This window comes from Actinomadura darangshiensis, from assembly GCF_004349235.1.
GTDB classification, from domain to species: Bacteria; Actinomycetota; Actinomycetes; order Streptosporangiales; family Streptosporangiaceae; genus Spirillospora; species Spirillospora darangshiensis.
The window spans coordinates 1-57,671 of the sequence record NZ_SMKY01000009.1; the positions used below are offsets into that span (position 1 = coordinate 1).

48 protein-coding genes and 1 tRNA gene (1 of these 49 running past the window's edge) are annotated in these 57,671 nt (G+C 72.6%); 29 read left to right on the top strand and 20 right to left on the bottom strand.

Features of this window, described 5'->3' with window-relative positions; genetic code table 11:
- The 5 genes from E1293_RS03640 to E1293_RS03660 form a co-directional block, all read right to left on the bottom strand.
- A partial coding sequence (locus tag E1293_RS03640; protein WP_132193772.1) for a hypothetical protein occupies positions 1-645 on the bottom strand: 645 nt, incomplete at its 3' end.
- Positions 642-1,955 (bottom strand): hypothetical protein, encoded by a 1,314-nt coding sequence (locus tag E1293_RS03645; RefSeq protein WP_132193774.1) that lies wholly within the window; start codon positions 1,953-1,955, stop codon positions 642-644. The genes E1293_RS03640 and E1293_RS03645, both read right to left, overlap by 4 nt.
- A 93-nt stretch (positions 1,956-2,048) precedes the next feature.
- Complete coding sequence (locus tag E1293_RS03650) at positions 2,049-3,236, bottom strand: PP2C family protein-serine/threonine phosphatase (RefSeq protein WP_207938651.1); 1,188 nt, start codon at positions 3,234-3,236, stop codon at positions 2,049-2,051.
- A 40-nt stretch (positions 3,237-3,276) separates the two neighbouring features.
- Positions 3,277-4,347, bottom strand: coding sequence for an acetate/propionate family kinase (locus E1293_RS03655; protein ID WP_132193869.1), 1,071 nt, complete (start codon positions 4,345-4,347; stop codon positions 3,277-3,279).
- Positions 4,347-6,707, bottom strand: coding sequence for a phosphoketolase family protein (locus E1293_RS03660; protein ID WP_132193776.1), 2,361 nt, complete (start codon positions 6,705-6,707; stop codon positions 4,347-4,349). Before E1293_RS03660 ends, E1293_RS03655 begins: the two co-directional genes overlap by 1 nt.
- Before the next feature lie 443 nt (positions 6,708-7,150).
- On the opposite strand from E1293_RS03660, the gene E1293_RS03665 reads away from it, so the two are divergent.
- A complete protein-coding gene (locus E1293_RS03665; RefSeq protein WP_132193778.1) occupies positions 7,151-8,446 on the top strand; it encodes an amidase in 1,296 nt (431 codons plus the stop codon).
- Here the strand turns inward: E1293_RS03665 and E1293_RS03670 are convergent.
- From E1293_RS03670 to E1293_RS03680, 3 genes are all read right to left on the bottom strand, one after another.
- Positions 8,437-11,154 carry an AAA family ATPase gene (locus tag E1293_RS03670; RefSeq protein ID WP_132193780.1) on the bottom strand — a complete coding sequence of 906 codons (2,718 nt, stop codon included), beginning with the start codon at positions 11,152-11,154 and terminating at the stop codon, positions 8,437-8,439. The genes E1293_RS03665 and E1293_RS03670 overlap by 10 nt on opposite strands.
- A gap of 85 nt (positions 11,155-11,239) precedes the next feature.
- Positions 11,240-12,169: a serine hydrolase gene (locus E1293_RS03675; RefSeq protein WP_132193782.1), complete on the bottom strand. Its 930-nt coding sequence runs from the start codon at positions 12,167-12,169 to the stop codon at positions 11,240-11,242.
- Positions 12,166-13,128: a LysR family transcriptional regulator gene (locus E1293_RS03680; RefSeq protein WP_132193784.1), complete on the bottom strand. Its 963-nt coding sequence runs from the start codon at positions 13,126-13,128 to the stop codon at positions 12,166-12,168. The genes E1293_RS03675 and E1293_RS03680 overlap by 4 nt, the downstream gene beginning before the upstream one ends.
- Positions 13,129-13,240: 112 nt before the next feature.
- Between E1293_RS03680 and E1293_RS03685 the strand changes: the two genes are divergently transcribed.
- Entirely contained in the window at positions 13,241-14,890 is a 1,650-nt protein-coding gene (locus E1293_RS03685; protein WP_132193786.1) for a penicillin-binding transpeptidase domain-containing protein, read from the top strand.
- A 57-nt stretch (positions 14,891-14,947) separates the two neighbouring features.
- Here the strand turns inward: E1293_RS03685 and bla are convergent, their stop codons facing one another.
- From bla to E1293_RS03700, 3 genes are all read right to left on the bottom strand, one after another.
- The gene (gene bla, locus E1293_RS03690; protein WP_132193788.1) at positions 14,948-15,898 is read right to left on the bottom strand and encodes a class A beta-lactamase; all 951 of its coding nucleotides are present in this window, start codon (positions 15,896-15,898) and stop codon (positions 14,948-14,950) included.
- Positions 15,899-16,005: 107 nt separating this feature from the next.
- Positions 16,006-17,040 carry a magnesium transporter CorA family protein gene (locus tag E1293_RS03695; RefSeq protein ID WP_132193790.1) on the bottom strand — a complete coding sequence of 345 codons (1,035 nt, stop codon included), beginning with the start codon at positions 17,038-17,040 and terminating at the stop codon, positions 16,006-16,008.
- Between the two features lie 36 nt (positions 17,041-17,076).
- Positions 17,077-18,078, bottom strand: coding sequence for a LacI family DNA-binding transcriptional regulator (locus E1293_RS03700; protein WP_132193792.1), 1,002 nt, complete (start codon positions 18,076-18,078; stop codon positions 17,077-17,079).
- Positions 18,079-18,187: 109 nt separating this feature from the next.
- Between E1293_RS03700 and E1293_RS03705 the strand changes: the two genes are divergently transcribed.
- Positions 18,188-19,402 carry an MFS transporter gene (locus E1293_RS03705; RefSeq protein WP_243715989.1) on the top strand — a complete coding sequence of 405 codons (1,215 nt, stop codon included), beginning with the start codon at positions 18,188-18,190 and terminating at the stop codon, positions 19,400-19,402.
- Between the two features lie 19 nt (positions 19,403-19,421).
- Here the strand turns inward: E1293_RS03705 and E1293_RS03710 are convergent, their stop codons facing one another.
- Complete coding sequence (locus E1293_RS03710) at positions 19,422-21,110, bottom strand: dolichyl-phosphate-mannose--protein mannosyltransferase (RefSeq protein ID WP_132193794.1); 1,689 nt, start codon at positions 21,108-21,110, stop codon at positions 19,422-19,424.
- A gap of 58 nt (positions 21,111-21,168) precedes the next feature.
- Here E1293_RS03710 and rsmI point away from each other — a divergent pair, with 58 nt between their 5' ends.
- Together rsmI and E1293_RS03720 are read left to right on the top strand one after the other, a co-directional pair.
- The gene (gene rsmI, locus E1293_RS03715; protein WP_132193796.1) at positions 21,169-22,014 is read left to right on the top strand and encodes a 16S rRNA (cytidine(1402)-2'-O)-methyltransferase; all 846 of its coding nucleotides are present in this window, start codon (positions 21,169-21,171) and stop codon (positions 22,012-22,014) included.
- Positions 22,015-22,087: 73 nt separating this feature from the next.
- A complete protein-coding gene (locus tag E1293_RS03720) occupies positions 22,088-22,453 on the top strand; it encodes a hypothetical protein (RefSeq protein WP_132193798.1) in 366 nt (121 codons plus the stop codon).
- 12 nt (positions 22,454-22,465) lie between these two features.
- On the opposite strand, the gene E1293_RS03725 is transcribed toward E1293_RS03720, so the two are convergent.
- Complete coding sequence (locus E1293_RS03725) at positions 22,466-24,175, bottom strand: glycosyltransferase family protein (protein ID WP_243715990.1); 1,710 nt, start codon at positions 24,173-24,175, stop codon at positions 22,466-22,468.
- A gap of 298 nt (positions 24,176-24,473) precedes the next feature.
- Here E1293_RS03725 and E1293_RS03730 point away from each other — a divergent pair, with 298 nt between their 5' ends.
- Positions 24,474-25,802 carry a glycosyltransferase family 2 protein gene (locus E1293_RS03730; RefSeq protein WP_243715991.1) on the top strand — a complete coding sequence of 443 codons (1,329 nt, stop codon included), beginning with the start codon at positions 24,474-24,476 and terminating at the stop codon, positions 25,800-25,802.
- 213 nt (positions 25,803-26,015) lie between these two features.
- Entirely contained in the window at positions 26,016-27,824 is a 1,809-nt protein-coding gene (locus E1293_RS03735) for a hypothetical protein (protein ID WP_132193800.1), read from the top strand.
- A 13-nt stretch (positions 27,825-27,837) separates the two neighbouring features.
- Here the strand turns inward: E1293_RS03735 and E1293_RS03740 are convergent, their stop codons facing one another.
- Positions 27,838-29,466: a glycosyltransferase family 39 protein gene (locus tag E1293_RS03740; RefSeq protein WP_132193802.1), complete on the bottom strand. Its 1,629-nt coding sequence runs from the start codon at positions 29,464-29,466 to the stop codon at positions 27,838-27,840.
- Positions 29,467-29,522: 56 nt separating this feature from the next.
- Here E1293_RS03740 and metG point away from each other — a divergent pair, with 56 nt between their 5' ends.
- From metG to E1293_RS03785, 10 genes are all read left to right on the top strand, one after another.
- Positions 29,523-31,316, top strand: coding sequence for a methionine--tRNA ligase (gene metG / locus E1293_RS03745; protein WP_132193804.1), 1,794 nt, complete (start codon positions 29,523-29,525; stop codon positions 31,314-31,316).
- Positions 31,313-32,137 carry a TatD family hydrolase gene (locus E1293_RS03750; protein ID WP_132193806.1) on the top strand — a complete coding sequence of 275 codons (825 nt, stop codon included), beginning with the start codon at positions 31,313-31,315 and terminating at the stop codon, positions 32,135-32,137. The genes metG and E1293_RS03750 overlap by 4 nt, the downstream gene beginning before the upstream one ends.
- Before the next feature lie 134 nt (positions 32,138-32,271).
- On the top strand, positions 32,272-33,108 hold the full coding sequence (locus E1293_RS03755) for a transglycosylase family protein (protein WP_243715992.1): 837 nt from the start codon (positions 32,272-32,274) through the stop codon (positions 33,106-33,108).
- Between the two features lie 108 nt (positions 33,109-33,216).
- Positions 33,217-34,098, top strand: a complete 882-nt coding sequence (rsmA, locus tag E1293_RS03760) for a 16S rRNA (adenine(1518)-N(6)/adenine(1519)-N(6))-dimethyltransferase RsmA (protein WP_132193808.1) — start codon at positions 33,217-33,219, stop codon at positions 34,096-34,098.
- A 51-nt stretch (positions 34,099-34,149) separates the two neighbouring features.
- Positions 34,150-35,250: a glycoside hydrolase family 26 protein gene (locus tag E1293_RS03765; protein WP_243715993.1), complete on the top strand. Its 1,101-nt coding sequence runs from the start codon at positions 34,150-34,152 to the stop codon at positions 35,248-35,250.
- Positions 35,251-35,300: 50 nt separating this feature from the next.
- Positions 35,301-36,248 carry a 4-(cytidine 5'-diphospho)-2-C-methyl-D-erythritol kinase gene (locus E1293_RS03770; RefSeq protein ID WP_132193810.1) on the top strand — a complete coding sequence of 316 codons (948 nt, stop codon included), beginning with the start codon at positions 35,301-35,303 and terminating at the stop codon, positions 36,246-36,248.
- A 144-nt stretch (positions 36,249-36,392) separates the two neighbouring features.
- Positions 36,393-36,533, top strand: a complete 141-nt coding sequence (locus tag E1293_RS47260; protein ID WP_165978065.1) for a hypothetical protein — start codon at positions 36,393-36,395, stop codon at positions 36,531-36,533.
- Between the two features lie 9 nt (positions 36,534-36,542).
- Entirely contained in the window at positions 36,543-36,761 is a 219-nt protein-coding gene (locus E1293_RS03775; protein WP_132193812.1) for a hypothetical protein, read from the top strand.
- A 51-nt stretch (positions 36,762-36,812) separates the two neighbouring features.
- Positions 36,813-38,576 carry an ABC-F family ATP-binding cassette domain-containing protein gene (locus tag E1293_RS03780; RefSeq protein ID WP_132193815.1) on the top strand — a complete coding sequence of 588 codons (1,764 nt, stop codon included), beginning with the start codon at positions 36,813-36,815 and terminating at the stop codon, positions 38,574-38,576.
- Between the two features lie 45 nt (positions 38,577-38,621).
- A complete protein-coding gene (locus tag E1293_RS03785; protein ID WP_132193817.1) occupies positions 38,622-39,737 on the top strand; it encodes an amidase in 1,116 nt (371 codons plus the stop codon).
- Here E1293_RS03785 and E1293_RS03790 read toward each other — a convergent pair.
- Positions 39,734-40,237 (bottom strand): MarR family winged helix-turn-helix transcriptional regulator, encoded by a 504-nt coding sequence (locus E1293_RS03790; RefSeq protein ID WP_132193819.1) that lies wholly within the window; start codon positions 40,235-40,237, stop codon positions 39,734-39,736. The genes E1293_RS03785 and E1293_RS03790 overlap by 4 nt on opposite strands.
- A 44-nt stretch (positions 40,238-40,281) precedes the next feature.
- The gene (locus E1293_RS03795) at positions 40,282-41,079 is read right to left on the bottom strand and encodes a patatin-like phospholipase family protein (protein WP_132193821.1); all 798 of its coding nucleotides are present in this window, start codon (positions 41,077-41,079) and stop codon (positions 40,282-40,284) included.
- Positions 41,080-41,184: 105 nt separating this feature from the next.
- Between E1293_RS03795 and E1293_RS03800 the strand changes: the two genes are divergently transcribed.
- Together E1293_RS03800 and E1293_RS03805 are read left to right on the top strand one after the other, a co-directional pair.
- Complete coding sequence (locus E1293_RS03800; protein WP_132193823.1) at positions 41,185-41,976, top strand: trans-aconitate 2-methyltransferase; 792 nt, start codon at positions 41,185-41,187, stop codon at positions 41,974-41,976.
- Positions 41,977-42,148: 172 nt separating this feature from the next.
- Positions 42,149-42,511, top strand: coding sequence for a VOC family protein (locus E1293_RS03805; protein WP_132193825.1), 363 nt, complete (start codon positions 42,149-42,151; stop codon positions 42,509-42,511).
- On the opposite strand, the gene E1293_RS03810 is transcribed toward E1293_RS03805, so the two are convergent.
- Complete coding sequence (locus E1293_RS03810; RefSeq protein ID WP_243715994.1) at positions 42,503-43,285, bottom strand: TetR/AcrR family transcriptional regulator; 783 nt, start codon at positions 43,283-43,285, stop codon at positions 42,503-42,505. The two genes, E1293_RS03805 and E1293_RS03810, sit on opposite strands and share 9 nt — an antisense overlap.
- 17 nt (positions 43,286-43,302) lie before the next feature.
- Positions 43,303-44,256, bottom strand: a complete 954-nt coding sequence (locus E1293_RS03815) for an acyl-CoA desaturase (protein WP_132193827.1) — start codon at positions 44,254-44,256, stop codon at positions 43,303-43,305.
- 168 nt (positions 44,257-44,424) lie between these two features.
- Between E1293_RS03815 and E1293_RS03820 the strand changes: the two genes are divergently transcribed.
- The 10 genes from E1293_RS03820 (at position 44,425) to E1293_RS03865 (ending at position 54,916) form a co-directional block, all read left to right on the top strand.
- A complete protein-coding gene (locus E1293_RS03820) occupies positions 44,425-45,345 on the top strand; it encodes an ADP-ribosylglycohydrolase family protein (protein ID WP_132193829.1) in 921 nt (306 codons plus the stop codon).
- A gap of 76 nt (positions 45,346-45,421) precedes the next feature.
- Positions 45,422-45,493, top strand: a tRNA-Gln gene (locus E1293_RS03825).
- Between the two features lie 154 nt (positions 45,494-45,647).
- Positions 45,648-47,093 (top strand): bifunctional UDP-N-acetylglucosamine diphosphorylase/glucosamine-1-phosphate N-acetyltransferase GlmU, encoded by a 1,446-nt coding sequence (gene glmU / locus E1293_RS03830; protein ID WP_279472886.1) that lies wholly within the window; start codon positions 45,648-45,650, stop codon positions 47,091-47,093.
- 165 nt (positions 47,094-47,258) lie between these two features.
- Entirely contained in the window at positions 47,259-48,239 is a 981-nt protein-coding gene (locus E1293_RS03835) for a ribose-phosphate diphosphokinase (RefSeq protein WP_132193833.1), read from the top strand.
- A gap of 239 nt (positions 48,240-48,478) precedes the next feature.
- The gene (locus tag E1293_RS03840; RefSeq protein ID WP_132193835.1) at positions 48,479-49,105 is read left to right on the top strand and encodes a 50S ribosomal protein L25/general stress protein Ctc; all 627 of its coding nucleotides are present in this window, start codon (positions 48,479-48,481) and stop codon (positions 49,103-49,105) included.
- 139 nt (positions 49,106-49,244) lie between these two features.
- Positions 49,245-49,820 carry an aminoacyl-tRNA hydrolase gene (gene pth, locus E1293_RS03845; RefSeq protein WP_132193837.1) on the top strand — a complete coding sequence of 192 codons (576 nt, stop codon included), beginning with the start codon at positions 49,245-49,247 and terminating at the stop codon, positions 49,818-49,820.
- Positions 49,821-50,071: 251 nt separating this feature from the next.
- On the top strand, positions 50,072-51,547 hold the full coding sequence (locus tag E1293_RS03850) for a sugar transferase (RefSeq protein WP_132193839.1): 1,476 nt from the start codon (positions 50,072-50,074) through the stop codon (positions 51,545-51,547).
- Positions 51,548-51,645: 98 nt separating this feature from the next.
- On the top strand, positions 51,646-52,560 hold the full coding sequence (locus E1293_RS03855; protein ID WP_132193841.1) for a 3'(2'),5'-bisphosphate nucleotidase CysQ: 915 nt from the start codon (positions 51,646-51,648) through the stop codon (positions 52,558-52,560).
- Positions 52,561-52,697: 137 nt separating this feature from the next.
- The gene (cysD, locus tag E1293_RS03860; RefSeq protein WP_132193843.1) at positions 52,698-53,615 is read left to right on the top strand and encodes a sulfate adenylyltransferase subunit CysD; all 918 of its coding nucleotides are present in this window, start codon (positions 52,698-52,700) and stop codon (positions 53,613-53,615) included.
- Between the two features lie 38 nt (positions 53,616-53,653).
- Positions 53,654-54,916: a sulfate adenylyltransferase subunit 1 gene (locus E1293_RS03865; RefSeq protein WP_132193883.1), complete on the top strand. Its 1,263-nt coding sequence runs from the start codon at positions 53,654-53,656 to the stop codon at positions 54,914-54,916.
- A 99-nt stretch (positions 54,917-55,015) separates the two neighbouring features.
- Here E1293_RS03865 and E1293_RS03870 read toward each other — a convergent pair whose 3' ends face one another.
- Both E1293_RS03870 and E1293_RS03875 read right to left on the bottom strand, forming a co-directional pair.
- Positions 55,016-56,881, bottom strand: a complete 1,866-nt coding sequence (locus E1293_RS03870) for a tyrosine-protein kinase domain-containing protein (RefSeq protein WP_132193845.1) — start codon at positions 56,879-56,881, stop codon at positions 55,016-55,018.
- Between the two features lie 168 nt (positions 56,882-57,049).
- A protein-coding gene (locus tag E1293_RS03875; protein WP_132193847.1) for a right-handed parallel beta-helix repeat-containing protein crosses the window boundary here: on the bottom strand, positions 57,050-57,671 show its 3' portion. The gene runs 476 nt beyond the window's last position; the window shows 622 of its 1,098 coding nt (coding positions 477-1,098); its start codon lies beyond the right edge, outside the window; it ends in the stop codon at positions 57,050-57,052.

Consider the following 57,671-nt stretch of genomic DNA (forward strand, 5'->3'; position numbering starts at 1 on the left):
GTGCCGGTCCAGGCCGGCGAGGACCTCCGCCGCCACGGCGAACGCGCCGTCCTGCGCGGTCTCCTTCGGGAGCGAGTCGCGGTAGTCGCTGTACCGGACTTCGGTCTTCGCGTTCCCTACGCGGGTCACGACCGTCGCGCCGGAGGTCGGCGAGAACTGCGTGACCGCCTCGTCGCCCAGACCCGTCACCGCCTGGACGGTCACGTCGGACCACTTTGGCCCGAACGACTTGACGGCTCCGCCGAGGGCCGACCGTCCGGTGGGCCGGCCGGGGTACTGCGCGGCGTGGCCGTCCCGGTAGCGGGTGAGGTCGACGGACAGGGTCCGCCTCGACCGGCTGTCGTCGTCGGCCGACGCCCACGAGCACTCTCCCCCCGCGCCGTCCTTCGACATCCGCAGCTCCCCGGGCAGCAGGCGGGCGAGGGTCGCCGCCGAGACCCCGCAGCGCGCCGGGAGCGTTTCGATCACCGGCCCCGCGGGGACGCGGTCCGGCCCGGTCGGGGGATCGGCCATCTGATCGAGGCTTCCGGGCCCCGGGATGACCTTCATCAGGGCGATGCTGATCGCGAACACGACGACGAACGCGAACACGATGGCGCCGTCGTCTCCAGGACGGGAGGTGCCGCCCGCCGGGGCCGCCGTCATGACCGCAACGACCTCTCCACCGCGACGGCGACCGTATAGGCGCTGTCGATCAACTGCCGGCCACGCAGATCCAGCTCCTTGTCGGCTCCCTCGTAGGCGACCTCGACCAGCACGTTGCGCTTCTGGAAGAGGACCAGGCCCGCGTCGCCCGAGGAGCCGGAGCCGACCTCGGTGACCGCGAACGCCCGTTCGCCCGGCCCGGTGAGCGGGGTGAGCTCGGCGAAGTCGTCGAGCGTGATGGACTTCTTCTCCCGCAGGTTCCGGTAGACGGCCTGGTACTGGCGCGTCGCCGTGAAAGCCCCGTAGCCGGGTACGTCCTCGTCCGCGACCGCCAGCGACACGGTGAGCGCGCGAGACCGCCCCTCGTTGGAGTACCGGGACGTCCGGGCCTTCCACGTGCAGGAGTCGACGGACAGGCCCGCCTGGTTCACGATCGCCATCAGGGTCGAGGCTCCCCGCCGCCGGTACGCCCCGCGGGCGACCTTGTCGACGGTGGCGCCGGGGACGGCGTCGCATGGTCTGGGGACCCGGCCCAGCGCCGGCGTGGCCGGGTGCATCCCCGTGCTCAGCACGGGCCGCGCCGCCGCCCCCATGCTCTTCGCCGTCTCGGCCGCCGCGGCGAACGCCCCGTCCACCGCGGTCTTCTCCGAGATCGTCCTCTCCCGGCCGCGCACGGCGTCCCACCCGGTGTAGCGGACCGACACGACGGCGTTGCCCACCCGGAAGGCGAGGTTCGCGCCTTCGGTCTCCTGCTCCGCCGAGTAGCGGACGACGGCCTCCTCGCCCAGGCCCTCCACGATCTTGGGCGGGCCGGACCTCCCGGTCGAGCCCGGCCCGGTCATGCCCACCATCTGCATCGCCTCGCTGATCGGCGACTGCTGGATGCCCGTGGCGAGGCTGATGTCCACGTCGAGGACGCGCTCGTTCCGGTAGTCGTCGCCGAAGCACCAGCCGCACTTGGCCTTGCCGTCGTCCAGCGAGTACCAGCTGCAGTCTCCCGCGCCGCCCTCCCGGAAGACGCCGCCCTTCTCCGGATCGGGGTCGGACCCGGGCGCGAGCCGGGCGGCGGTGCCGTCCGAGACCCCGCAGTTGTGCGGGATCTTCTTGACGATCCGGCCCGCGGGCACCTGCTCGGCGCCGGCGGGCGCCGCGATCAGGGGCCCGTCGGAGATGCCCCCGGGATCGCCGGACCCGCGCGAGGCGACGACGGCGACCGTGACGACGAGGACGACGACGGCGGCGGCACCCGCCAGCGCGAGCCGCCGGCGGCCGGTCCGGAGGGGCGGCCCGGCGGGTTCGGGATCGGACACGCGAACTCCCAGGGAGGGGGCAGTTGATCTCCTAGGACTGCGCCGTCAGGGCCGAGGTTCGGGTCCCGCGCCCGAATTCTTCCGGCGGACGCTTCAGGGGAGGGTGCGGCGCATCAGCAGGACGGCGACGTCGTCCTGGGCCGGCTCCTTGCCGATGAGATCCGCCATCACGGCGGCCGTGACGTCCTCCGGCGGTCCGGCGTACGCCGCCTCGCAGAGCCGGTCGATGCCGTCGAGGAGCGAGTTGTCCCGCCGTTCGATCAGCCCGTCGGTGTAGAAGCACAGCAGGGCGCCGGGCGGGAGCGCGACGGTCGTGGTCCGGCGGGGGATCACCTCGTCCAGGCCGATCAGGACGTCGAAGTCCAGGTCGAGGGCCCGCGCCGGGGAGTCCGGGAGGGCGAGGACCGGGGGAGGATGGCCGGCGGACGACACCCGCACCCGGTCCAGGCGGGGGTCGCACACCGCGTACAGGACGGTGGCCGTCGCGTCGGGCTCGAAGTGCATCATCTTCCGGTTGAGCCTGTGCAGCACCTCGGCCGGATCGGCGGTCTCCAGCGCGTAGGCCCGCAGGGCGCTGCGCATCCGGCCCATGATGACGGCGGCCGGGAACCCGTGCCCGGCCACGTCCCCCATGACGATGCCGATGTGACCGGACGGGAGGGTGAAGACGTCGTACCAGTCGCCGCCGACGATCGCCTGGCCGGGACGGTACCGGGCCGCCATCTCGACGCCGGGGATGTCCGGAAGCGTGGACGGGATCAGGCTGCGCTGCAGTTCCAGGGCTCCCGCCCGTTCGGCGTGGCTGAGCAGCGACTGCACCGCCAGCGCGGTCTGCGCGGCCGCGATCTGCAGGAACTCCTCCTCGTCCGCGGTGAAGCGGCGCGGGTCGAGAGTCCCGATGTGCATGACGCCCACCAGCGTGCCGCCGCCGATGAGCGGGACGCCGAGGAGGGAGCGCAGGCCCTTGCGCACCAGCAGCGGGTTGAAGAGGTCGGCGCTCGGCACGTCGGGGATGTGGATCGGCCGCCGTTCGGCGGCGACGCGTCCGGCGAACCCCCGGCCCAGCGGGACGTGGGCGGCCTGGCTGACCTCCTCCTCGATGCCCCTGGCGGCGGTGGCGACGAGGAGGCGCCCCGGCTTGTCCAGGAGCAGGACGACGGCGGTGTCCACCGCCAGGACCTCGCTGACGCGTTCGAGCATGCTGTTCAGGAACTCGTCGACGTCCATGTGCGTGAACGCCGGGTGTGTTACCGACTGGATGTTCTCCAGCTTTCGGGTCACACCGTCCAAAGGGCCTGACGGGTTCTCCACCCGCCCGAGTTTACGGGCGCCGCCCGAGGCGGTGCCGGACTCCGGCGGCGATCTCCAGGTCCTCGCGGGCGCCGACCACGAGGGTGCGGACGGGCGCGCCGGGGGCGGTCAGGTCGGTGTCGCCGGAGGCGGCGGCGTTGCGGTCCGGGTCGATGGAGACGCCCAGGTAGGCGAGGTCCTCGGCCAGGCGCATCCGGACGGACGGGTCGTGCTCGCCGACGCCGCCGGTGAAGACCAGGGCGTCGAGGCCGCCGAGGGAGGCGGTCATGGCGGCGGCGCAGGCGCGGAGGCGGTGGTGGTAGACGTCCAGGGCGGCGAGGGCGTTGACGTCGCGTTCGCCGGCCTGGTCGCGGACGCGCCGCATGTCGCCGGTCCCGGTGAGGCCGCGCAGGCCCGAGTCGCGTTCCAGGGCGTCGCCGACCTCGGCCGGCTCCACGCCGTGCTTGATCAGCCACAGCGGGATGCCCGGGTCGATGCTGCCCGCGCGGGACGCCATGACCAGGCCCTCCAGCGGCGTGAAGCCCATGGTGGTGTCGACCGAGCGGCCTTCGGCGACGGCGCACAGGGACGCGCCGGAGCCGAGATGGCAGACGACCATGCGCGCGGGAACGGCCCCGAGGAGCTCGCCCGTGCGCCGGACGGCGTAGGAGAACGACAGCCCGTGGAACCCGTAGCGGCGCAGGCCGAACCGTTCGCGCCATTCGGACGGGAGCGCGTAGGCCGCGGCGGCGTCCGGCAGGGTGGCGTGGAAGGCGGTGTCGAAGCAGGCCACGGCCGGGACGTCCGGCAGCGCACCGGTGATCTCCGCCAGGGCGTGCAGCGACGCCGGCTGGTGCAGGGGCGCGAGGTCGGCCAGTTCGCGGAGGCGTTCGGTGACCGTCGCGTCGATCCGCACGGGCGAGGTGAAGTCGGTGCCGCCGTGGACGAAGCGGACGCCGATCGCGTCCGGGCGGGGCATGCCCGCGACGAGGCCGGCCATCTCGTGGCCGCCGCCGGACTCCTGCGCGAGGATCGCGTCGCCCGCGTCGAGCAGGCTGATCTTGAGGCTGCTCGATCCCGGGTTGACCGTCAGGACCCGCATCAGTACGGCCACGTCCAGTCGCGGATCTCGGGGGCGTCCTCGCCGTGCTCGCGGGTGTGGGCGCGGAGGGCGAGGCGCCGGTCGGCCATCCGCTGCCGGATGTGGGCGACCCGGCCGCCGAGCGACGGGACGCGGTCGATGACGTCCATGACCAGGTGGTAGCGGTCCAGGTCGTTCAGCATGACCATGTCGAACGGCGTGGTGGTCGTCCCCTCCTCCTTGTAGCCGCGGACGTGGAGGTGGTGGTGCCCGGCCCGCCGGTAGGTGAGGCGGTGGATCAGGTACGGGTAGCCGTGGAAGGCGAAGATGACGGGCTTGTCGGTGGTGAACAGGGCGTCGTAGTCGCGGTCCGGCATGCCGTGCGGGTGCTCGCTGGACGGCTGGAGCCGCATCAGGTCGACGACGTTCACGACCCGGACGCGCAGGTCCGGGAACAGCTGACGGAGCAGGTCCACGGCGGCGAGCGTCTCCAGCGTCGGGATGTCGCCCGCGCAGGCCAGCACTACGTCGGGGTCGGCGCCTCCATCGGTCGATGCCCATTCCCAGATGCCGATGCCGCGGGTGGAGTGGGCGATCGCGGCGTCCATCGGCAGCCAGTTCAGCGCGGGCTGCTTCCCGGCGACGATCACGTTGACGTAGTCGCGGGAGCGCAGGCAGTGGTCGCCGACCGACAGCAGCGTGTTCGCGTCCGGCGGCAGGTACACCCGGACGATCTCCGGCTTCTTGTTCATCACGACGTCGAGGAAGCCGGGGTCCTGGTGGGTGAAGCCGTTGTGGTCCTGCCGCCACACGTGCGACGACAGCAGGTAGTTCAGCGAGGCGATCGGCCGCCGCCAGGGCAGGCCGCGGGTGACGTTCAGCCACTTGGCGTGCTGATTGAACATGGCGTCGACGATGTGGACGAACGCCTCGTAGCTGTTGAACAGGCCGTGCCGCCCGGTGAGGAGGTAGCCCTCCAGCCAGCCCTGGCACAGGTGCTCGCTCAGCACCTCCATCACCTGGCCGGACGGCCCCTGGTGCTCGTCGGTCGGGAGCCGGATCCCCTGGAAGACGCGGTCGGTCGCCTGGAACACGTCCCCGAGCCGGTTCGACGCGGTCTCGTCCGCGCCCATGATCCGGAAGTTGGACGGGTTGGCCTTCACGACGTCGCGGAGGAACGCGCCGAGCATCCGGGTGGGCTCGGACGCGGTGGTGCCCGGCTTGTCCACGGGCACGGCGTAGTCGCGGAAGCCGGGCAGCCTCAGCGGCTTCAGCAGCAGGCCGCCGTTGGCGTGCGGGTTGGCGCTCATCCGCCGCTCGCCGCCCGGCGCCAGGGCGCGGAGCGCGGCCACCGGGCGCCCCTCGCCGTCGAACAGCTCGTCCGGGCGGTACGAGCGCAGCCACTCCTCCAGCTGCGCGCGGTGCGCGGGGTCGTCGCGCACGCCGCCGAGCGGCACCTGGTGGGACCGCCACGTGTTCTCGACCGGTTGCCCGTCCACCTCCTTCGGGCCCGTCCAGCCCTTCGGGGAGCGCAGGACGATCAGGGGCCAGCGGTGCCGCTCGGTGATCCGGCCCTCGCGGGCGCCGCGCTGGATGCCGTCGATCTCGTCGAGGGCCTGGCCGAGGGCGGCGGCCATCTTGCGGTGCATGGACGCGGGCTCGTCGCCGCTCACCAGCAGCGGCCGGTAGCCGTAGCCGTCGAGCAGCTGGACGAGCTCCTCCTCGGGGATCCGCGCCAGCACCGCCGGATTCGCGATCTTGTAGCCGTTGAGGTGCAGGATCGGCAGGACGGCCCCGTCCCGCACCGGGTCCAGGAACTTGGTGGAGTGCCAGCTCGCCGCCAGCGGCCCCGTCTCCGCCTCGCCGTCCCCGACGATGCACGCGACGACCAGGCCGGGGTTGTCGAACACCGCGCCGTACGCGTGCGCCAGCGAGTAGCCCAGCTCGCCGCCCTCGTGGATGGAGCCGGGCGTCTCCGGCGCGACATGGCTGGGGATGCCGCCGGGGAAGGAGAACTGCCGGAACAGCCTGCGCATGCCGTCGGCGTCCTGCGACACGTCCGGATACACCTCGCTGTAGGTGCCCTCCAGCCACGCGTTCGCGACCGCCGCCGGGCCGCCGTGCCCCGGGCCCATGACGTAGATCATGTCGAGATCGCGCGCCTTGATCGCCCGGTTGAGGTGGGCGTAGGCGAAGTTCAGGCCCGGCGTGGTGCCCCAGTGGCCGAGCAGCCGCGGTTTGAGGTGCCGGCGTTCCAGCGGTTCGCGGAGCAGCGGGTTGTCCAGCAGGTAGATCTGGCCCACGGACAGGTAGTTGGTGGCCCGCCAGTACGCGTCGATCTCCCGCACTTCGTCATCGGTGATCGCGACGGACTCGGTCATGGCGCGTCCTCCGGTGCTCGTACCGCCCTGAGGGGATCTGGTCCCCTCGATCGCGGACCTCAACCGCCGGGGTGCCATGCCGGAAAACGACGAGCCCGCGAAAATGACGAGGCCACGGCGCGCGGCCGTGACCTCGTCCCCCCCACCCGGATGTGGACGTCACCGGTTACAGAGGCGGTGGCCGCGCCAGAAGCCGCGGTCTCCGCCCCGCCCCCCAGCGAACCGGTGGGAGCGTCTCCACTAGGTGCGTTGAAGCATGCCGCCTACCCGCGCGTAGGTTCACGGGTCCGGGCCGCCGTTCGACGAGCGGCGGACGGCGCGCGACGAATGGTCGACGCACGGCGACCGGTGGACGACAGAGAGCGACGATGACTCGATCGCAGGGTGCGCTAGCGGTCTGCGATGCTACGCAGATCCATACAGGTCAGCGGCAAGGAGGCGGAATGGGCGGGTTCTTCACCGGACGGACGCTGGCGGCCATCGGGGACGACCTGCGTGCGGGACGGGAGTCGTCGCGCGAGCTGGTCGCGGGGGCCCTGGAGTCGGTCGACCCGGACCTCAACGCCTTCGCGACCCTCGACCCGGGGGGTGCCGAGGCCGCCGCCAGGTGGGCGGACGAGGAGCTGGCGTCCGGAATCGACCGGGGCCCGCTGCACGGCGTCCCCGTCGCGGTGAAGGACATCATCGACGTCGCCGGCCTGCCGACCGGGATGGGGTCGGCGCACTTCGCCGGGCACATCGCCGAGACCGACGCGGTGTGCGTGACAAGGCTCCGCGACGCCGGAGCCGTGATCGTCGGCAAGACGGGCACGCAGGAGTTCGCATTCGGCGGCACCGGCGACGTGTCGGTGAACGGGCCGGTCCGCAACCCGCACGACCGGAATCGGATGTCCGGTGGGTCGAGCAGCGGCAGTGCCGTCGCGGTCGCCGCAGGCATGGTCCCGCTGGCGCTCGGCACGGATACGGGCGGGTCGGTGCGCATCCCGTCCGCGTTCTGCGGGATCGCCGGGTTCAAGCCCGCGCACGGCGTGATCCTCACCGAGGGCGTCTTCCCGCTGTCGCGCTCGCTCGACCACGTGGGCGTGCTGGCCGGGACCGCGGCGGACTGCCGCATCGCCTACCGCACGCTGACCGGACCGGCCGAAGCCGTCCCGTCCCCGGTGGACGAGGCCGCACCGTACGGGCGCGTCGCGTGGATCGAGCCGCCCGCCGTCGACCCCGAGGTGGAGCGCACCGTCCGGGCGCTGTTCCCGGACGCCCCGGCCGAGCGGATCGACTTCGCCGGGCTCCGGCAGGTGTTCATCGCGATCGAGTTCAGCGAGGCGCACGACGTTCACGCCGAACGGGTCGCCGAGGCGCCCGGCCTGTACCAGCCGGCCACGCTCGGGCGGCTCGCGGACGCGGGCCGGATGCCGGGCTGGCGGCTCGTCCGGGCGCTCCGCGACCGCGACCGCTACGCGCGGGAGGTCGCCGCGCTGCTGGACCGCTACGACCTGCTCGCCATGCCCACCATGCCGATCACCGCCCCGGAGATCGGCGCGACCGAGGTCGCGCTCGGCCCGCTCACGGCGCTGCTGGTCAGCCTCACGTCCCCGTGGAACGTGCTCGGCCTGCCCGCGCTGACCGTTCCCGCCGGAACCGCCGGCGGCCTGCCCGTCGGGGCGCAGCTCGTCGGCCGGCGCGGCGCGGAGAGCCTGCTGTTCGACGCCGCCGAGCGGCTCGCCGGCGGTCAGAGGTAGAGGCCGAAGAACTCCTCGGGGTGCTCCAGCAGCGGCGGCAGGTCCTCGGCCGTCAGGGTGATCAGCTCCTGCCTGCTGGGCGGCTCGGCGGCCGCGCCGTCCTTGCTCCACTCGGCGGTGACGGCCGCCGAGGCGACGCGGTCCGCCTGGTTCGCGACGGCGACGTCCAGCATGTTGCGCATCAGGCGGCCGTTGCCGAAGGACGCGCCGCGCGGCGCCCCGCGCAGCATCGTGCGCAGGACCTCCTCGGTGCCGGCCGCCAGCTCGAACCCGTCGGCGCCGGCGAGCTGCCCGAACACGGTGATCAGCTCGTCGTCGCTGTAGTCGGGGAAGTGGATCTGCTTGGGGAACCGCGAGTCCAGGCCCGGGTTGGCGACCAGGAACTCGGCCATCTCCTGCTGGTAGCCGGCGACGACCACGACGAGGTCGTCGCGGTGGTCCTCCATCAGCTTGACCAGCTCGGCGATCGCCTCGTGCCCGTAGTCGCCCTTCAGCGGCGACTGCGTCAGCGTGTACGCCTCGTCGATGAACAGGACGCCGCCGATCGCGCGCTCCACCAGCCGGCGCGTCCGGGGCGCGGTCTGCCCGATGTACTCGCCGACGAGGTGCGCGCGGGACGCCTCCACCAGATGCCCGGACGACAGCACGCCGAGCCGCTTGTAGATGCGGCCGAGCAGCCGCGCCACCATCGTCTTGCCGGTCCCGGGGTTGCCGGTGAACACCATGTGCCGGGTCGGCGGCGTGATCGTCAGGCCGGACTCGCTGCGCAGCCGCGCCGCGTGCGTCCCGGCGACCAGCAGCGCGATCTCGTGCTTGACGGTCTCCAGGCCGGTGAGGTCGCGCAGCTCGGCGAGGGGGTTCCCGGCGGACTGCGCGGTGTCCAGCGCGGCCGGGACGTCCTGCTTGCGGACGACGGCCCCGGCGCCGTCCTGCGCGCGCTCCCGCGCCGCCGCGACGGCCTGGTCGGCGAGATGCGGCGCCAGCCGGGCGTTGCGGAGCGTCTGCATCGGCGGCGTCGCGGCCAGCAGCGCGCCCGCCGCCTCGACCGCCGGCCGGGTGCCGCGGGCGCCGCGGGCCGCCAGCGCCCGGCGGAACAGCTCGGCGTGGCCGGCCGCGGTGAACGGCCGGGTCCGCGCGATCCGGAACCGCTGCGGCAGCACCGGGTTGATCTCGCGGATCCGCTCCTCGCCGCCGGCGTCGCACAGCGCCACGAGGTGCAGGTCGGGGTGGACGGCGAGGAGCCGGTGCAGCTCGGCCGCCAGGGCCTCGCCGTTGCCGGGGTCGGTGACGATGCCGTCCAGGCCCTCGATGATGAGCAGCCGGTCGCCGGCGCAGTCGCGGGCGTCGGCGTGCAGCTTGGCGACGGCGTCCGACAGGCGCTGCCCGCTGAACAGGTTGTCGGTGATCCAGTGCGGGTCGCGGCCGAGCGCGAGCGCGGTGCCGAGCTCCTGCGCGGCGTCCCGCTTGCCGGTGCCGTCCGGGCCGCTGATCAGCAGCCGGACGGGTGCGCCGCCGCTGGTCAGCTCCTCCAGCGCCGCCGTCACCTCGGGCTGGTCGACCAGCGACGTGGCGAGCTCCGCGCGGCCGCCCGCCGGCTGCCCGTCCGCCTGCCGCCCGGACGTCCCGCCGTCCGCCGCGGGCGTGCTCGGCAGCGTCTCGGTGAGCGGGTTGACGACGCGGCGGCGCGGCGCGTAGAGACGGCGCAGGTCCGTCTGGAACTGGCCGACCGGGATCCACTCCGCCTTCGGGAACCACGGATCGCCCGGCAGCCCCTGCACGACCGCGATGAACCGCATCGCCATGTCGAGCCAGCCCCGGCACGCGTCGGCGGCGCCCGCGACCAGCGCCCGGACGAGCCACGACCGGGTCCGCTCCTGCCACGCGCCCGCCTTGAACCCGCGGCGCTCGGCGGCGAACCGCAGCTGCAGCTCGCCGTAGCGGTCCTCGCCGAGCGCGACCGCCAGCTCGGCCGGGATGTGCTCCATGCTGCCCTGCAGCAGCAGATGGATCAGGTGGACCTCGACGCTCTCCTCACGCGGCGCCGCCTCCATCAGGCGTTCGAAGCAGGCGAGCAGCCCCGCGCACACCCACTCCAGGTAGCCGACCGGGCCGAGCAGCTCCGGCACCGCCGCGACGATGTCGTCGCCGGCGTGCGCGTGCCAGTGCTCCCGCAGCTCCATCTTCGGCAGGTTCATGTCGCAGGCGGGCGGGTCGTCGTACAGCCGCAGCAGCGCCTTGCGGCGCTCCTCCAGCGGCTCGACGCCCTCCAGGACCGACAGGCAGTCGCGGGCCAGCTCGATCGCGAGCTCCCGGTCGGGCGCCTCGATGAGCCAGTCCACCGGTGGCCGCCACCGGCCACCCGGCGCGTCCCACCGGGTCATCCGGGTGCTGAGCGGCCCCGGGTTGACCAGGTGCCGCTGCAGCAGCCGCTCCGGCAGCTGCGACCACGACCCCGCCTTGATCGCGCCGCCGCCCGGCAGGAACGCCAGCATCCCGAAGATCTCCGCGGTGACGAGCGACGCCGGCAGCGTCAGCAGCTTGTGCTCGTCGGTGGTCAGCTCCACGGCCCGCGGGTCGGCCGCCAGCCCGTCGATCCGGGCCGAGATCTCCTCGAACAGCCCGTCCGGCACACGCCACGGACCGTGCGAGTAGACGTCGAGCACCGGCTCGTCGGTGAGCAGTAGCTCCAGATGCTCCGGCAGCCGCAACGAACACTCCCCAAGAAGGCGCAAAAGAGGGGTACAGCTTATGTTTTCCCGGCCTGTGCTGTGGTGCCCGCGGCACACCTGGCGGTCAAGGGCGGCGCAGCGCCTCCACGGCCATGCGGGCGGCGGTGCCGATGACGGCGTCGGCCTGGGGGAGGACGGCCGTGGGGAGCAGGGACCGGGTGAAGACCGCCACGGCGTAGCGGGCGCCGTCGGGGTACTCGACGGCGCCGACCTCGTTGCGGAGGGTCGGGAGGGTGCCGGTCTTGCCGCTGACGACGACGTCGTCGTAGGGGAAGCCGGACGAGAGGCGGTGCGGCCAGACCTGGAGGCCGAACAGCCGCCGCATCGCCGCGCAGCCGTCCGGCGGCGCGGCCTCGTCCCGCCAGATCATCGACAGCAGCCGGGTCATGTCGCGGGGCGTGCTGCGGCTGGTGCGCAGCGGGTCGAGGGCGCGGAGCCGGTTCATGACGCCGGGCTCGTCCAGCCTGGCCCACACCTCGGCGACGCTGCCCGCCCCGGCGTCGGTGAGCAGGGACTCGTGCAGCCCGCGGCCGTCGACCTCGATGACGGTGTCGCGGAGGCCGAGCGCCGCGGCCGCCGCGTTGACGGCGTCCAGGCCGACCCGGTCCATGACGGCGTCGGCGGCGGCGTTGTCGCTCACGGTGATCATCAGGCAGGTGAGGTCGCGCAGCGACATGCGCACCTCGTCCAGCAGCGCCGACACCCCGGTGGATCCGGCGGTCCGCTCGTCCGGGCGGAGCGTGACCTGCTCGGACGGGTCGAGCACGCCGCCGGCGGCCTGCCGGTGGAACGTGACGAGCAGCGGCACCTTGAACACCGACGCGAGCACGACGGGCTCGCCGGCCGCGACCGCGACCTCCCGCCCGGTGTCCATGTCGACGACGTGCAGGAACCCGGTGACGCCCGCGGACCGGAACTCCGCCCTGATGCGCTCCGCCACGTCCGTCGTGCGGGCCGTCCGCGGGGGGCCGGCCCCCCGGTTCGCTTCGCTCATGCGAGGAAACCCGACGACGGCCGCGGGACGACGCGGCGGGCGGGGACGGCGTCGAGCAGGGTCATGCCGGCCGCGCCGCGCAGGACCGCGGTGGCGACGGTGGTGAAGTCGGCGATCGCGCGGGCGTGCTCGGGGTCGCCGGCCCGCCGCCAGGCGCACGACGTCCGCCAGACGAGGGGTTCGCCGGCCAGCGGGCGCCACGTCACCCCGGCGGTGTCGTCGGTGCGCGGGACGAGGGCCACCGCCGTCCCCGCGAGGACGAGCCCCAGCGCGAACCCCGGATGCCGCGCCTCGTGGACGGCCGCGGGCCCGTAGCCGTGCCGGCGGCAGCCCGCGAGCAGCTCGTCGTACGCGCCGGGCGCCTCCTCGCGGGGCGGGACGACCAGCTCCCGGGCGCCGAGGTCGGCCAGGTGCACCTCGGGGGCCGCGGCGAGGTCCCCGGCGGCGGGCAGCAGCACCCCGAGCGGCCGGCCCAGCATCGGGCCGAGCTCCAGGTCGCGGGTGTCGCACGGATGCCGCACGACGCCTGCGTCCAGCGCGCCCTCGGCGAGCGCGCGGATCTGCTCGCCGGTCCCCGTCTCGCGCAGGTCGAGCCGCAGCTCCGGGCGGCGCTCCCGGAACGCGGCGATCAGCGCGGCGACGATCGGGCCGCCGAGGTCGCTCGGCAGTCCGGCGCGCACCGTGCCGACCTCGCCCAGCCGGGCCCGCTCGGCGACGGAGTACACGCGGTCCACGCGGGCGAGGATGTCGCGGGCCTCGTCCAGCAGGATCCCGCCCGGCGCGGTGAGCCGCACCCGCCGGCTGGACCGGTCGAACAACCGCACCCCGAGCTCCCTCTCCAGCCGCTGGATACGCTGGCTCAGCGGCGGCTGGGCCATGCCGAGGCGCTCCGCCGCGCGGCCGAAGTGCAGTTCCTCGGCGACCACGACGAAGCATCGCAGATGCCCCACCAGATTCACGACCAGCGATGATACCAATCCGGATATCCCTCCGACATCGATATCAATCTTGGACTTTCCGGGCGTCGGCTGGTGTTCTTGTGCCTTCATCGAGGGGGAAGGGAGTTCGACGATGCACCGATCCCGTGTGCTCGCCGTCGCCGCGGTCGCGGTGGCGGTCGTGATCGTGGGGGCGGGGGCGGTGTGGTTCCTGCGCGGCGGAGACGACCCGGAGGACACCGCGAAGCGCTACCTCGCGGCCTGGACCGGCGGCGACTACGCCGCGATGAAGGCGCTGACCGACGGGGCGCCCGCCGACTTCGAGGCCCGGTTCACCAAGATGCGCGACGATCTCGGCGCCACCGGTCAGCGGTACGCCGTCGCCTCCGTCGGCCGTGCCAAGGACGACCGCGCGGGCGGGGCCTACAGCGCCGAGGTGGTCCTCGCCGGCAGCCGGACCTGGAAGTACGACGGGTCGCTGCCGCTCGTGAAGAAGGACGGCGACTGGCTCGTCCAGTGGTCGCCGCAGGTCCTGTACCCCGAACTCAAGGAGGGGCAGCAGCTGCGCGCGTCGCGCTCCTGGCCGCCCCGCGCCGCCGTCTTCGCGGCGGACGGCACCGACCTGAGCGCCTCGCCGTCCGGGTCGGCCCAGCAGCTCGCCGGGCCGGTCGGGCCCGCGTCCGCCGAGCTGGCGAAGCAGGTCGGCGCCCCGTACCGCAAGGGTGACCCGGCCGGCGCCGACGGCCTGCAGAAGCAGTACGAGCGCCGCCTCGCCGGCACGCCCGGCCTCGCCGTCCAGATCGTGGACGCCCAGGGCAACGAGGTGAAGACGCTGCAGCGGTTCGGCAGCTCCGAGGGCAAGGCGGTGGACACGACCATCGACCCGAGGGTGCAGGCCGCCGCGGGCAAGGCCATGACGGACGCGAACAAGCCGGCGTCGATGGTGGCGCTGCGCCCGTCCACCGGGGAGATCCTCGCCGTGGCGAACAAGCCCGGCGGCTACAACCGGGCGCTGATGGGCCGCTACCCGCCGGGTTCGACGTTCAAGGTCGTCACCGCCGCCGCGCTCGTCGCGGGCGGCATGTCCCCGGCCACGAAGGTCGGCTGCCCCGCCACCACCGCGATCGGCGGCCGCTCGTTCCACAACTACCAGCACGAGGACTTCGGGTCGATTCCGCTCCGCGAGGCGTTCGCGCACTCGTGCAACACCACCTTCGCGCGCCTCGCCGTCGACAAGCTCGGCGAGAAGCGGCTCGCCCAGGTCGCGTCCCAGTTCGGGTTCAACGCCCCCCTGATCACCGGGCTGCCCGCCGTCCGGGCCGCGTTCCCCGACACCAAGGACGACACCGCCTTCGCGTCCGCGTCCTTCGGCCAGGGCGAGGTCCTGACCAGCCCGCTCAACATGGCGAGCGTCGCCGCCGCGGCGGCGGACGGAACCTGGCGGTCGCCCCGCCTGGTCGACGCCGCCCTCGCCGCGCAGGCCGCCGACGCCGGGGGACGCAAGCCGGAGGCGCCGAAGAAGCTGGAGCCGGCGGTGAAGAACGCCCTGCACGCCCTGATGCCTGCCGTGGTCAGCGAGGGCACCGCGTCCGGCGTCGGGTTCCCGTCCGGCACGGCCGGCAAGACCGGCACCGCCGAGTTCGGCGAGGGCGACAACCCGCCGACCCACGCGTGGTTCATCGGCTACCGCAAGGACGTCGCCTTCGCCGTCATCGTCGAGGGCGGCGGCACCGGCGCCGAAGCCGCCGCCCCCATAGCCGCCAAGTTCCTCCGCGCCCTCTGACGTTGACTTGCGGCGTGCGTTGTTCTGATGCGCTCCATAACAACAACACGCCGCAGGTCAACGGAGGGCGCGGGCCAGGACTCGGGCGGTTTGGGCTATCGCCTTGTCGTCGGGGTCGGCGTCCGGGGCCGGCTTGTTGGTGGTGATCACGATGATCAGGGGGGCGCCGGACTTCGGGTAGGCGATGGCTATGTCGTTGGCGGTGCCGTAGGTGCCGCCGGTGCCGGTCTTGTCGCCCACCGTCCAGCTCTTCGGGAGGCCGGCGCGGATGCGCTCGTCGCCGGTCACGGTGGCCTTCATCCAGTCGATGAGCCGCTTGCGGTCGGCGGGGACGAGGACGCCCCCGACGGTGAGGGCGCGCAGGTCGCCCGCCCAGGGGCGCGGTGCGGTCGTGTCGCGCTGCTCGCCCGGCTTCCAGTCGTTGAGGGCGGTCTCCCAGCGGTCACTGCGGCTGACCCTGTCGCCGATCGAGCGGAGGAAGGCGGTGAGGCCCGCGGGCCCGCCGATCTGCTTCAGCACCAGGTTCCCCGCGGTGTTGTCGCTCTGGGTGATGCCGGCGTGGCACAGGTCGGCGACGGTCATGCCGGTGTCCACGTGCTTCTCGGTGACGGGGGAGTAGTCGACCAGGTCGTCCTTCGTGTAGTGGATCACCCGGTCGAGCAGGCCGGGGTCGCTCTCGCGCGCCTTCCGCAGGACCGCGCCGCACGCCATCGCCTTGAACGTGGACGCGAACGGGAACGACTCGTCCGGGCGGTGCGAGACCGAGCGCCCGGTGCCGGTGTCGATCGCGAACGCGCCGATGCGCTCGTGGTGGGTCGCCTCAAGGCGGGCGATCTGCTTGGTGACCTCGGCCTGCGCCGGGTCGGGGGAGCCGATCCTGGACGTGTTGCTCTGCGGCGCCGCCTTCTGCGCGGCCGGGCTCGCGCCGCAGGCGGCGGCCCCGGCGAACGTCGACAGGGCGAGAACGGCGACGCCGAGCCGCCGGACATGGGGTGCGTGAGTGGTCATGCGGGAGAGGAGACCAGAGGCGCGAACACGATGTCCAATATTGATATCGGGCGCCAGATGATATTCGTTCGCATATTTATCGGCTTTGACCTCGTCTGATTGGGCTGTCACAACCAGTTGCGCCGCTTGAAGATCAGGTAGAGCCCGACGCTGCAGACCACGATGACGACCGTGCTGACGATGAAGCCGGAGTGCGCGGAGAACCCCGGATACGGGACGTTCTGCCCGTAGAACCCGGTGACCGCGGTCGGCACCGCGATGATCGCCGCCCAGCTGGTGACCTTCTTCATCACCTCGTTCATCCGGTTGCTCTGCAGCGCTAGCCGCGTGTCGAGCAGGTCGGCGATCAGGTCGCGCAGGCCGTCCGTCCATTCGGCGACGCGCAGCGTGTGGTCGTAGACGTCCTGGAAGTACGGGACGAGCGGCGCCGGGACGACCCGCAGGTCGCGGCGCAGCAGCGTGTTGAGCACCTCCCGCATCGGCACCGCGACCCGGCGCAGCGCGGCCAGGTTCTTGCGCAGCCGGTAGCTGCGGCGCTGGATCTCCTTGACCGGGAACACGTCGTCGAAGACCAGGTCCTCGACCGCGTCGGCCTCGTCGTCGAGCGCCTGGACGGCCTCCAGTTGCAGATCGACGACCAGGTCGAGCATCCCGTAGAGGAGGAACGCGGCGTTCGGCTCGCCGAGCCCGGCGTCGGGGCTCTCGTCCCAGCGCCGGATCAGGGCGTCGACGTCGAACCCGCGGTCCTGCCGGACCGTGACGATGGCGCGCTCGGTGAGGAACGCCGAAACCTCGTGCATGACCAGCTCGCCGTCGTCCACTTGCGGGACGTAGACGTTGAGGAACGCGTACCCGTCGTAGCGGTCGAGCTTCGCCCGCTCGTGCCGGGAGACGGCGTCCTCCACGGCGACGGGGTCGAGGCCCAGCTCGTCGCTGATGACGCGCAGGTCCTCGTGGCGCGGGCCGCACAGGTCGAGCCAGACGACGACGTCCGGGCGCGCCAGGTAGTCGCTCACCTTCGCGACCGGGAAGCCCTGTGCCTCGATCTTGCCGCCGCGCCAAGCCCGGGTCCGCGGTGGCGCACTGCCGATCCGGTTCCCCGGCTCACCTTCGACATCGGTTTCGGACGGATGGGATCCCATGCGCCCTCCTATACCCCGCTTGAATCGGAAATGAGGTCAGCCGGTGCGCGGGGTGGTGGTCGAGCCGCGGACGACGAGTTCGCCGGGCAGGACGCGGGGGGCGGGGTGGTGGCCGGCGAGCAGGTCGAGGAGCGCCGTCATGCCCTGCGCGCCGAGTTCCCCGGCCGGCAGCCGGACGGTCGTCAGCTCCGGTTCCAGCGCCGTCGCCAGCAGGACGTCGTCGAACCCGGTGACCGACAGGTCGGACGGGATGTCCAGGCCGAGCGCCCGCGCCGCCTTGTAGGCGCCCGCCGCGATCAGGTCGTCGTCGCAGACCAGCGCGGTCGGCGGGTCGGCGGCGGTGAGCAGCCGGGTGGCGGCGTCCTTCGCGGCCGTGACGTCGATCGCGCAGTCGGCGCGGGTCAGCACGCCGCCGGGCAGGTCCGCGACGACGGCGGCGAGCGCGGCGGCGCGGGCGTGGAACGTCCACTGGTCCACGCCCGCGGCCACGTGCCCGATCCGGCGGTGGCCGAGCCCGGTGAGGTGCCCGGCGATCGCGCGCATCCCGTCGGCCACGCCGAAGTCGACCGTGGGAATGGCGCCGTCGGGGCCGCTGTCGAGCATCACGGCGGGCGTGCCCCGGAACTCGCCGAGCGCCTCCACGGCCATCGAGGACGCGAGGATGCCGTCGATCGCCTCCTGGGGCGCCGCGAACGGGCCGTCGGCGGGGCCGGCCGCGTCGTCCGGCCAGGTCGAGACCACGACACCGAAGCCGTGCTGGGACGCGACCCGCGCCGCGCCCGTGTAGACGGGGCCGAAGAACGGCGCGGACAGGGTCGGGACCATCAGCAGGACGGTCCGGGTCGTGCCGAGGCGCAGGTTGCGGGCCGCCTGGTTGGGCCGGTAGCCGAGCCGCTCGGCGGCGCTGCGCACGCTGCGGACCGTGGCGGGGGAGACGCGCCCGTTCCATTTGCCGCCCAGCACGAGCGAGACCGTGGACTGCGAGACCCCGGCCTCGTGGGCCACGTCCTTGCTGGTCGGACGGCTGACCGCCGGCACCGGTGCCTCCCTGGACGGACCCTCGGTGTGAAATCAGGTACGAAATCAGACTAGAGCCGAAGGGTCCGGAAGTGGTACGTATGACCGGTCGGGTACTACGTATGACGGGATGTTCGGGGGCCGATCGATGCGGGGCTATGTCGTCTTCCTGCGCCGGCCGTACGCGGGGCGGCTGCTCGGCGGCACGCTCCTCGGCCGGCTGCCCAACGGGATGGGCATGCTCGCCGTCGTGCTGCACATCCGGGCCGACGACGGCGGCTACCCCCTCGCCGGGACGCTCGCCGCGATCTTCGGGCTGGCGACCGCCGCCGGGCAGCCCGTCCTCGGCCGCACCATGGACCGGCTCGGCCAGCCGCGCGTCCTGCTGCCCGCCGCCTGCACCGCCGCCGCCGGGTTCGCGCTGCTCGCCGCCGTCGGCGCCGACCCGCTCCCGGTGTCCGTCGCCGCCGTGTTCGTCGCCGGGTTCGCCACCCCGCCGCTGGAGGCCGGGCTGCGCGCGCTCTGGCCGGACGTCCTGGACGGCCCCGAGCAGGTCGACGCCGCCTACGCGCTGGACGCCGCCGCCCAGGAGATCCTCTTCACCGTCGGCCCGCTGCTCGTCGTCGCCGCGGCCGTCGCGAACACCGAGACGGCGCTGCTGCTCACCGGCGCGCTCGGCATCGCCGGGACGCTCGTCGTCGCGCTGTCCGGGCCGTCCCGCAGGTGGCGGGGCGCGCCGCGCGCCGCCGACTGGGCCGGGCCGCTGCGCTCCTCCGGCCTGCGCGTCCTGCTGCTGTCGCTCGCCTTCGCCGGGATCGCGCTCGGCGTCTACGCCGTCGCCGTCGTCGCCTACGCCGAGGAGCAGGGCAGCGACCTCGCGTCCGGGCTGCTGCTGGCGTGCATGGCGGGCGGCGCCCTCGCCGGCGGGATCGTCTACGGCGCCCGGTCGTGGGCGGGCGAGGCGCACCACCGGCTGCCCTGGCTGCTCGCCGCGCTCGCCGCCGGATACGTCCCGCTCGTCCTCGCGCCGGGGCTGCCCGCCATGTCGGTGCTCGCGTTCGTCTCCGGCGTCTCCCTCGCCCCCGTGCTGGCGTGCAGCTTCACCCTCGTCGACCGCCTCGCGCCCGCCGGGACCGTCACCGAGGCGTTCGCGTGGGTCGTCGCGGCCATCGGCGCGGGCGGGTCGCTCGGCTCCTTCGTCTCCGGTTTCGGGCAGGACGTCGCCGGCGTCCCGGGCGCGTTCGCGGGCGCGGGGGCCGGCGGCGTCCTCGCCCTGCTCCTGTGCCTGCTCGGCGCCCGGACGCTGCGTCCCGCCCCGGCCGTCACCGCCGAGTACGCCGCCTAGCCCTGCCTCCGGCCGGGCGTCACACCCAGGACTGGAACCAGATCCGGTTGTGCCACTCGTCGTACGGGAGCGTCTGCGCGGACAGGATCGGATAGAAGTACGCGAAGTTCGCCAGCACCACCAGGACGAACGCCCCGGCGGCCGCGGCGCCGACCAGCCGCCGGATGCCCGCCCCCGGCACCGGCACCGGCGCGTGCGCCCCGGGCGACGCCTCCGTCGGCGGGTCGCCGGCGGACGGGGAGGTCTCCTCGTAGCCGCTCTCACCGGGCGGCGCCGCGTGCGCGCCCGCCCCCCAGGCGGGCGCGGGACCTATCAGATAGCCCAGGACCAGGACGACCGCCAGCACCATGAACGGGATCAGCGGCGTCGCGTAGAACAGGAACATCGTCCGCTCGCCGAACGCCGACGGGAACCAGGTCAGCCAGCCCGCGAGGAAGCCGAGCAGGATCGCCCCGGCCCGCCAGTCCCGCAGGATCAGCCAGAGGAACACCACGACGATCAGCGCGACCAGCGCGCCCCACCACAGCGCGGGCGTCCCGATCCCGAGGATCTCCCGCGAGCAGCGGGACGCCCCGCCGCACGCGTTCTTCGGCTCGGTGTAGAAGAACGCGACCGGGCGGCGCAGGATCGGCCAGTCCCACGGCCACGACTGGTACGGGTGCTTGGCGTCCAGGCCGGTATGGAAGTGGAGCATCTCCGCGTGGTAGTGCCACAGGTTCGGCATCGCCTCGAACGGGCGCCACAGGGGGTCGCCGGACACCGTGCCGCGTCCCCAGCCGCCCGGCTTGAAGATCCACCCCCACCAGGTCGCCAGGTAGGTGACCAGGCCCACCACGACGAGCTGCACGAACGCCGGGACGGCCTCCAGCAGCATCGTGCCCGTGAACGGGGACCGCACCCCGGCGGCGCGGCGGGCGCCGAAGTCCCACAGGACGACCATCACCCCGAACGCGGCGAGGTAGAAGATCCCCGTCCACTTGGTGGCGCAGGCCAGGCCGAGGCAGACGCCCGCGCCCCACCGCCAGCCGTGCGCGAGGAACGGCCCGTACACCGAGGTCTCGCCGCGCTCGATCTTCTCGGCGAGGGTGCGTCTGGACCGGTCCCGGTCGTTCACCAGGCACGCGAACCCGGCCAGGATCCAGAACATGACGAAGACGTCCAGCAGCGCGGCCCGGCTGGTCACGAACGCCAGGCCGTCCAGCGCTAGCAGCAGCCCGGCGGTGCAGCCGAGCAGCGTCGAGCCCGTCATCCGGCGCGCGAGCCGGCACAGGATCAGCACCGACAGCGTCCCGGCCAGTGCGGGCATGAACCGCCAGCCGAACGGCGTCGCGCCGAACATCCACTCGCCGATCGCGATCATCCATTTGCCGAACGGCGGATGCGCGACGAACGAGGGCCCGCTGCCCCAGATGTGGGCGTCCGGATCGGCGATGAGCATCTTGTCGGCGTTCTCGACGGTGTTGTGCTCCCAGCCGAACTTCAGCAGCGCGAGCGCGTCCTTGGCGTAGTAGGTCTCGTCGAACACCACCGCCTTCGGCGTCCCCAGCCGGTCGAACCGCAGGTACGCGGCCAGCGCCGTGACCAGCAGCGGCCCCAGCCAGGACAGCAGCGAGCTCCCCGGCACCGCGGGGGCGAGCCACTCCCGGAGCGAGGGCGTCCGGCGCCTGGACGTGATGGTCGGGGCGGAAGCCAGATCCGTCGTCGCCATGGGGCGAGTGTACGGGCGCCCGTGCGCGGCGCCACCGCGCCGCCGGTGAGATGGGAGGATGGCCCGCGTGACGGGGACCTTGCTGCTTGCCGGGGCGCCGATCGGGCGGGTCGAGGACGCGTCCGGACGGCTGCGGAGCGCGCTGGCCGCCGCGCCGGTGATCGCGGCCGAGGACACCCGGCGGCTGCGGCGGCTGGCGGGCGACCTCGGCGTGGAGATCGCGGCGCGCGTCGTGTCCTACAACGACCTGAACGAGCGGGCGCGGGCGGCCGGGCTGGTGGCGGAGCTGCTCGCCGGACGGGACGTCCTCGTCATCACCGACGCGGGCATGCCGGGCGTGTCGGACCCCGGGTACCGGCTCGTCGTGGCGGCCGTCGCCGCGGGCGTCGAGGTCACGGTGCTGCCCGGTCCGTCCGCCGTCACGGCCGCGCTGGCGGTGTCGGGCCTGCCCACCGACCGGTTCTGCTTCGAGGGGTTCCCGCCGCGCAAGCCGGGCGAGCGGTCCCGGCGGCTGGCCGCGCTGGCCGGCGAGCCGCGCACGCTGGTGTTCTTCGAGTCGCCGCGCCGGCTGCCCGCCACCCTCGCGGCGATGGCGGACGCGTTCGGCGCGGACCGTCCCGCCGCGGTGTGCCGCGAGCTGACCAAGACCTACGAGGAGGTCCGGCGCGGGACGCTGGCCGACCTCGCCGCGTGGGCCGAGCCCGGCGTGCTGGGCGAGATCACGCTGGTCGTCGGAGGCGCGCCGGAGCCGGAGGGCCTGTCGGACCCGGCCGACCTGGCGGCGGCGGTCGCGGTCCGCGAGGAGGCCGGCACGCCCCGCAAGCAGGCCATCGCGGAGGTCGCCAAGGAGAACGGCACGCCTAAACGCTTTGTTTACGACGCCGTTGTCAAGGCCAGGAAATAGTCACCGGCATCGGACCGGTCCAACCAGTTCTTTCTGGGCATAACCCGATCGGTGGCTCTCCGCGCGGAGCAGGATGGAGACGGCGAGGTCACCATGGAAGCAGACGCGCCAGACGGCCGCCGAGGGGGTGAGTGCCGTGCAGGACGAGTGGTCGAACCACGAGGTGTGGGTCTTCGAGTGCCTGAGCTGTGCGACGACGTGGGACGAGGAGTTCGAGGTCCGGCACTTCGGCGACGGGCACGGCAACCAGGCGGTCGTCTACGAGCGGAGCGGCCAGCCGTGCACGACGCCCTGGATGGACCGCTCCTGCCCCGTGTGCGGGAGCCAGAACGTCAAGGCGCTGTCCGCGATGCGCGGCAAGGAGGGCGAGATCCCGAAGGCGCGCAGCGGCAGCGACGTGGCGATGGTGTTCCACCTCCGCCGGATGCACGCCTGGTAAAGCCGCTGCCGGTCAGGCGGGGACCTTCGGGCTCTCCGGAGCGTCCTCGCTCTCCCGGGCGTCCTCGGGCGCCCCGACGCGGCCGCGTCCGGTGAGGCGGCGGGTCCAGCCGGCCGCCGCCGCGCGGGCCTCAGGCCGGAACGCGATCCCGGCGGCGAGAGCCGCGAGCGGGACGGCGGGCAGCACGTACCGGTAGTCGAACTCGGCGGTCGCGGCCGGCGCCAGCAGCAGCCCGGTCGCGAGCGTCCACGGCAGCAGCGCCTCGCCGCCGAACCGCCGCCACAGCGGGACCAGCCCGGCCAGGCCGAGCAGCAGGATGCCGCCGACCATCGTCCCGCGGAGGTAGACGACGTCCTGGTAGCCGCGGGCGGCCCCGGCGAACGGCTCCACGACCTGGGTGCGGGCGTTGCCGTGCTCGTAGCCCTTGGCGTCCTGCGCCGCCGTCCCGCCGCCCGGCATGTGCCAGTCGGGCAGCGGCCTGCTCTTCTTCTCGAACTCGTACTGCGAGTACGTCGCCGGGTCGGGGAACACCGTGCGGTCCCACCGGAAGACGCGGAAGAAGTCGTGCGCGACGACCTGGAGGTAGTCGAGCGGCTGCGCGATGATCGCCCGCTTGGCGAAGTCGTTGCCGAGCGCGTTGTTGTCGGCGCTGAACCGGGTGCCGGTGTAGCGGTTGAGCGGGGAGCGGGCGTTCCAGATGCCGTCCTGGGAGTTGGGCAGCCGGTTCGCGGGCTCGGTGCACAGCGGGTACTCGCTGACCGGCAGGTTCTTCATCTGGTGGCAGTCGGCGAACTTGTACACCCGTGCGTACAGGAAGATGCCGTTGCTCTCGGTGATGGCGAACTTGTCGCTGTCGGCCTTGTACCAGCCCATGTACATCAGCACCGGCAGCATGCACGCGGTCAGCGTGACCGCCATCAGCCGCCAGCCGCTGCGCCGGATCAGCATGTACGCCAGCACGCCGAGCAGCACCGGCATGCCGACCGACCGGGTCAGCCAGGCCAGCCCGACGATGAGCCCGACCGCCGCGGCGATCTTCCAGGTCGGGCGGTCGTGCCACAGCAGCAGCGTGACCGCGCACATCACCAGGAAGGTGAACATCGTGTCCGACAGGACCAGGTGCTCCAGCTGCAGCTGGTAGGCGTCCAGCAGGACCGGGGCGGACGCGAGCGCCGCGCCCCAGCCGGGCAGCCGGAACTTGCGGCGCAGCAGGGCGTAGATCATCACGCCCATGCCGAGGCCCATGAGGTGCTGGACCGCCGCGACGAGCGCGAAGCTGTGGAAGGGCCTGAGCAGGACCAGCAGGAACGAGTACCCGTCCGGCCGCAGCGGGTGCGGGTACGGGTCCATCGCGACGTTCAGGTAGTCGAAGCTGTCGTTGAAGAACATCACCGGCTGGTAGCCGAGCATCGCGACGAGCCGGAGCAGCGCGGCTGTGGCAATGATCACACTGAACGCCGGGTGCCGGCGCGCCAGCGTCCACAGGCCGCGGGCCCGCCGCCTGCCGCCGGCCTCGGCGGTGTCCCCATCCGGCGTGTCGGATTCCGGGCCGGACTTATCAGCCGATTCCGGATGGTCCTTAACGGCCGTGCCCGAATCCGGGGCGGTCGCCGCCCCGTCGGGCGTGTCGCCCGCCGGCCCGGCCGCGCCGGCCGTGGCCACGGCCGTGCCGCCGTGCGCCGCCTCGTCGAGCGCGGTGTCCCGCGGCGATTCCCCCGCCACTGCCGGACCTCCCTTTCCTCCCACGACGCGCGTCACAGCCGACCCACCCCTTCCGGGCCGCCGTGCCCGTATGCTTGACGTCCTAGCCTGCCGCCCGCGACCGTGGCGGAGAGGGTTTTTCGGTTGCAAGTGGGCAACACGATACGGGTGCTCTTGACGAGAGCGGCCATCATCACCCGTCCCCGGCAGGCATCATGAACGACGACGGGCCGCCGTGCGGAACAACTGAGATTAGTGGAAAACACCGCAGCGGGTCACTCGAGGTAACGACGCCACCAGGGGTAACGAAGGAGATCGTGTGGAACTCTCCGTAGTGATGCCATGTCTGAACGAGGCCGAGACGGTCGAGACCTGCGTCCGCAAGACGATCGGGTTCTTCGAGGACAAGGGCATCGACGGCGAGGTCGTCATCGCCGACAACGGCAGCACCGACGGCAGCCAGCAGCTCGCCCGGGACGCGGGCGCGCGAGTCGTCCCGGTGATCGACAAGGGCTACGGCAACGCCTTGATGGGCGGCATCCGCGCCGCGCGCGGCAAGTACGTCGCGATGGGCGACGCCGACGACTCCTACGACTTCGCCACCCTCGGCCCGTTCCTGGACGAGCTGCGCGGCGGCGCCGACCTCGTGATGGGCAACCGGTTCAAGGGCGGCATCGCCGAGGGCGCCATGCCGCCGCTGCACCGCTACCTCGGCAACCCGGTGCTCAGCTTCGTCGGCCGGCTGTTCTTCGGCAGCAAGATCGGCGACTTCCACTGCGGGCTGCGCGCCTTCAACAAGGACGCCATCCTGCGGCTCGGCCTGCAGACCGGCGGCATGGAGTTCGCCAGCGAGATGGTCGTCAAGGCGACCCTGCACGGCTACGACATCCGCGAGGTCCCGACCACCCTGTCCCCGGACGGGCGGACCCGGGCCCCGCACCTCAACACCTGGCGTGACGGTTGGCGTCATCTCCGCTTCCTCATGCTCTTCAGCCCCCGCTGGCTGTTCCTTATCCCCGGATTGGTCTTCATGACTCTCGGCCTGCTGGCCGGGATCGCGCTGTCGACCGGCCCGGTCACCGTCGGGGAGATCGCCTTCGACGTCGACACGCTGGTCGGCGCGTCCGCCGCGCTGGTCATCGGCTTCCAGGCGGTGCTGTTCGCGCTGCTCACGAAGGTCTACGCGATGCAGGAGGGATTCCTGCCGCACGACCGCCGGGTCCAGAAGATCATCGACTGGTGGAGCCTGGAGCGCGGCCTGCTGATCGGCGGGGTGCTCGCCGTCGCCGGCCTCGGCGGCCTCGTCGCCTCGCTGCTGCACTGGCGCGTCAACAGCTTCGGCGAACTCGACCCGCGGCACTCGCTGCGCATCGTCGTGCCCGCCGCGACCGCGCTCGTGATGAGCTTCCAGGCCATCTTCGCCTCGCTGTTCGTCAGCATCCTCGGCATCCGCCGCCGCCAGCACCCGCCGCTCACCGACCCGGCCGAGGAGGCCGCGGGCGTCGTGGACGCCGAGGCGCACAAGGTCGCCAAGAGCGGCGCCGCCAAGGGCGATGCCGCGGAGGCGGAGAAGCCGGAGGCCGGCAGGGTGGCCGCCGGGAAGACCACCGAGAGCGGCGGCGCCGGCGAGGACGCGTCCGAGAGCTGACCGGCCGCGCCCGCACCCCGGCGCGCGGCATCCGTCCCGGCATGCCCGGAGTTCGTCACGATGTGAAATGACGCCCGGACGGATCGTGCCCAAACCGCAGAAGTCGCTGAGCGTTCCCGGGCCGGGGGCCGGTGCCCCGGCCGCACTGTGACAGGCTTGACCGTCGATGGATCTCCGTTTCCCGACCGACCGCGCCCGGCGCGCCGTGCCGCGATGAGCATGCGGACGCCGCCGGACTCCCGGCCGCCCGCCCGTACGGCCGTCACGCGGCCGCCGGTCGCGCCGGCGGACCGGTATGCCGCCGGGCCCCGGCCGAACCGCCGCCGCTGGGCGTGGCTGTTCGTGCTCGGCTGGGCCGCGCAGGTCGCGCTCCGGCTGTGGCTCGGGTCGGGGCAGACGGTGCCGGTGGCGACGCCGGACGAGTCCGGCTACCTGTTCGCCGCCCGCGTCCTGACCGGCGGTCCTGACGCGGACATGTCGTTCGGCACGGTGTACCGCGGCGGGTACCCGCTGCTGCTGACGCCCGCGTTCTGGTTCGGCGGCGGCCCGGTCGGGGTGTACCGCGCCGTCCTGGTGATCAACGCGCTGGTCAGCGCGGCGATGCTGCCGCTGGCCTTCCTGCTGCTGCGCCGGCTGCGGGTGCGGCGCCGCTGGTCCTACGTCTTCGCGCACGTGACGGCGCTGCTGCCGTGCGTCCTGTTCTACTCCGAGTTCGCGCTGACCGACGCCGTCCTGCCGGTCATCCTCGTCGGCTGGCTGCTGCTCGCGCACGCGTGGCTGACCGCCCCGCCGCCCGCCGCGCGCCGCGCGTCCGTCCGGGTGGCGCTGAGCGGGACGGGCGCGTCGCTGCTCGCCGCGTACGCCTACGCCTGCCACACGCGCGGCGCGATCCTGCTGGTCGTGCACGCGGCGCTGGTCGGGCTCGCGATGGTGCGCCGGTGGCGGTCGTGGCGGTCGGCGTCCGGCGCGGCGCTCGTCCTCGCCGCCGCGACGGGCGCGGGGATGCTGCTGAACCGGTCGCTGCTGCCGCACATGTACCCGAGCGGCGACAACGACCTCGGCGGCAACGTCGTCAAGCGCCTCACCTCGCCCGACGGCTGGGGCTGGATGCTGTCGCTCGGCACCGGCCAGGTCTGGTACCAGGCCGTCGCGAGCGGCGGCGTCGCGGCGATCGGCCTCATCGCGGTGGCGTTCTTCGCCGTCCGCAGGGGCACGGCCGGGCGGACGCGGGCGCTGGCGCTCGCCGTCCTCACCATCGTCGCCGGGATCGCGTTCGCGACGTCGGCGGCGCTGCCGGTCGAGTACCGCATCGGCAACTACGTGTACGGCCGCTACCTCGCCTGCGTGACGCCGGTGCTGTTCATGGTGGGCGTCGCCGTCCTGGTGCGCGCCGCGCGGCGGACGCTGCTGCTGGCGGCGGGCGCCGCGGCCGTCCTCGCGGTCATCGCCGCGTGCGTCGTCCAGTGGTACGCGGGCGACCTGCTCCACCAGTACACCTACACGGCCTACGACTTCCCGGAGACGTCGTTCCTCACCTGGGACTGGACGTCGTTCCGCCTCTGGCACGCCACGCTGACCGGCCTCCTGCTGCTCGCGCTGACGGTGGCGGCCGTCCAGTTGCGCGGTCACGGCCCCCCGCTGCTGGCGGGCCTGCTGGCCGTCGTCGCGGTCGGCATGTGCGCCACCGCCACCGACCGGATCGCGCAGCCGCTGGTGCGCGCCGAGACCGCGCACACCGATCTGCGCGGCAGCGTCGACCTGTCGAAGCAGCGGTCCATCGCCGTCGACTGGAACATCTGGTGGACGATCCGGCTCTCGCAGTACTACTGGGCCTGGTGGAGCGACGGCAGCGTCTTCGACTCCCGCTGGACGGCCCCGCCGCAGGACGCCGACCTGGTCGTCCTGGCGTGGCCGAAGGACAAGCCCGCCACCGCGTCGTGGCCGAAGGGCGCCCCGCCCGGCTGGCACGTCGCCGACAGCCGCCGCACCGTCGAAGGCGACTGGGTCGCCTGGACCCGCTAGTCCCGGGGGCCCGCTAGTTCTCCGGCGGCAGGGGCGGCGGGTTCCAGAGTTGCAGGATCCCGTCGGACGAGCGCCACAGCAGCGTCCAGCCCTGGGCGGGGTCCGGGCGCCAGCCGCCGGCGATCTGCGACTCCATGCCGCGCCAGCGCGTGTAGAGCATCGGGCCCTCCATCGCGTTGCGCGGGATCTGCTGCATGTAGTGCGGGAAGTCGCGGATCTCGCCGCGCCAGACCGGGTCGCCCCACATGTCGCGGGTGTAGAAAGTGAGGGTCTGCGCGAGCCGCCGGTCGGCGCAGATCAGCGTGATGCCGCGGTGGCCGCCGAGGTAGCCGCGCAGCTCGTTCCACGCCTTGTCGCGCGGCAGGTCGGGGACGGCGCGGACCGCGGCGACCGTGTACGTCCCTCCGAGCACGACCGCGAGGGCGGGCACCACGACGGTCTTCAGCCGCAGCCGCGACACGAGGTCGGACGGCACCATCCGGAACATCAGGATGAGCGATCCGAACCCGCCGGCGAGCAGCGCGGGCAGCACCGCGAACCAGTACCGCTGGAGCCAGGCGCGCAGCGAGATGCTGTTCGGGTCGAGGACGCCGGAGAACAGCGTCAGCGGGACGGCGAGGGTGAAGAACCACACGAGGACCAGCGCGAGCCGCCGGTCGCGGGTGACGGCCCAGCCGACGATCGTGAGGGCCAGTGCGGCGGTGAAGACGAGGCCGAGCGGGGTCCAGTCGTGCATCGCGCGCAGGAACGAGCGGGCGGCGAGCTCCCGGGTCACGTAGTCGCGGGACTGGCCGCCGTGCTCGGCCGCCGACGCGAGCCCGGCCAGGGGGCTGCCCCACACCAGCTGGTTGTGGACGAAGTTCAGGACGAGGATCGCCAGCATCGGCGCCCCGACCGTGACGTTGCGCCGCCACGGGATGCGCAGCAGCGCCAGGTAGGCGGGGATCGGGAGGAACAGGAACGCCAGGAACTCGCGGACGAGGAACGACGTGCCGAGGAACACCCCGGCGGCCAGCAGCATCCGGGTCTGCGCCCGGCCGGTCCTGCGGCTCGCGACGACGAGGCCCGCCATGCCGATCGTGAAGAGCCCGGCGCCCGGCATGTCCGGCAGCATCACCCCGGTCGACCAGGTGATCTCGTGGCCGAACGGGTTCGTCATCGTGAAGAACGGGTGGATCAGCAGGATCGCCGCGGACGCGACGCCCGCCACGTCCCCGAACAGGGAGCGGACGACCAGGTAGGCCCCGACGAAGAACGCGATCCCGCCGGCCCCGGCGACGACGAAGTAGGCGGCCTGGCCGTCCCCGAGGACCTCTTGGACGAGCCGCGCCGGCAGGACGAGCCCGATCCGGGTGACCTGGTGCGGGACCTCGTCGAACGGCCACTGGCCGAGCGGGATGTCGGGCCAGTCGCGGGCGGCGAGCCACACGTAGTACGGGTCGAAGTACAGCGGCGGCGTCATGGTGACCCACTGGGCGAGCACCGCGGACGCCGCGACCAGCAGCGACAGCCACACGACCCGGCGCACCCGGCGCACCCTGGCGGCCACCCGGCCGGGCAGGGCCCGGGACGGCCCGGAAGCCGGCTCGCCACCGGTGACGGCCCGGTCGGCGGTCGGCTGGTCGGAGGTGGTCTGGGCCATGGCGGACAACGTTACTCGCGTGCCGGGGGCGTCGTGACGCGACTACCCTTGATTCCATGTCCTCGTCAAGCCGTCATATCTTGACCGCGCCCGCATGGCCGTACGCCAACGGGCCCCGTCACATCGGGCACGTCTCCGGTTTCGCGCTGCCCGCCGACATGTTCAGCCGCTACCAGCGGATGGCGGGCAGCAAGGTCCTGATGGTCAGCGGCACCGACGAGCACGGCACCCCGATCCAGGTGCAGGCCGACAAGGAGGGCGTGAGCGCCCGCGAGCTGGCCGACCGGTACAGCTCGGTGATCGCCGAGGACCTGCACGGCCTCGGCATGTCCTACGACCTGTTCACCCGGACGACGACGCTGAACCACTACGCGGTCGTCCAGGAGGTCTTCAAGGGCCTGTACGACAACGGCTACATCTTCCCGCGGAAGACGATGGGCGCGATCTCCCCGTCCACCGGCCGGACGCTCCCGGACCGCTACATCGAGGGCACCTGCCCCATCTGCGGCTACGACGGCGCGCGCGGCGACCAGTGCGACAACTGCGGCAACCAGCTCGACCCGATCGATCTGATCAACCCGGTGTCGAAGATCAACGGCGAGACGCCGAAGTTCGTGGAGACCGAGCACTTCATGCTCGACCTGCCCGCGTTCACCGAGGTCCTCGGCCGGTACCTGCGCGGCAACCAGGGCCAATGGCGGCCGAACGTGCTGAAGTTCGCGCTGAACCTGCTCGACGACATGCAGCCCCGCGCGATCAGCCGCGACCTCGACTGGGGCGTCCCGATCCCGCTGGACGGCTGGCGCGACAACCCGGCCAAGAAGCTGTACGTGTGGTTCGACGCGGTCGTCGGCTACTTCTCGGCGTCGGTGGAGTGGGCGCGGCGCACCGGCGACCCGGAGGCGTGGCGCGCCTGGTGGCAGGACCCGGAGGCCCTGTCCTACTACTTCATGGGCAAGGACAACATCGTCTTCCACGCCGAGATCTGGCCGGCGATGCTGCTCGGTTACAGCGGCCAGGGCGACAAGGGCGGCACGCCGGGGTCCATGGGCGCGCTGAACGTCCCGACGGAGGTCGTGTCGTCGGAGTTCCTGACGATGGAGGGCAAGAAGTTCTCCTCGTCCCGGCAGGTCGTCATCTACGTGAAGGACTTCCTGGAGCGCTACGACGTCGACGCCCTGCGGTACTACGTCGCGGTCGCCGGGCCGGAGAACCAGGACACCGACTTCACGTGGTCGGAGTTCGTCCGCCGCAACAACGACGAGCTGGTCGCCGCCTGGGGCAACCTCGTGAACCGGTCGGTGAACATGGCGGCGAAGAACTTCGGCTCGGTCCCGGAGGCCGGCGACCTCACCGACGCCGACCGGGCGCTGATGGAGCGCAGCCGCAACGCGTTCGCGGCCGTGGGCGCCGAGCTCGGCCGGTCCCGGTTCAAGAACTCGATCACCGAGGCGCTGGACGTCGTCCGCGACGCCAACCGGTACCTGTCCGACCAGGCGCCCTGGAAGCTGAAGGACGACCCCGAGCGCGTCAAGTCGATCCTGCACACCGCGCTGCAGGTCGTCGACGACGCCAAGACGCTGCTGACGCCGTTCCTGCCGAACTCGTCCCAGAAGGTTTACGAGATGCTCGGCGGGCAGGGCGTGTGGAGCGGCATGCCGGAGCTGACGACGGTGTCGGAGGACGGCGGGCCCGACTACCGCATCCTCACCGGTGACTACGCGACCGAGGCGCGCTGGGAGTCCACGCCGATCAAGCCGGGCGTGCCGCTGGTCAAGCCGACGCCGCTGTTCAAGAAGCTCGACACGTCCGTGGTGGACGAGGAGCTCGCCAGGCTGGAGAACACGTGAGTCGAGACGAGGACGGGCAGGCCTCACGGTCGTACCCGCCGTTGCCCGAGCGCCTGCCCGTCGACGTCTTCGACAGCCACTGCCACCTCGACATCGTCGACACGCCGGTGGACGAGCAGCTCAAGTCGGCGAAGGCCGCGGGGATCACGCGGATCGTGACGATCGGCTGCGACCTGCCGTCGTCGCGGTTCGCCGTGGACGCCGCGGACGAGTTCGACGACGTGTACGCGGCGGTGGCGATCCACCCGAACGAGACGACGCGGATCTCCGCCGACGTCCTCACCGACATCGAGCGCCTGGCCGCGCACCCGAAGGTCCGCGCGATCGGCGAGACGGGCCTGGACTACTACCGCGACTGGGCGCCGAAGGACGACCAGCACCGCGCCTTCCGCGGCCACATCGAGATCGCCAAGCGCACCGGCAAGGCCCTGGTCGTCCACGACCGGGAGGCCCACGACGACGTCCTCGCGATCCTGGCGGAGGAGGGCGCGCCCGACAGGGTCGTCTTCCACTGCTACTCCGGCGACGCCGCGATGGCCGAGGTCTGCGCTGAGCACGGCTACCTGATGAGCTTCGCCGGGAACGTCACGTTCAAGAACGCCGAGCCGCTGCGGGACGCGCTGCGGGCGGCGCCGCTCGACCTGCTCCTCGTGGAGACCGACGCGCCGTTCCTGACGCCGATCCAGCACCGCGGCAAGCCGAACGCCTCGTACCTGATCCCGCACACCGTCCGCGCGATGGCCGAGGTCAAGGGCGTGGACGTGGCCGACCTGTGCGCCGCGATCGCCGCGAACGGGGAGCGCGCCTTCGGCCCCTGGTGAGCCGTCCGGGCCCGATGGGGAGGTATCCCCCCACGGGGACCTGTGTGGGCGTTGAGGTGGCGGCGGACGGCCGGGGGCTCTAATCTCTGGCCTTTGACGGGCGCCCCCGAGCCCGGCCTCCCGGAGGACCCCCCATGCCTTGGAACCCCATGCCTTGGAAGCCCGCGCCCTGGAAACCCGTGCGCCGCGCGCTCGCGCCCTCCGCCGCCCTGCTGGCCGCGGTGATGCTGGCGTCGGCGTGCGGCGGGGACGGATCGGGCGGCGCCAAGTCCGGCGCCGTCGCGGACGCGCCCCGCACGAGCGCGCCCGCGCCGCGCAAGGTCGTCATCGTGGTCGACAAGCACAAGACCGAGACGATGACGACGGGCACGACCGTCCAGCAGGTCCTGGCCGGGGCGAAGGTCGCGCTCGGGCCGCACGACCTGGTCAAGCCGGCCGCCGACCAGCCCGCCGGGGACGTCATCAAGATCCTGCGGCTGCTGTCCGACCCGGTGACCAAGGTCGTGAAGACGCCCGCGCCGACGGTCCGCAAGAAGAGCTCGAAGGTCCCGCCGTGGAGCGAGAAGGAGCTGCGCAAGGGCCGCGCCGGCCTCAAGGTCGTGAAGGTGGCCTACGTCCGCCGCAAGGGCAAGAAGGTCAAGCGGGTCATCGCGCAGAAGGTGACGCGCAAGCCGGTCGCGCGGATCCTCGCGATCGGCCCGAAGGCGGCCAACAGCGGCTCGGTGACGCGGCTGAACTGGCACGGGCTCGCCAACTGCGAGTCCCACAACAACCCGAAGGCCGTGAACTCGGCCGGGTACTACGGCCTCTACCAGTTCTCGATGGCGTCGTGGTCGACGGTCGGCGGGAAGGGCAGGCCGTCCGACGCCAGCGCCGCCGAGCAGACCTACCGCGCGCAGCTCCTCTACAAGCGCGTGAACGGCCGCTGGCAGGGCCAGTGGCCCAACTGCGGGAAGTTCCTGTTCTCCTGACCGGCCGGCGTCTGGAACGGAGCGCCGGCGGAGTGGAAGACGACGGCCGGTCGCCGTTGTACGGGGGCCTGGGGGTCGCCCCCCAGAATTACAGGAGACAATTGCGACGTGGGGGATAACAGGGGGCTGCTCGGGGCGGCCGACGTGCGGGAGCTGGCGGGACGGCTCGGCATCAGGCCGACCAAGACGCTCGGGCAGAACTTCGTCATCGACGGCAACACCGTGCGGCGGATCGTCCGGGCGGCCGGGCTGTCCCCGGACGACGTCGTCATCGAGGTGGGCCCGGGGCTGGGGTCGCTCACGCTCGCGCTGCTGCCGGAGGCGCGGCGCGTCGTCGCCGTGGAGATCGACCCGGCGCTCGCCGCGGAGCTGCCCGCCACGGCCGCCGCGCGCGAGCCCGGCCTCGCCGGACGCCTCGAGGTCGTGCGCGCCGACGCGATGAAGATCACACACGTGCCGGGGCCGGCCCCGACGGCGCTCGTCGCGAACCTGCCCTACAACGTCGCCGTCCCGGTCGTCCTGCATCTGCTCGCGACGCTGCCGTCGCTTCGGAGCGCCCTGGTCATGGTGCAGGCCGAGGTCGCCGACCGGATGACGGCCTCGCCCGGCGGCCGCATCTACGGGGTGCCGTCGGTGAAGCTCGCCTGGTACGGGAACGCCCGCAGGGCGGGGGCCGTGGGCCGCGCCGTGTTCTGGCCCGCGCCGAACGTCGACTCCGGGCTCGTCGCCTTCACCCGCGGCGACCCGCCGCCGACCGCCGCGTCCCGCCAGGAGGTGTTCGCCGTGGTCGACGCCGCGTTCGCGCAGCGCCGCAAGACGCTGCGCGCCGCGCTCGCGGGCTGGGCCGGGTCCGCGGCCGCCGCCGAGGACGCGCTGCGCGCCGCCGGCGTCGATCCGCGCGCCCGCGGCGAAGCGCTGGACGTGGCCGCCTTCGCCCGGATTGCCGAGTATGGTCCTTCACGCCGGGGAGATCACCCCCCAACCCCCTAGGCGAGCTGCTCCCACGGGGGGCCACAGCATCAGTACGAGCCGGAGGTCGATGTGAAGGCGCGTTCGCGGACGGCGCGGGCCGGGTTGCCGATCGCGGGGACGGCGCTCCTCGCGGTCGCCGGCATGATCGCGACGATGGCCGCGGGCTGCGGGGACGGCGCGGGCGCGGCACCGAAGATCACCACGACGGCGCGGGCGGGCGTCGCGCCGGTCCCGCCGGACAAGGGCGCCTACTTCGGGGCGTGGGTGCCCGAGGACGGCGCCGGCGGGCCGTCCCCGTCGCAGTCCCCGTCCGAATCCGCGTCTGCGACCGCCTCGCCGTCCGGGAAGGACGCCGGCAAGCCCGGCATGGCACCCGTCGTCGGCTTCGAGCAGCGGCTCGGCCGGCAGCTCGACATCGTGCAGAGCTACCGCGGCTGGAAGACCGAGTTCCCCGGCGGGCTGGAGAAGTCCGTCGCCGGCGGCAACCGCTACCTGCTGCTGACCTGGGGCGGCGCCGACACCCGCGAGATCGTCCAAGGGAAGTACGACGACCTCATCGCGCGGCGCGCCCGCGCCGTCAAGGCCCTCGGCAAGCCCGTCTTCCTGCGCTGGTCGCGGGACATGGACAAGTCGTCCGGCCGCAAGCGCGTCCACTCGGCCGGCGACTTCACCGCCGCCTGGAAGCACCTGCGGGAGATCTTCGAGCGGGAGAAGGTCGACAACGTCGCCTGGGTGTGGTGCCCCACCGCCCGCGGCTTCAGCGGCGCGGACGCCGGCTCCTACTACCCCGGCGACGACCAGGTCGACTGGATCTGCGCGGACGCCGAACCCGGCGGCGACTACGACTACCGCGACCTGTCGGAGGCGGTGAAGCTGTTCATGCAGTGGGCGCGGGGCCACCACAAGCCCATCATGATCGCCGAGTTCGGGGTGCCGAAGGCCTACGGCCCGCGCCGCGCCGAATGGCTCCGCGAGGCCGCCAAGACCCTCCAGGACCCGCAGGTCAAGGCCGTCGTCTACTTCAACTCCGACGAGCAGGCCGCCAACGCCCGCGACAGGCGGCGCGCCTACTCGGTCACCGGCGACAAGCACGCGACCTCCGCGCTCCGCGAGCTCGCCACGACCCCCTACTTCAACCCCCGCAACCTCCCCGTGACCAGCGGGGGTTGACAGTGTCATTTTGGGGGGACGACCCCCCAAACCCCCCGGCAACAGCTTTCATGCGTAGGGTTTCGCAGGTGAACGCAGTGACGGTACGGGTCCCCGCCAAGGTGAACCTCCAACTCGGCGTCGGGCCGATCCGCGACGACGGCTACCACGACCTCGTCAACGTCTTCCACGCCGTGTCCCTGTGCGATGAGGTGACGGCCGAGCCCGCCGAGCGGCTGGAGGTGCGCGTCCAGGCGGCCCCGCACTCGCGCGTGGCGATCGACGGCGTCCCCACCGGCACCGACAACCTCGCCGCCCGCGCTGCCCGGCTCGTCGCCGCGCGGCTCGGCGTGGAACCGGCCGTCCGGCTGAGGATCCGCAAGGCCATCCCGGTCGCGGGCGGCATGGCGGGCGGCAGCGCCGACGCCGCCGCCGCGCTGGTCGCCTGCGCCCGCCTCTGGGACGACCGCGAGCAGCCCGTCCTCGCCCGCGACGACCTGATGGACCTCGGCGCCGACCTCGGCAGCGACGTCCCGTTCGCCGTCCTCGGGGGCACGGCCGTCGGCGTCGGACGCGGCGAGCGGCTCACCCCCGCCCTCACCCGCGGAACCTTCCACTGGGTGTTCGCCACCGCCGACGGCGGCCTGTCCACGCCCGCCGTCTACGGCGAGTGCGACCGGCTCCGGCTGGACGCGGGGGAGGAGGCCGCCTGGCCGGCGGTGTCGGAGGGGCTGATGACCGCGCTCGCCACCGGCGACGCCAAGGGCCTCGGCGCCGCGCTGTCCAACGACCTGCAGCCGGCCGCGCTGTCGCTGCGCCCGGCGCTGCGCCGCACCATCGACGCCGGGCGCGACCTCGGCGCGATCGGCGCGGTCGTCTCCGGCTCCGGGCCGACCTGCGCGTTCCTCGCCGAGACGGCCGAGGACGCCGCCGGCCTCGCGGACGCCCTGCACGGCGCCGGCGTCGCCGAGCAGATCGTCCGCGCCCAGGGGCCTGTCTCCGGCGCCACAGTGCTCTGACGTCACAGGACTATAAGAGCGTCGCGGTAGCTGCTTCCGTCACACAAGCCAACCTTCCGCCTGCACTGCGCGTCATCTACTCGTGACACCGAATCCCTCCGGCGTCGATTCATCCGGCACTGATTCATCCGGCGAGGTGGAGCGATGACGTATCTGTCCGGGCTGCTGGGCATCATGGCGCTCGTCATGATGGTGACGCTCGCCCTGCTCGCCGTCCGCCGCGACCGGGCCCTGCGCCGCAACGCGCCCGAAAGGGTCGTCTCCGGCGAAGCGGGCGGCCACTAGGCTCCCCCCATGAGCGTGCTGCTCCTCCTCCTCGTCGTGATCGTGGTCCTCGCGGTCTTCGTCGGCGGTGGGATCGTCGTGATCGCCGTCACGAGCTCCCGCAAGCGCACCGCCGGGCCGCCGGCGTACCCGCCGCAGGGCGGATACCCGCCGGGCCCGCCGTACCAGCAGGAGCTGCCGCCGCACCAGCCGGGCCCGCCGTATCAGCCGGGTCCGCCGGGAGCGTGACGAGCGGCGCCGCACGGGGTGGTCCGCCGGGGGCAATACGCTTGAAGCGCCGTGAATCTGATCAATCTTGAGAACGTCGCCAAGGCCTACGGGCCGGCCCCGCTGCTCGACGCCGTGTCCCTCGGCCTGGACGAGGGCGACCGCGTCGGCGTCGTCGGCCGCAACGGCGGCGGCAAGAGCACCCTCGTGTCCGTCCTCGCGCGGGAGACCGAACCCGACGACGGCCGCGTCACCCACGCGCGCGGGCTCCGGCTCGGCTACCTGACCCAGCGGGACGCGTTCCCGGACGGCTCCACCGTCCGGTCCGTGGTGCTGGGCGACCGCGCCGAGCACGAGTGGGCCGGCGACGTCCGCGCCCGCGACGTCCTCGCCGGGCTGCTCGCCGACCTCGACCTGGACGCGCCGCTCGCCGGCATGTCCGGCGGGGAGCGGCGCCGCGTCGCGCTGGCCCGGCTCCTCGTCCCCGAGTCCGACCTGATCCTGCTCGACGAGCCCACCAACCACCTCGACATCGAGGCGATCGACTGGCTGGCCCGGCACCTGAAGGGCCGCAAGGTCGCGGTGCTCGTCGTCACCCACGACCGCTGGTTCCTCGACGAGCTCACCGACCGGACGTGGGAGGTCGTCGACGGGCGCGTCGAACGCTACGAGGGCGGCTACTCCGCCTACGTCCTCGCCAAGGCCGAGCGCTCCCGGATCGCCGCCGCCACCGAGGCCAAGCGGCAGAACCTGCTCCGCAAGGAACTGGCGTGGCTGCGCCGCGGCCCGCAGGCCCGCACGTCCAAGCCCAAGTTCCGGGTGGACGCCGCGCAGGAGCTCATCGCCGACGAGCCGCCGCTGCGCGACTCGGTGGAGCTGACCCGGTTCGCGACCGCGCGGCTCGGCAAGACCGTCTACGACGTGGAGGACGTGAGCGTCGAACTCGGCGGCCGCGACCTGTTCCGGCGGATGACGTGGCGGCTCGGCCCCGGCGACCGCGTCGGCCTCGTCGGCGTCAACGGCAGCGGCAAGAGCACCCTGCTGCGGCTGCTGGACGGCTCCGTCCAGCCGGTGTCCGGGACGGTCGTGCAGGGCAAGACCGTCCAGCTGGCGCATCTGACGCAGAACCTGGAGGATCTCGACCCGAATCGGCGCGTCCTGGAGTCGGTCGAGGAGATCCGCCGCCGCATCACCGTCGGCAAGCGCGAGTGGACGGCGAGCCAGCTCCTCGAACGGCTCGGCTTCGCCGGCGACCGGCAGTGGACGCCCGTCGGCGACCTGTCCGGCGGGGAGCGCCGCCGCCTGCAGATCCTCCGGCTCCTGATGGGCGAACCCAACGTCCTGCTCCTGGACGAGCCCACCAACGACCTCGACATCGAGACGCTCACCGAGGTCGAGGACCTCCTGGACGGCTGGCCCGGCACGCTCGTCGTCGTCAGCCACGACCGGTACTTCCTGGAGCGGATCACCGACCACGTCGTGGCGCTCCTCGGCGACGGCCGCGTGTCGATGCTGCCCGGCGGCGTCGACGAGTACCTCGAACGCCGCGCCGCCGGAACCGCGCCCAAGCCGGGTGCCGTCCGGGCGGAGCCCGCGCCGGCGTCCCCGAAGCCCAAGGCCGGCGGGCAGGACTGGAAGGCCCGCAAGGAGCTCGACCGCCTGGAGCGCCGCCTGGAGAAGCTGGCCGGGCAGGAGGCCGGCCTCCACGAGCAGCTCGCCGCGCACGCCACCGACTACGCCAAGCTGCAGGAGCTCGACGGGCGGCTCAAGGAGATCCAGGCCGAGGCCGCCGGTGTCGAGGAGGAATGGCTGATGCTCGCCGAGGATCTCGGGTAGCGGACGCCCCTGGCTTTTCCCGGCCGAACCGGGGATCATCCCTGGATGACGACCTGGATCATCAGGACGGACGAGCCGGGCGAGGGCCCGCGCCTCGCCGTCAAGGACGCGATCGACGTGGCCGGGCTGCCCACCACCGCCGGCTGCCAGGCCGTCGCCGAGCGCGCCGAGCCCGCCGCCGCGGACGCGCCCGTCGTCGCGTCCGCCCGCGCGCAGGGCGCCCGCATCGCCGGCAAGGCCAACCTGACCGAGCTGTGCATGGCCGCAGACGGCGTCAATCCGTGGTCGGGGACGCCGGTGAACCCCCTCGACCCGTCCCGCGTGCCGGGCGGCTCGTCCAGCGGCTCCGCCGTCGCCGTCGCCACCGGCGAGGCCGACGTCGCGTTCGGGACCGACACGTCCGGGTCCGTCCGCATCCCCGCCGCGTGCTGCGGCATCGCCGGCCTGAAGACCACCAACGGGCGCGTCCCGCTCGACGGCGTCTACCCGCTGTCGCCGACCCTCGACATCGTCGGCCCGATGGGACGCGACGTCGCCGCCGTCGTCCTCGGGATGGGCCTGCTCGAACCCGGTTTCACGCCCGTCCCGTACGACCCGTCCCGGACGGTCGCGCGCCTGCGCGTGGCGGGCGTCGACCCGGCCATCGACGCCGCCGTCGACGATGCGCTGCGCCGCCTCGGCCCCATCACCGACGTGACCTCCGACCAGTACGTCCACGCCGCGACCGCCAACGGCGTGATCATCAGCAACGAGGCGCCGCGCTACGACGGCCACCTGCTGGACGACCCGTCGAAGCTGAGCGGGCGCATCGAGCGGCGCCTCCAGCAGATGATCGACGTGGCCGGCGCCGGGATGCTCGACTGGGCCCTCGGCGTGCGGACGGCGCTCCGGGCCGAACTGGACGCTATCCTCGCCCGGCACGCCGCGATCGCGCTGCCCGTCCTCACCTGCGTCGCCCCCGAACCCGGCGAGTCCGACGAGGCCGACCTGGTCCTGACGACGCTGGTCGGCCAGATCAACGTCGCCGGGCTCCCCGCGTTCGCGCTGCCGGTCCCGCTGCCCGGCTCGCACCTGCCCGCGTCCGTCCAGCTCATCGGCCCCGCCGGCGGCGAGGAGCGGCTCTGCGGCCTCGCCGCCGCCCTGGAGTCCGTCCTGGGCTAGTGGCGGTCGGTCTCGGAGTCGAACGGGACGAGGAGGGTGCGGAGCAGGTCGGCCAGGGCCGCGTGCTGCCCGGGGGTGAGGCCCTCCAGGATCGCCTGCTCGCGGCCCAGCAGGTCGGTGAACGCCGCGTCCACACGGGTCAGGCCCGCCTCGGTCAGGCGGACCAGCACGCCGCGCTTGTCCTGCGGGTCGGGATGCCGCTCCACCAGGCCGGCCGCGGCCAGCCGGTCGATGCGGTTCGTCATCGTGCCGGAGGTCACCAGCGTCGCCCGCAGCAGCCGCCCCGGGCTCAGCTGGTAGGGGGCGCCCGCCCGGCGCAGCGCGGTGAGCACGTCGAACTCCCACGACTCCAGGTCGTGGTCGGCGAACACGGCGCGGCGCGCGCGGTCGAGGTGGCGGGCCAGCCGGGACACGCGGCTGAGGACCTGCAGCGGCCGGACGTCCAGGTCCGGACGCTCGGTGTGCCACGCCTCGACCAGCCTGTCGACCTCATCGCGCATGCCGACACCCTACCTGTCTTGATATCGAGAAACGCTGGTCCCGATCACCGGCGGGCGGCCAGTGCGGCGCGGATCCGCCCGGCCGCCTCCGGTGCCTGGCGGAGGCCCTGCCGGTAGACCGGCGCCCAGCGGGACCGGTCGCCGACGTTGCCGCCGAACGCCTCCAGCGCCGCCTCGTCCGGGACGATCCGGACGTCTCCGGCGCCCTCCGGCATGTGGGGGAGCGGCTCCATCACGATGACCGTTCCGGCGTCCTCGGCGAGGTGCTCGTACGAGCCGCCGAACGCGCCGTCCATGTAGCGGCGTCCGGCGATCGCCACCGGCTCGGCGAAGCCCGGCGCGGCGCTGCTCGCGGCCACCGCGTACGACAGCGGGGCGCCGCTCGACGCGTCCCACACGACCGGCTCGCCCGTCTCGACGTCCACCGTCGTGATCAGCAGCCGGGCATCGGGCCAGTCGTCGGTTCCGACGAGGAAGCGCATGCTCTGGCGGTGCCGCTCGGCGGGCAGTCCTCCCGCGTCCAGTGCCAGCTTGCCGATGCGGCGCCTGACCTCGTCCGGGGCCAGGTCCGGGTCGCGGCCCAGCTCGAACGCCCGGGCCATCACCGAGCCGTCCACGGGCGGCGGCGGCCCGCTCGGCGGCGGCAGTTCGGCGAGTTCCGCCAGATCGCGTCCCGCGGTGATCGCGGCGCCGGCGATCGCGCCCGCCGACGTTCCGGCGATCAGCTCCGCGTCCGCCGGCTCGACCCCGGCCTCGCGCAGCCCGGCCGCCAGGCCGATCAGCCACGCCGTCCCGACCGGGCCGCCGGGCCCCAGCATCAGTGCCCATCCGCTCTTCGTCATGCCGGTGAGCCTAAGGACGGCTCCACCTCGGCGCATCCGCCGGCCGACCGGTCGCCGCGGCAAGACTCTTGACATCAAGATATGGCCCGTGCATGATGTCTCTTGATGTCGAGACAAACGAGCGCCGTCTGGGATCCCGCGCAATACGGGATCTACGGCGACCAGCGCGCCAGGCCCTTCGGTGAACTCACCGGGCGCCTCGGCGGCCCCGCGCCCGCCCGCGTCACCGACCTCGGCTGCGGCACCGGCGAACTCACCGCCACCCTCGCCGCCCGCTGGCCGCACGCCGTCATCGACGCCCTCGACAGCTCACCCGAGATGATCGCCGAGGCCCGGGCCCACGAGATCCCGGGGCGGCTCTCCTTCCGCGTCGCGGACGTCACCGCCTGGAAGCCCGAGCAGCCCGCCGACCTCATCGTCTCCAACGCCGTCCTGCAATGGGTCCCCGAACACCCCGACCTGCTGCCCCGCTGGATCGACGCACTCGCCCCCGGCGGCCGGCTCGCCTTCCAGGTCCCCGGCAACTTCGACGCGCCCAGCCACGTCCTGCTCCGCGAACTGGGGCGCTCCGAGCGGTGGCGCGGCAGGCTCGGCGCCCTCCAGCGGGACGCGCCCGTCCTCGGCCCCGCCGGCTACCTCGACCTCCTCGCCCGCCGCGGATGCGCCGTCGACGCCTGGGAGACCACCTACGCCCAGGTCCTCCAGGGCGACGACCCCGTCCTCGAATGGGTCAAGGGCACCGCGCTCCGCCCCGTCCTCACCGCACTCGACCCCGCGGAGACCGAGGAGTTCCTCGCCGACTACCGGGAAAGGCTCCGGCAGGCCTACCCCGCCGCCCCCTACGGGACCGTGTTCCCCTTCCGGAGGATCTTCGTGATCGCCACCCGGAACCCCTAGACGGGATGCCGCCCGCCGCCGGGGGAAGCGACTCGTTCCCCTGCGGTGCCAACCCGGACGGACGGGCGGCGTCCGCAGACCCGGACTCGCGACCCGAGACCGGCGACCCCTGGCCGGTGGCGGCCCGGACGAACTCCGGGCGGCCACCGGTTTTCACATGCGGAGGCACTGCATGATCACCGGAGTCCACCACATCCAGCTCGCCGCCCCGCCCGGCAGCGAGGACGGGCTCCGCGCCTTCTACACCGGCGTCCTCGGACTCGACGAGGTCCCCAAGCCGCCCGGACTCGCCGGCCGCGGCGGCGCCTGGTTCCGCGGCGGCGGCGTCGAACTCCACCTCGGCATCGAGGAAGGATTCCGCCCCGCCCGCAAGGCCCACCCCGGGCTCCTCGTCCACGACCTCGACGCCCTCGCCGCACGCCTCAACGCCGCCGGCCACGCCACCCGGCCGGACGACCTCCTCCCGGGATACCGGCGCTGCTACGCCGACGACCCCGCCGGGAACCGCCTGGAGTTCCTGCAGCCGTCACGCTGACGGATCGACGATCTCCTCGAAGTCGCGCCGCGCCCTGCGCTGCGCCTTCTCCGCCTTCGCCGCCGCCTTCTCCTCGGCCTTCTCGGCCTTCGCCGCCGCCTTCTCCGCGCGCTTGCCCATGCGCTCCATCTCCTTGCGGCGCTGGCGCGGATCCAGCGACGGCTTCGGCTCCAGGCCCGACAATCCGTTCCACGCCAGGTTCACTATGTGCGCGGCCACGTCCTCACGGCGCGGCTTGCGCACGTCCAGCCACCACTGGCCCGTCAGCGCCACCATGCCGACGAGGCTCTGCGCGTACAGCGGCGCGAACTTGTCGTCGTACCCGTGCCGGTCGAACTCCTGGGCCAGGACGTGCTCGACCTCGCCCGCGATCTCGCTCAGCAGGCTCGCGTAGCTGCCGGTGCCCGTCCCGCCGTGCGAGTCCCGGACGATGATCCGGAACCCGTCCGGATGCTCCTCTATGTACTCCAGCAGCGCCAGCGCCGCCTTCTCCAGCTTGCTGCGGTAGTGGATCGCCGAGTTCAGCGACTCCGTCACGAGCTTCAGCAGCCGCTCGAACTCGCGGTCGACCACAACCGCGTACAGCCCCTCCTTGCCGCCGAAGTGCTCGTACACCACGGGCTTGGACACCCCGGCCGCCGACGCGATCTCCTCCACCGAGGTGCCGTCCAGGCCGCGCGCGGCGAACAGGGTCCGGCCGATGTCCAGGAGCTGCTCGCGTCGTTCCTTGCCGGTCATCCGCTTTCTGCGGGGCCTGGGAGCGGGTTCTGTCACGGGATCAATTGTGACGCTCAAGCCGCCTGCTTCGTGCGCTTTGCGGCCAGCCTGTCGCGGTTCGGCCACCGGACGTCGTAGGCGAGCCGCATGCGCTCGAACGCCCAGATGATCCGCGCGCTGATGTCGACCTGCCCCTTCAGGACGCCGTGCCGCGCGCAGGTCGGGTCCGAGTGGTGCAGGTTGTGCCACGACTCGCCCAGCGACGGGATCGCCAGCCACCACACGTTGCGGGACTTGTCGCGGACCTCGAAGTCCTCGTTGCCGAACGTGTGGCAGATCGAGTTGATCGACCACGTCACGTGGTGCACCAGCGTGATCCGGACGAACCCGGCCCAGAACAGCGCCGTGAGGAACCCCGTCCACGACATCGTGACGAGCCCGCCGATCACCGCGGGCAGCAGGAACGACACCGCCACGAGCCCGGGGAACGCCAGGTGGATGCGCCGGATGTCCCGGTCGTTCAGCAGGTCCTTGGCGAACCGGTGCTTGGACGTCCGGTTGGCGTCGAACAGCCACCCGTAGTGCGCCCAGGCGAGGCCCTTCGCCAGCGCCTTCCAGTCGTCGCCGAACCGCCACGGCGAGTGCGGGTCGAACTCCTTGTCCGAGTGCTTGTGGTGCCGGCGGTGGTCGGCGACCCACGTGATGACGGGCCCCTGGATGGCGAGGCTCCCGGCCAGCGCCATGAAGATCTTCAGCCCGCGGCGGGCCTTGAACGACCCGTGCGTGAAGTACCGGTGGTACCCGACGGTGATGCCCCCCGCGGACAGCACGTAGAAGACCGCCATGAGCACGACATCTGTCCAGCCGAGGAACCGGCCCCAGGCCAGCGGGACGGCCGCGATCAGGGCCAGGAACGGCACACCGGTGAACACGGCGACCAGCACCCGTTCGGCGTTGCCCTGCGTATCGGGCGCGAGCTCTGGACGCCCTTGCGGGCGGGGAGGATCCACGGTCGGAGCTGTTGTCATGCGTCACCACTTCCTGCAACTAGGGGTACCCTTACCTACGCCACCGTAACCTACGCATCCGTAAGTTGCACAGGTCCGAACGGTAAACTCAGTGAGAAACTGCCCCATCAGCCACAAAACACTCTTGCAGCCCCCGCGCTCTCCGCGCGTGCGCGGGAGAATGGCGAGATGCCCCTCACCACGGACGAGCGCGCCGCCCGCGCCAAGGGATCGCTCGCCGGCCTGTCGGTCGGCGACGCGTTCGGAGATCAGTTCTTCCTGCTCGCCAACCGGCACGTTCCCGCGACGACCGGTGTGCCGCCCGCACCGTGGAACTGGTCGGACGACACGGAGATGGCTTGCTCCGTAATGGACGTTCTAAACCGATTCGGACAAATCGACCAGGGTGCTCTCGTCAAGGCGTTCGCCGGGCGGATGGACGTCGGCCGCGGATACGGGGCCGGCGCGTTCGAGTTGCTGGAGCGGGTGCGCGGCGGCGACCACTGGCGGCGCGCGTCCAGCGAGCTGTTCGACGGCAAGGGCTCCTTCGGCAACGGTGCGGCGATGCGCGTCGCGCCGCTCGGGGCGTACTTCAGTGACGACCTCGAACGCGCCGCCTCAGAGGCCGCTCTTTCCGCGGAGGTGACCCACGCCAACCCTGAGGGCGTGGCCGGTGCCGTCGCGGTGGCCGTCGCCACGGCGTACGTCGCGTCCCACGACCGGGTCACTCCCAAAGCCGTCATCGGGGCGGCCCTCGACTTGACCACGACGGGACAGTACGTCCGGCGAGGGCTCAAGCGCGCACTCCGGTTACTGGCGAAGTCCCCGCAGGAGGCGGCCCACGAGCTCGGGAACGGCAGCCGGATCACAGCGCAGGACACCGTCCCCTACGCGCTGTGGGCGGCGGCCACGCGGCTGACCGACTACGAGGCGGCCGTGCGGGCGTGCGCGATGGTCGGCGGCGACATGGACACCACCGCCGCCATGACCGGGGGCATCGTCGCCGCCCACCTCGGTCCCGATGCGGTCCCGGCGGCCTGGCTCCAGGCCCGCGAGCCCCTCCCGCACTGGCTGGAGGGGGCGGAGAAGCCTCTGGGCACGGCGGATTGAAGTGGGCTCGGAGGCGGGTGGCCCGGTATCGTGATGGCCGGTCGGCTCGGCGGTCAGTCCGAATCGTCCCTTTTGATCCGGCGTGGTGTAATCGGCAGCACATGGGTTTTTGGTACCTACAGTTCAGGTTCGAGTCCTGGCGCCGGAGCTGTCTGGAATGTTCCGAGGTGGGTCTCGGGTGGGCGGCGGGGTGACAGGTGGGGAGCGGGCGGTATCCTGCCCGTGTCGGGTTCGCCGTGGCGTGATGTCGCAGGTGGCGGGCCCGTGAAACGATCCCGTCCGCGATGCCGAGGAGCCTCCTTGTGAGCGCTGCGAGCCGCCCGGCCGCCGTCATCGTTCTCGCCGCGGGCGAGGGCACCAGGATGAAGTCCCGCACCTCGAAGGTGCTGCACGAGTTGTGCGGGCGCAGCATGCTCGGCCATGTGCTGGCCGCGAGCCGCGATCTGGAGCCCGAGCGGCTCGTCGTGGTCGTCGGGCACCGGCGCGAGCAGGTCGCCGAGCATCTCGCCGAGCACGCGCCGGACGCCGAAGCGGCCGTCCAGGAGCGCCAGGGCGGGACGGGCCACGCCGTCCGGATGGCGCTGGAGCAGACCGGCGCGCTGACCGGCACGGTCGTGGTCACGAACGGCGACCATCCGCTGCTGCGGGGCGAGACGCTGCGGGCGCTCGTCCAGGCGCACGAGGACGAGGGCAACGCCGCCACGGTGCTGACGACCGAGATGCCGGACGCGACCGGCTACGGCCGGATGGTCCGCGCGGCGGACGGCAGCGTCGCGGCGATCGTCGAGCACAAGGACGCCACCGCCGAGCAGCGCGCCATCAACGAGATCAACGTCGGCATGTACGCGTTCGACGGGGCGCTGCTGGCGGACGCGCTGAAGCGCGTGACCACCGACAACGCCAAGGGTGAGGAGTACCTCACCGATGTGGTGGCGATCCTGCGCGGGGACGGCCACCGGGCCGGCGCGCACCTGGCCGCCGACTGGGTCGAGACCCAGGGTGTGAACGACAAGGTCCAGCTCGCGCAGGCGCGCAGGCAGCTGAACGACCGGATCCTCGAGGCCCACATGCGGGCCGGTGTGACGATCATCGACCCGGCGTCGACGTGGATCGACGTGGGCGTGACCGCCGATCAGGACGCGGAGGTCCATCCGGGCACGCAGCTGCATGGCCGGACGCATCTGGGCGAGGGCGCCCGGGTCGGACCGGGCTGCACGCTGACCGACACGACGGTCGGCGAGGGCGCGGCGGTGATCAACGCGGTGTGCGTGCAGGCGGAGATCGGGCCGGAGGCGTCGGTCGGGCCGTACGCGTACCTGCGGCCCGGGACGAGGCTGGGGCGCAAGGCGAAGGTCGGCACGTACGTCGAGACGAAGAACGCCGACATCGGCGAGGGCACGAAGGTGCCGCACCTGACGTACGTGGGGGACGCCGAGATCGGCGAGTACTCCAACATCGGCGCCAGCTCGGTGTTCGTGAACTACGACGGCGTGCAGAAGCACCGCAGCGTGATCGGGTCCCACGTCCGGACGGGCAGCGACAACATGTTCGTCGCGCCGGTGACGGTCGGGGACGGTGCCTACACGGCCGCGGGCTCGGTGATCGTCCAGGACGTCCCGGCGGGGGCGATGGCGGTCGCGCGGGCGCGGCAGCGCAACGTCGAGGGCTGGGTGGAGCGCAAGCGGCCGGGGACGGCGGCGGCGGAGGCGGCCCGCCGGGCGCGGGCCGAGGAGGAGGGCGCGCCGTAGCGGGCGCCCGATGAGGACTGCCCCGCCCGAGGCGGGGTGCGGAGGACAGCGGCGTCTTCCGGAAACAACAGAGCAACCCGTGCGCCGGACCCTTTTGGTGCGCGGGGAGTGGGGACGACAACCCACATGTGCAGGCACAGTTCCATTGAGGGGGAGTTGTCAGAGGTGAGTGGGATCAAAGCGAGCGGTCAGAAGAAGCTGATGCTCTTCACCGGCCGAGCCCACCCGGACCTGGCCAAGGAAGTAGCCGACAACCTCCACGTCGACCTGACGCCGACGTCCGCGTACGACTTCGCGAACGGTGAGACGTTCGTGCGGTTCCTGGAGTCGGTCCGCGGCTCCGACGCCTTCGTGATCCAGAGCCACACCGCTCCCATCAATCAGTGGATCATGGAGCAGCTGATCATGGTGGACGCGCTGAAGCGCGCGTCCGCGAAGCGGATCACCGTGGTGGCGCCGTTCTTCGGGTACGCCCGGCAGGACAAGAAGCACCGCGGCCGGGAGCCGATCTCGGCGCGGCTGATGGCGGACCTGTTCGTCACGGCGGGCGCGGACCGGCTGATCGCCGTGGACCTGCACACCGCGCAGATCCAGGGGTTCTTCAACGGCCCGGTGGACCACCTGTTCGCGCTGGACCTGCTCGCGCACCACTTCGAGAGCCGGCTGGACACCTCGCAGGTGACGGTGGTCGCGCCGGACGCGGGCCGGGTGCGGGTGACCGAGCGGTGGAGCGACCGGCTGGGCGGCGTCCCGATGGCGATCATCCACAAGAAGCGCGACCCGGACGTGGCGAACGAGGTCAAGGTCTTCGACGTCGTCGGCGAGGTCGAGGGCCGGACGTGCGTCGTGGTGGACGACATGATCGACACCGGCGGGACGATCGTGAAGGCGGCGGAGGCGCTGTTCGAGAACGGCGCCGCGAAGGTCGTGGTCGCGGCGACGCACGGGGTGCTGTCGGGCCCGGCGGTGGACCGGCTGAAGAACTCCCGGATCTCCGAGGTGGTGCTGACGAACACGCTGCCGATCCCGGAGGACAAGCAGTTCGACAAGCTGACCGTGCTGCCGATCGCGCCGCTGATCGCCCGCGCGATCAACGAGGTGTTCTCGGACGGGTCGGTGACCAGTCTCTTCGGCGGCCACAGCTAGGGTCCCGGCCGGGGTCGCGGCTGGGGCGTTGGCATTGGGCGTTGCCGTGTTGGGCTAGACTTGGGCAACCGCGTATGCCCCGGGTCGTTCAGTGCGGTGCCGGGACAGGGCCGTACTCCCCGGGCAACGCAAAGAATCTTCGAGGCGCCTGACGCATCGAGCATCGCCTGATTCGCTCTGTCCGCAGCGGACGTCCAGTGCCGGACGGCCGTGGATCGCAACAACGAGGAGTTTTCGCCGTGTCCGAGGTACGCATTGCCGCCGAGCCGCGCACCGAGTTCGGTAAGGGTGCCGCGCGGCGCACCCGCCGGGCCGGCAAGGTGCCCGCCGTCCTCTACGGTCACGGCACCGACCCGCAGCACATCTCGCTGCCGGGGCACGCCCTGATGCTGGCGCTGAAGACGCCGAACGTGCTGCTGACCATCGAGGGCCTGTCCGACGGCTCGGAGCTGGCACTGCCGAAGGACGTCCAGCGCGACCCGGTGAAGGGGTTCCTGGAGCACGTCGACCTGCTGCTGGTGAAGCGCGGCGAGAAGGTCGTCGTCGACCTCCCGGTGAACGTCATCGGCGACATGGTTCCGGGCGGCCAGCTGGCGCAGTCGGTGGTGGAGATCTCCGTGGAGACGGAGGCGACGCACATCCCCGAGTCCGTCGACCTGGACATCTCCGGCCTGGAGATCGACTCGCAGGTGCTGGCCAAGGACCTGAAGCTGCCCGCGGGGACGACGCTGGTCGCCGACGAGGACATCCTGATCGCGCAGATCACCGACGCGACCGTCGCGACCGAGCCGGAGGAGACCGAGGAGGCCGAGCCGGCCGCCGAGGGCGAGGCCGCCGAGGGTGAGGGCGAGGCCGCCGCCGAGTGACGGCGTGACGGTCGCGCGGCCGCGCCGGAGGGCGGGCCGCACGGTTCTTCCGCGGCCCCCGCAGGTGTGCGCACCGGCGGGGGCCGCGCCTTTTTGGTCCGCGTCGGTGTCGGCGTGTGCGTCGGTGTGAGGAGTGCGGGTGAGCGCGGATCTCTGGCTGGTGGTGGGGCTGGGCAACCCGGGCCCGTCGTATGCGAAGAACCGGCATAACGCGGGGTTCATGGTGCTGGACGTCCTGGCGGCGCGGGCCGGCGGGAGATTCAAGTCGCATCGGGCGCGTGCGGACGTCCTGGAGGGGCGGCTCGCGGGTGCGCGCGCGGTGCTGGCGAAGCCGCGTTCGTTCATGAACGAGTCGGGCGGCCCGGTGAAGGGGCTGCTGGATTTCTACAAGGTGCCGGTGGAGCGGCTCGTCGTCGTGCATGACGAGCTGGACATCCCATTCGGTGCGGTGCGGCTGAAGCAGGGCGGCGGCGACAACGGGCACAACGGGCTGCGCTCGGTCACGAAGTCGCTGGGCGCGAAGGACTATCTGCGGGTGCGGTTCGGGGTGGGCCGCCCGCCGGGCCGGATGGACGCGGCGGCGTTCGTGCTGAAGGACTTCTCCGCGACGGAGCGCAAGGACCTGGACCTTGAGGTGGACCGGTCGGCGGACGCGGTGGAGGCGCTGCTGTCCGGGGGGCTGGCCGCGGCGCAGAACGAGTTCCACGCGGGGTGACCGGATCCGGCCGTCCGGTGCCGGAGCGGCTGCCGCCGGGGTGCGCCCGACGGTAACTTCGTCCGCCTCTGTCCTGATTTGCGGACGTTATCGGGCCGATGTCGCCGTTCCAGGGTTGACCACGGCAAAGTGATCGTAAGATGCGGGTCGAGCGAGGTTCAGGATGCGTGTGAACCTGACGCGACGTTCAACCGTCTTCGATGTGAATCGCGCTGACGGGGCGCGCGTTACACGGGATTGGTGAGTGGTTTATGGCCGTCGTTGACAAGGTCCAGGCCAAGTCATCGACCCGCCATGACCACAAGCGCGAGTCGTCGCAGACCTGGAGCGGATCGTACCGGCGGTTCGCCGGGTTCCTCGACTTCACCAGCATGCTGGCCGCCGGCGTGATCGCGTTTGTGCTCCGCTTTCCGGGCGTCCCGAACGAGCTTGACGTGCCGTACATCGCGCTGACCGTCGTGCTCCCGATGCTCTGGCTCCCGACGCTGATGCTGTGCCGGGCGTACCAGCCGCGGTACGTCGGCGTCGGCTACGAGGAGTTCCACCGGGTGCTGCGCGCCGGGTTCATCCTGACGGCGGTGGTCGCGATCCTGGCGTACGCGACGAAGACCGACGTCGCGCGCGGCTACGTGGTGATGGCGCTGCCGCTCGGGACGTTCCTGGCCCTGGTGGCGCGGTACCGGCTCCGCAAGTGGCTGCACCGCAAGCGGTGGCACGGCGAGTGCATGCGGCGGGTGGTCGCGGTGGGGCACCGCACGTCGGTGGCCGACCTGATCACGCTGCTGCAGAAGAAGCGGTACCACGGCATGGACATCGTGGGCGTGTGCCTGCCGCCGGCACTGGCGTCGGGCGACGACGCGGTCGCCGAGGTGGAGGGCGTCCCGGTGCTGGGCGACTTCGGCCAGGCGGCGGCCGCCGCCGACCGGATCGGCGCGGACTCGGTGGCCGTGCTTGCCTGCCCGGAGATGGACGGGGTGGCGCTGCGCCGGCTGGCGTGGCAGATCGAGCGCAACGACGTGGAGCTGGTCGTGGCGCCCGCGCTGATGGACGTGACCGGCCCGCGGATCTCGATCCGCCCGGTGTCGGGGCTGCCGCTGCTGCATGTGGAGCACCCGGAGCTGGACGGCGGCCGCAAGGTGCTGAAGGGCCTGGTGGACCGGGCCGTGGCCCTCGCCGGGATCGTGGCGCTGAGCCCGCTGCTCGCGCTGATCGCGGTGCTGATCAAGTTCTCCGGCAACGGCCCGGTGCTGTTCCGGCAGACGCGGGTCGGGCGCGGCGGCCGCGAGTTCACCGTGCTGAAGTTCCGCACGATGGTCGCCGACGCCGAGGCGCGCCGGCTGGAGCTGCTGGCCGCCAACGACAACGACGGCGTGCTGTTCAAGATCCGGGAGGACCCGCGGATCACCCGGGTCGGCCGCCGGCTGCGCCGCTACTCGCTGGACGAGCTGCCGCAGCTGTTCAACGTGCTGCGCGGCGAGATGTCGCTGGTCGGCCCGCGGCCGCCGCTGCCCGAGGAGGTCGCGCAGTACGGCGGCGACGTGTACCGGCGGCTGGTGGTGAAGCCGGGCCTGACGGGCCTCTGGCAGGTGAGCGGGCGCTCCGACCTGTCGTGGGAGGAGTCGGTGCGGCTCGACCTGCGCTATGTCGACAACTGGACACTGGCGCTCGACCTGCAGATCATGTGGAAGACCTGGTCCGCGGTGGTCCGCGGCTCCGGCGCCTACTGACCCGGGGCCTGCTGACCGGGACCTGGTAGGGCGGTGCGGTGCCGGCGCATGAGAAAGTGGACCCCGCAGACCAGTCGAGTCGGGAATGTGATCTACGGATGACCGAGGCAGGGGCGGCGGACGACCACGCGCTGGCGGCGGAGCTCGCCGGTACGGCGGGCCGGCTGCTGCTGGGCGTGCGGGACGAGGTGGGCTTCGCGGACGCGCGCGCCCTGAAGGACACGGGCGACCTGCGGGCGCACGAGTACCTCATGGCGGCGCTGGCGGAGCGCTGTCCCGGCGACGCCGTGCTGTCGGAGGAGGGCAGGTCGTCGGTCGCCGGGAAGCGGTCGAAGGGCGATGACCGCGCCCCGACCCGCAACACGGCCGACGCGGAGCGGCTCACCGCCGGCCGGGTGTGGATCGTGGACCCGCTGGACGGCACCCGCGAGTTCTCCGAGGAGGGCCGCCGCGACTGGGCCGTCCACGTGGCGCTGTGGGAGCGCGACGGCGACGGCGGCCGGCTGGCGGCCGGGGCGGTGGCGCTGCCCGCGCAGGGCCTGACGCTCCGCACGGACGCGATCGGCGGCGCGGCCCTCGTCCGGACGGACGCGGGCGACCCCGACCCGGTCACGGCGGGGCGCAGGACGCCGCCGCGCGAGGTGCCGCTGCACATTCCGGCGCCGGACGCGGGCAAGCTGCGCATCGCCGTGAGCCGGACCCGTCCGCCCGAGTTCGTCACGCAGCTGGCCGGGAACCTGGATCTGGACGTGGAGCTGGTCCCGATCGGATCCGCCGGGGCGAAGATCTCCGCGGTGCTGCTCGGCGAGGTGGACGCCTACGTCCACGCGGGCGGCCAGTACGAGTGGGATTCGGCGGCCCCGGCGGCCGTCGCGCTCGGTGCGGGGGCGCACGCGTCCCGCGTCGACGGGGCGGCTTTGCGCTACAACCGGGAGGACCCCCGGCTACCGGATATCCTGGTGTGTCATCCCATGTCGGCGTCAACGCTGCTGACCGGCATCGGGGAAACGTGAGCGGCGCCTTGCCGTGACCGTCCGTCCTGGCCGGGAGTGAATCACGGCCGGCCGGCGTTCGATCCGGTGGGAAGGCATGTGCCCGTCCCGTGCCACCGGTTGCATCTGCCAGAACAGCGTGGAGAGAGCCCCAGACCATGCAGCGTCGCGATTACCTGCTGTCCCAGCTAGACGTCCTCGAAGCCGAGTCGATCCATATCTTCCGGGAGGTGGCGGCCGAGTTCGAACGGCCCGTGCTGCTGTTCTCGGGCGGTAAGGACAGCCTCGTGATGCTGCGGCTGGCGGAGAAGGCGTTCTGGCCCGCCCCGATCCCGTTCCCGGTGATGCACGTCGACACCGGCCACAACTTCCCCGAGGTGATCGAGTTCCGCGACCGGCGGGTCGGCGAGCTCGGCATCCGCCTGGTGGTGGCGTCGGTGCAGGCCGCGATCGACTCCGGCCGGGTGACCGAGCAGAAGGGGCGGCGCGCGTCGCGGAACCGGCTGCAGATCACCCCGCTGCTGGACGCGATCGAGGAGCACCGGTTCGACGCGGCGTTCGGCGGCGCGCGGCGGGACGAGGAGAAGGCCCGCGCCAAGGAGCGGGTGGTGTCGTTCCGGGACGAGTTCGGGCAGTGGGACCCGAAGAACCAGCGCCCGGAGCTGTGGAACCTGTTCAACACCCGCATCACGCAGGGCGAGCACGTCCGCGTGTTCCCGCTCTCCAACTGGACCGAGCTGGACATCTGGGACTACGTCCGCCGCGAGGGCCTGGCCCTGCCGTCGATCTACTACGCGCACACCCGCCGGGTGTTCGAGCGCGACGGCCTGCTCCTGGACGCCGAGACCGGGTTCGCCAACCGCGGCGACGACGAGCCGGAGTTCGAGGCCACGGTGAGGTACCGCACGGTCGGCGACGCGTCCTGCACGGGCGCGGTCAAGTCGGCGGCGGTGACGCTGGACGAGGTGATCGAGGAGATCGCGGCCACGCGGATCACCGAGCGCGGCCAGACCCGCGCCGACGACCGCACGAGTGAGGCCGCGATGGAGGACCGCAAGAAGGAGGGCTACTTCTGATGGCCGGCGAGCTTGGCAAGACCGGGTCGACCAAGACGATGGACCTCCTGCGGTTCGCGACCGCCGGCAGCGTCGACGACGGCAAGTCGACGCTGATCGGCCGGCTGCTGTTCGACTCCAAGTCGATCTTCGAGGACCAGCTGGAGTCGGTGGAGAAGACCAGCGCCGACCGCGGCGAGGAGTACACGAACCTGGCGCTGCTGACCGACGGCCTGCGGGCCGAGCGGGAGCAGGGCATCACCATCGACGTCGCCTACCGGTACTTCGCGACGCCGCGCCGCAAGTTCATCATCGCCGACACCCCGGGGCACATCCAGTACACCCGGAACATGGTGACCGGCGCGTCCACCGCCGACCTGGCGATCATCCTGGTGGACGCCCGCAAGGGCATCCTGGAGCAGTCGCGCCGGCACGCGTTCCTCACCACGCTCCTGCAGGTCCCGCACCTGGTCGTGGCGGTCAACAAGATGGACCTGGTCGACTACGACCGCGGCGTGTACGAGCAGATCGTGGACGAGTTCACCGCGTTCGCCTCGAAGCTGGACGTGACCGACCTGACGTTCGTGCCGATCTCGGCGCTGCACGGCGACAACGTCGTCGAGCGCAGCGGCAACATGCCCTGGTACGAGGGCTCCTCGCTGCTGCACCACCTGGAGCACGTGCACATCGCGTCCGACCGGAACCTGATCGACGTGCGGTTCCCGGTGCAGTACGTCGTCCGCCCGCACGCCTCCACCGACCCCGACCTGCACGACTACCGCGGCTACGCGGGCCAGGTCGCCGGCGGCGTGCTGAAGCCGGGGGACGAGGTCGTGCACCTGCCGTCCGGGCTGACCACCACGATCACCCACATCGACGGCCCGGCCGGGCCGGTCGCGGAGGCGTTCGCGCCGATGTCGGTGACGCTGCGCCTCGCCGACGACATCGACATCTCCCGCGGCGACATGATCGCCCGGCCGAACAACCGGCCCGAGGCCGCGCAGGACATCGAGGCGATGGTGTGCTGGATGACGCCCGACCGCGCCCTCACGCCGCGCTCGAAGCTGGTGATCAAGCACACCACCCGCACCGCGAAGACGATGGTGAAGGCCCTGCACTACCGGCTGGACGTCAACACGCTGCACCGCGACGAGCAGGCCGGCAGCCTGGGCCTGAACGAGATCGGCCGCGTCTCCCTGCGCGTGACGCAGCCCCTCTTCGTGGACGACTACGCCCGCAACCGGCTCACCGGCGGCTTCATCCTGATCGACGAGGCCACCAACAACACCGTCGCCGCCGGGATGATCACCGGCACTCGCTGACCGGGCGGCGCGGGGCCCCACCGGCCCCGCGCTGGCCTTCCCGCAGCGTGCGGTCCCCAGGCCGGAGCCCCGCCCAGCCGGCGCGGCCCCGAGGCGCGGTCAGGGGCGGTTCAGGTTCCTGGCCGACTTGTCGGTCAGGGTGTCCGCGGCGGGGGACGCGGGGTCGTCGTCGGCGACGAAGGCGTCCAGGTCGATCTTGCCCAGCGTGATGGTCTGGTCGTTGGGCTTGTCCTGGTCGTCGGCGTCGGCGTCGTCCTGGGCGGGCCGCGCGTGCTTGCGGGGCCGTGACGCCGGCAGGTCCGCGTCGCCCGTCAGCGGGTCGGCGCGGCGCTTGCCGGGCTCCCGGGCGGCGGTCGCCGGGCTGCGGCGCGAGTCGGTGGCCGCCGCCGGCATCGCGGATCCGGGCCGGGCGGATGCCACGGGACCGGCGGGACCGGCCGAGCCGTCCCGGCGCCGCGGCGGCATGTCGCGGGGTTCGCGGGACAGCGCGGGGGCGGGCACCGCGACGGCGGTCCCGTCCTGCTTCGGCAGGACGACCGCGCCGAGTACGGCCGCGCCCATCCGGTGGATGCGGTGGACGCCGTCGCGGATCTGCGCGTACCTGGTGCGCGGCGTCTCCACGACGATGAGGGCGGCGTCGGACAGGTCGGCGAGGGCCTGCGCGTCGGCGCCCAGCTCGGTGGAGGGCGCCTCCATCACGGTGAAGCGGGCCTTCTCCCGCAGCGAGCCGATGAGCCGGTCCATCTGCTCGCGCTGCAGCATCTCGGCGGCGAGGTCGGCGTCGGCGCCCGGGGTGATGGTGGCGAGCGAGGGCAGCGCGTGGTTGCGGCGCACCACGTCGCGCAGCTCGACCCGGCCGAGCAGGAGCTCCGACAGCCCGGCGCCGCGGTGCAGGCCGAGCAGGTCGGCCGCCAGCGGCGACTGGAGGTTGGCGCACACCAGCAGGACGTTGGAGCCGGTGCGGGCGAGCGCGGCGGCGAGGTTGACCGACACGATGCTGGACCCGGGGCCGGGCGCGGCGCCGGTGACGAGGATGACGTGGTTGCCGTGGCCGAGCGTCGCGGTCAGCTCGTGCGCGAGCTCGTGGAAGTTCTGCCCGCTGCGGCTGCGCGCGGGCAGCAGGCCGAGCTCCTCCTTGCCGCGCCGCTGCGGGATGGACAGCAGGACGGGCAGGTCGAGGACGCGTTCGACGTCGCCGGCGACCCGGACGCGGCGGTCGACCCGGTCGTACATGATCGCCAGGATGATGCCGAGCAGCAGCCCGCCCGCGAGGCCGCTCGGCAGGAACTTGGCCGGGTTCGGACTGGCCGGGCCGGGCGGCGGCGACGCGCTCGTGATGATCTCACCGCCGTCCACGTTGGCGATCGCCACCTGCAGGTCGGTGAGCTTGTTGCTGAAGGCGGTCAGCTGGGCGCCCAGCAGCTTGCGCTGCGTCGCGCCCGCGGTCACCATCTTGGTGCGGACGTCGTTGACCTGCTTCTCCAGCACGCCCGCCTGGTTCTGCAGCCGCTTGACCGCCTTGTCGTTGCGGTTCTGGAGGTAGGACTCGGCGAAGGCCTGGGCCCCGGCGCGCGCCTTGGCCGCACTCGACGCCGTCCACTCGATGGCGAGGACGGAGGAGTCGGGCGGCACCGTCACCTGGACCCGGTGGCCGAGTTCCAGCGGCGATTCGGTGGACCCGATCCGCTTCTGCACGAGGGCCGTCACCTCGGTCGAGCGGATCCGCTGGGCCTCGGTCTCCAGGCTGATGTCGGTGCCGTTCTTGCCGGTCTGGCGGGACTCGGGGTCGGTGTCGGTCACCTGCACGACGGCCGTGGACACATACGTCTTCGGCAGCAGGAACAGCCCGGCGACGGCGATCGCCAGCCCCAGCAGGGCCCCGGCGACGACCACCCACCACCGCCGCCGCAGCATGGCCGCGTACTCCGCCAGCTCCGTGGAGTCGGCTCTTGCCGTGGAGTCCATCAGCCGGGTGTTCCTCTCGCAGCCGTCGAATCGCCGTGCACGCCGTGCGCGGCGCACCGGTCCACTCCCCGTCGGAGTTCGCTACAAGATACCTTGACCCATTCATGGTGAACCGCTGAACGGTGAGGGACTTGCGCCCCGCCCGCGGGGCCGGTGGGGCGGTGGCGGTCAGCGCTTGCCGAGCAGGCCCGTCGCGTTGTCCCAGCCGGTGTGGCCGAGCAGCCGTCCCTGGTCGGCCATGGCGGCCGGCACGTTGAAGCCGTAGCGCTGCTGCGGCGCCCGCCCGCCCGGTCTGCGGTCGAACGCCTGGCAGCCGACGAGGGACGTCTGCTCGCCCTGGTTGACGTAGAAGCCGTCCGCCCCGTTCGCGCTCGCACCGACGTCCGCGGAGCTCGCGGTGTCGGCCACGCAGCCGGTGAACACGTTCCGGTCGGACTCGATGAACCAGCCGTGGCCGCCGGTGTCCTGGGACTCGCAGCCGACGAACTTGTTGCGCTCCCCGTTGACGTGCCAGCCGTAGTCGCGGCAGTACCAGGCCTTGCACGCCTGGAAGAAGTTGTTGGCGCCGCCGATGCCGTCGGACCCGGCGATGGCGGGGCCGACGTAGAAGCCGGCGGTGCTGCCGGTGCGCCGCCGGGTCGTGGCCTCGCAGGCCGTCCACCAGCTGTCGGGGGCCTCCACGCGGAAGCCGTACCGGCCCGCCTGGCGGACCCGGACGCGGCTGGTCACGCACGCCTGGGTGTCCTTGCCGCGGTAGGCGATGCCGTCCAGCACCGGCTGGTAGACGGCG

Excerpts from the sequence above, each read along its gene's own strand:
- E1293_RS03710 (WP_132193794.1), bottom strand. The coding sequence starts at position 21,110 with ATGGCGACGACGGATCTGGCTTCCGCCCCGACCATCACGTCCAGGCGC.
- E1293_RS03785 (WP_132193817.1), top strand. The coding sequence starts at position 38,622 with ATGACGACCTGGATCATCAGGACGGACGAGCCGGGCGAGGGCCCGCGC.
- metG (WP_132193804.1), top strand. The coding sequence starts at position 29,523 with ATGTCCTCGTCAAGCCGTCATATCTTGACCGCGCCCGCATGGCCGTAC.
- E1293_RS03675 (WP_132193782.1), bottom strand. The coding sequence starts at position 12,169 with ATGAGCGAAGCGAACCGGGGGGCCGGCCCCCCGCGGACGGCCCGCACG.
- E1293_RS03770 (WP_132193810.1), top strand. The coding sequence starts at position 35,301 with ATGCGTAGGGTTTCGCAGGTGAACGCAGTGACGGTACGGGTCCCCGCC.
- E1293_RS03850 (WP_132193839.1), top strand. The coding sequence starts at position 50,072 with ATGGCCGTCGTTGACAAGGTCCAGGCCAAGTCATCGACCCGCCATGAC.
- E1293_RS03665 (WP_132193778.1), top strand. The coding sequence starts at position 7,151 with ATGGGCGGGTTCTTCACCGGACGGACGCTGGCGGCCATCGGGGACGAC.
- E1293_RS03685 (WP_132193786.1), top strand. The coding sequence starts at position 13,241 with ATGCACCGATCCCGTGTGCTCGCCGTCGCCGCGGTCGCGGTGGCGGTC.
- E1293_RS03805 (WP_132193825.1), top strand. The coding sequence starts at position 42,149 with ATGATCACCGGAGTCCACCACATCCAGCTCGCCGCCCCGCCCGGCAGC.
- E1293_RS03815 (WP_132193827.1), bottom strand. The coding sequence starts at position 44,256 with ATGACAACAGCTCCGACCGTGGATCCTCCCCGCCCGCAAGGGCGTCCA.
- E1293_RS03660 (WP_132193776.1), bottom strand. The coding sequence starts at position 6,707 with ATGACCGAGTCCGTCGCGATCACCGATGACGAAGTGCGGGAGATCGAC.
- E1293_RS03755 (WP_243715992.1), top strand. The coding sequence starts at position 32,272 with ATGCCTTGGAACCCCATGCCTTGGAAGCCCGCGCCCTGGAAACCCGTG.
- E1293_RS03695 (WP_132193790.1), bottom strand. The coding sequence starts at position 17,040 with ATGGGATCCCATCCGTCCGAAACCGATGTCGAAGGTGAGCCGGGGAAC.
- E1293_RS03820 (WP_132193829.1), top strand. The coding sequence starts at position 44,425 with ATGCCCCTCACCACGGACGAGCGCGCCGCCCGCGCCAAGGGATCGCTC.
- E1293_RS03795 (WP_132193821.1), bottom strand. The coding sequence starts at position 41,079 with ATGACGAAGAGCGGATGGGCACTGATGCTGGGGCCCGGCGGCCCGGTC.
- E1293_RS03870 (WP_132193845.1), bottom strand. The coding sequence starts at position 56,881 with ATGGACTCCACGGCAAGAGCCGACTCCACGGAGCTGGCGGAGTACGCG.
- rsmI (WP_132193796.1), top strand. The coding sequence starts at position 21,169 with ATGGCCCGCGTGACGGGGACCTTGCTGCTTGCCGGGGCGCCGATCGGG.
- E1293_RS03800 (WP_132193823.1), top strand. The coding sequence starts at position 41,185 with ATGTCGAGACAAACGAGCGCCGTCTGGGATCCCGCGCAATACGGGATC.
- E1293_RS03740 (WP_132193802.1), bottom strand. The coding sequence starts at position 29,466 with ATGGCCCAGACCACCTCCGACCAGCCGACCGCCGACCGGGCCGTCACC.
- E1293_RS03855 (WP_132193841.1), top strand. The coding sequence starts at position 51,646 with ATGACCGAGGCAGGGGCGGCGGACGACCACGCGCTGGCGGCGGAGCTC.
- bla (WP_132193788.1), bottom strand. The coding sequence starts at position 15,898 with ATGACCACTCACGCACCCCATGTCCGGCGGCTCGGCGTCGCCGTTCTC.
- E1293_RS03720 (WP_132193798.1), top strand. The coding sequence starts at position 22,088 with ATGGAGACGGCGAGGTCACCATGGAAGCAGACGCGCCAGACGGCCGCC.
- E1293_RS03775 (WP_132193812.1), top strand. The coding sequence starts at position 36,543 with ATGAGCGTGCTGCTCCTCCTCCTCGTCGTGATCGTGGTCCTCGCGGTC.
- E1293_RS03735 (WP_132193800.1), top strand. The coding sequence starts at position 26,016 with ATGAGCATGCGGACGCCGCCGGACTCCCGGCCGCCCGCCCGTACGGCC.
- E1293_RS03655 (WP_132193869.1), bottom strand. The coding sequence starts at position 4,347 with ATGCGGGTCCTGACGGTCAACCCGGGATCGAGCAGCCTCAAGATCAGC.
- E1293_RS47260 (WP_165978065.1), top strand. The coding sequence starts at position 36,393 with ATGACGTATCTGTCCGGGCTGCTGGGCATCATGGCGCTCGTCATGATG.
- E1293_RS03705 (WP_243715989.1), top strand. The coding sequence starts at position 18,188 with ATGTTCGGGGGCCGATCGATGCGGGGCTATGTCGTCTTCCTGCGCCGG.
- E1293_RS03865 (WP_132193883.1), top strand. The coding sequence starts at position 53,654 with ATGGACCTCCTGCGGTTCGCGACCGCCGGCAGCGTCGACGACGGCAAG.
- E1293_RS03790 (WP_132193819.1), bottom strand. The coding sequence starts at position 40,237 with ATGCGCGATGAGGTCGACAGGCTGGTCGAGGCGTGGCACACCGAGCGT.
- cysD (WP_132193843.1), top strand. The coding sequence starts at position 52,698 with ATGCAGCGTCGCGATTACCTGCTGTCCCAGCTAGACGTCCTCGAAGCC.